The organism is Paraburkholderia rhynchosiae (assembly GCF_002879865.1).
GTDB lineage: Bacteria > Pseudomonadota > Gammaproteobacteria > Burkholderiales > Burkholderiaceae > Paraburkholderia > Paraburkholderia rhynchosiae.
Genome location: NZ_PNXY01000002.1, coordinates 114,614 through 172,284, shown reverse-complemented (window position 1 = coordinate 172,284; position 57,671 = coordinate 114,614). Strand labels below are relative to the sequence as shown.

Annotated in this window: 41 protein-coding genes, 1 tRNA gene and 1 pseudogene; 15 read left to right on the top strand and 28 right to left on the bottom strand. The window is 62.7% G+C overall.

What is annotated here, in order from left to right; translation table 11 throughout:
- Positions 1-93 precede the first annotated feature (93 nt).
- From iscU to C0Z16_RS03060, 5 genes are all read right to left on the bottom strand, one after another.
- The gene (iscU, locus tag C0Z16_RS03080) at positions 94-507 is read right to left on the bottom strand and encodes a Fe-S cluster assembly scaffold IscU (RefSeq protein ID WP_102630759.1); all 414 of its coding nucleotides are present in this window, start codon (positions 505-507) and stop codon (positions 94-96) included.
- Between the two features lie 87 nt (positions 508-594).
- Positions 595-1,818, bottom strand: a complete 1,224-nt coding sequence (locus C0Z16_RS03075; RefSeq protein WP_102630758.1) for an IscS subfamily cysteine desulfurase — start codon at positions 1,816-1,818, stop codon at positions 595-597.
- A gap of 70 nt (positions 1,819-1,888) precedes the next feature.
- Positions 1,889-2,419 (bottom strand): Fe-S cluster assembly transcriptional regulator IscR, encoded by a 531-nt coding sequence (gene iscR / locus C0Z16_RS03070; protein WP_006051269.1) that lies wholly within the window; start codon positions 2,417-2,419, stop codon positions 1,889-1,891.
- 131 nt (positions 2,420-2,550) lie between these two features.
- Entirely contained in the window at positions 2,551-3,048 is a 498-nt protein-coding gene (locus C0Z16_RS03065) for a low molecular weight protein-tyrosine-phosphatase (RefSeq protein WP_102630757.1), read from the bottom strand.
- A 168-nt stretch (positions 3,049-3,216) separates the two neighbouring features.
- Positions 3,217-3,456: a hypothetical protein gene (locus C0Z16_RS03060; protein ID WP_102630756.1), complete on the bottom strand. Its 240-nt coding sequence runs from the start codon at positions 3,454-3,456 to the stop codon at positions 3,217-3,219.
- A gap of 270 nt (positions 3,457-3,726) precedes the next feature.
- Between C0Z16_RS03060 and C0Z16_RS03055 the strand changes: the two genes are divergently transcribed.
- Positions 3,727-4,242: a hypothetical protein gene (locus C0Z16_RS03055; protein ID WP_102630755.1), complete on the top strand. Its 516-nt coding sequence runs from the start codon at positions 3,727-3,729 to the stop codon at positions 4,240-4,242.
- A gap of 193 nt (positions 4,243-4,435) precedes the next feature.
- On the opposite strand, the gene C0Z16_RS03050 is transcribed toward C0Z16_RS03055, so the two are convergent.
- Both C0Z16_RS03050 and C0Z16_RS03045 read right to left on the bottom strand, forming a co-directional pair.
- Positions 4,436-5,851: a lactate utilization protein B gene (locus C0Z16_RS03050; protein WP_102630754.1), complete on the bottom strand. Its 1,416-nt coding sequence runs from the start codon at positions 5,849-5,851 to the stop codon at positions 4,436-4,438.
- A gap of 10 nt (positions 5,852-5,861) precedes the next feature.
- A complete protein-coding gene (locus C0Z16_RS03045) occupies positions 5,862-6,584 on the bottom strand; it encodes a (Fe-S)-binding protein (protein ID WP_102630753.1) in 723 nt (240 codons plus the stop codon).
- A gap of 179 nt (positions 6,585-6,763) precedes the next feature.
- Between C0Z16_RS03045 and C0Z16_RS03040 the strand changes: the two genes are divergently transcribed.
- Positions 6,764-7,576, top strand: a complete 813-nt coding sequence (locus tag C0Z16_RS03040) for an IclR family transcriptional regulator (protein WP_102630752.1) — start codon at positions 6,764-6,766, stop codon at positions 7,574-7,576.
- Positions 7,577-7,686: 110 nt separating this feature from the next.
- On the opposite strand, the gene pbpG is transcribed toward C0Z16_RS03040, so the two are convergent.
- On the bottom strand, positions 7,687-8,871 hold the full coding sequence (pbpG, locus tag C0Z16_RS03035; RefSeq protein WP_102630751.1) for a D-alanyl-D-alanine endopeptidase: 1,185 nt from the start codon (positions 8,869-8,871) through the stop codon (positions 7,687-7,689).
- Positions 8,872-9,641: 770 nt separating this feature from the next.
- Here pbpG and C0Z16_RS03030 point away from each other — a divergent pair.
- Entirely contained in the window at positions 9,642-10,214 is a 573-nt protein-coding gene (locus C0Z16_RS03030) for a phasin family protein (RefSeq protein ID WP_006051259.1), read from the top strand.
- A gap of 344 nt (positions 10,215-10,558) precedes the next feature.
- On the opposite strand, the gene lpdA is transcribed toward C0Z16_RS03030, so the two are convergent.
- The 3 genes from lpdA to aceE all read right to left on the bottom strand — a co-directional run bounded on the left by lpdA (position 10,559) and on the right by aceE (position 17,015).
- Positions 10,559-12,334 carry a dihydrolipoyl dehydrogenase gene (gene lpdA / locus C0Z16_RS03025; RefSeq protein ID WP_102630750.1) on the bottom strand — a complete coding sequence of 592 codons (1,776 nt, stop codon included), beginning with the start codon at positions 12,332-12,334 and terminating at the stop codon, positions 10,559-10,561.
- Between the two features lie 258 nt (positions 12,335-12,592).
- Complete coding sequence (aceF, locus tag C0Z16_RS03020) at positions 12,593-14,233, bottom strand: dihydrolipoyllysine-residue acetyltransferase (RefSeq protein WP_102630749.1); 1,641 nt, start codon at positions 14,231-14,233, stop codon at positions 12,593-12,595.
- Between the two features lie 85 nt (positions 14,234-14,318).
- Positions 14,319-17,015 (bottom strand): pyruvate dehydrogenase (acetyl-transferring), homodimeric type, encoded by a 2,697-nt coding sequence (gene aceE, locus C0Z16_RS03015; protein ID WP_102630748.1) that lies wholly within the window; start codon positions 17,013-17,015, stop codon positions 14,319-14,321.
- A 275-nt stretch (positions 17,016-17,290) separates the two neighbouring features.
- On the opposite strand from aceE, the gene fixL reads away from it, so the two are divergent.
- The 3 genes from fixL to folD all read left to right on the top strand — a co-directional run bounded on the left by fixL (position 17,291) and on the right by folD (position 21,614).
- Positions 17,291-19,807, top strand: coding sequence for an oxygen sensor histidine kinase FixL (fixL, locus tag C0Z16_RS03010; RefSeq protein ID WP_102630989.1), 2,517 nt, complete (start codon positions 17,291-17,293; stop codon positions 19,805-19,807).
- The gene (gene fixJ, locus C0Z16_RS03005; protein ID WP_064268952.1) at positions 19,804-20,451 is read left to right on the top strand and encodes an oxygen response regulator transcription factor FixJ; all 648 of its coding nucleotides are present in this window, start codon (positions 19,804-19,806) and stop codon (positions 20,449-20,451) included. The genes fixL and fixJ overlap by 4 nt, the downstream gene beginning before the upstream one ends.
- A 302-nt stretch (positions 20,452-20,753) precedes the next feature.
- Positions 20,754-21,614: a bifunctional methylenetetrahydrofolate dehydrogenase/methenyltetrahydrofolate cyclohydrolase FolD gene (gene folD / locus C0Z16_RS03000; protein WP_102630747.1), complete on the top strand. Its 861-nt coding sequence runs from the start codon at positions 20,754-20,756 to the stop codon at positions 21,612-21,614.
- Between the two features lie 348 nt (positions 21,615-21,962).
- Here folD and C0Z16_RS02995 read toward each other — a convergent pair whose 3' ends face one another.
- Positions 21,963-23,117, bottom strand: a complete 1,155-nt coding sequence (locus C0Z16_RS02995) for an acyltransferase family protein (RefSeq protein WP_102630988.1) — start codon at positions 23,115-23,117, stop codon at positions 21,963-21,965.
- A gap of 349 nt (positions 23,118-23,466) precedes the next feature.
- Between C0Z16_RS02995 and C0Z16_RS02990 the strand changes: the two genes are divergently transcribed.
- On the top strand, positions 23,467-25,575 hold the full coding sequence (locus tag C0Z16_RS02990) for a M3 family metallopeptidase (protein WP_102630746.1): 2,109 nt from the start codon (positions 23,467-23,469) through the stop codon (positions 25,573-25,575).
- Positions 25,576-25,702: 127 nt separating this feature from the next.
- On the opposite strand, the gene C0Z16_RS02985 is transcribed toward C0Z16_RS02990, so the two are convergent.
- Complete coding sequence (locus C0Z16_RS02985; protein ID WP_102630745.1) at positions 25,703-26,995, bottom strand: amidohydrolase family protein; 1,293 nt, start codon at positions 26,993-26,995, stop codon at positions 25,703-25,705.
- Positions 26,996-27,195: 200 nt separating this feature from the next.
- Here C0Z16_RS02985 and C0Z16_RS02980 point away from each other — a divergent pair, with 200 nt between their 5' ends.
- Positions 27,196-27,894 (top strand): aspartate/glutamate racemase family protein, encoded by a 699-nt coding sequence (locus C0Z16_RS02980; protein ID WP_102630987.1) that lies wholly within the window; start codon positions 27,196-27,198, stop codon positions 27,892-27,894.
- A gap of 93 nt (positions 27,895-27,987) precedes the next feature.
- On the opposite strand, the gene C0Z16_RS02975 is transcribed toward C0Z16_RS02980, so the two are convergent.
- Positions 27,988-28,064: transfer RNA gene (locus C0Z16_RS02975), tRNA-Met, on the bottom strand.
- A 113-nt stretch (positions 28,065-28,177) separates the two neighbouring features.
- The gene (locus C0Z16_RS02970; RefSeq protein ID WP_102630744.1) at positions 28,178-28,465 is read right to left on the bottom strand and encodes a hypothetical protein; all 288 of its coding nucleotides are present in this window, start codon (positions 28,463-28,465) and stop codon (positions 28,178-28,180) included.
- A gap of 191 nt (positions 28,466-28,656) precedes the next feature.
- Between C0Z16_RS02970 and xth the strand changes: the two genes are divergently transcribed.
- The gene (gene xth / locus C0Z16_RS02965) at positions 28,657-29,433 is read left to right on the top strand and encodes an exodeoxyribonuclease III (RefSeq protein WP_102630743.1); all 777 of its coding nucleotides are present in this window, start codon (positions 28,657-28,659) and stop codon (positions 29,431-29,433) included.
- An 81-nt stretch (positions 29,434-29,514) separates the two neighbouring features.
- On the opposite strand, the gene C0Z16_RS02960 is transcribed toward xth, so the two are convergent.
- The 4 genes from C0Z16_RS02960 to glnA form a co-directional block, all read right to left on the bottom strand.
- On the bottom strand, positions 29,515-31,686 hold the full coding sequence (locus tag C0Z16_RS02960) for a prolyl oligopeptidase family serine peptidase (protein WP_102630742.1): 2,172 nt from the start codon (positions 31,684-31,686) through the stop codon (positions 29,515-29,517).
- Between the two features lie 169 nt (positions 31,687-31,855).
- Positions 31,856-33,373, bottom strand: coding sequence for a nitrogen regulation protein NR(I) (gene ntrC / locus C0Z16_RS02955; protein ID WP_102630741.1), 1,518 nt, complete (start codon positions 33,371-33,373; stop codon positions 31,856-31,858).
- 48 nt (positions 33,374-33,421) lie between these two features.
- Complete coding sequence (gene glnL / locus C0Z16_RS02950) at positions 33,422-34,564, bottom strand: nitrogen regulation protein NR(II) (protein WP_102630740.1); 1,143 nt, start codon at positions 34,562-34,564, stop codon at positions 33,422-33,424.
- A gap of 224 nt (positions 34,565-34,788) precedes the next feature.
- Positions 34,789-36,204: a type I glutamate--ammonia ligase gene (gene glnA / locus C0Z16_RS02945; RefSeq protein WP_102630739.1), complete on the bottom strand. Its 1,416-nt coding sequence runs from the start codon at positions 36,202-36,204 to the stop codon at positions 34,789-34,791.
- A gap of 434 nt (positions 36,205-36,638) precedes the next feature.
- Here glnA and C0Z16_RS02940 point away from each other — a divergent pair, with 434 nt between their 5' ends.
- Complete coding sequence (locus C0Z16_RS02940; protein WP_102630738.1) at positions 36,639-37,103, top strand: rhodanese-like domain-containing protein; 465 nt, start codon at positions 36,639-36,641, stop codon at positions 37,101-37,103.
- Positions 37,104-37,134: 31 nt separating this feature from the next.
- On the opposite strand, the gene C0Z16_RS02935 is transcribed toward C0Z16_RS02940, so the two are convergent.
- The 4 genes from C0Z16_RS02935 to C0Z16_RS02920 form a co-directional block, all read right to left on the bottom strand.
- Entirely contained in the window at positions 37,135-37,965 is an 831-nt protein-coding gene (locus C0Z16_RS02935) for a competence/damage-inducible protein A (RefSeq protein ID WP_102630737.1), read from the bottom strand.
- A 29-nt stretch (positions 37,966-37,994) separates the two neighbouring features.
- Positions 37,995-38,828, bottom strand: coding sequence for an EI24 domain-containing protein (locus C0Z16_RS02930; RefSeq protein WP_102630736.1), 834 nt, complete (start codon positions 38,826-38,828; stop codon positions 37,995-37,997).
- 160 nt (positions 38,829-38,988) lie between these two features.
- Positions 38,989-39,984, bottom strand: coding sequence for a sterol desaturase family protein (locus C0Z16_RS02925; RefSeq protein ID WP_102630735.1), 996 nt, complete (start codon positions 39,982-39,984; stop codon positions 38,989-38,991).
- Positions 39,985-40,047: 63 nt separating this feature from the next.
- Positions 40,048-41,067 (bottom strand): YVTN family beta-propeller repeat protein, encoded by a 1,020-nt coding sequence (locus C0Z16_RS02920; RefSeq protein ID WP_102630734.1) that lies wholly within the window; start codon positions 41,065-41,067, stop codon positions 40,048-40,050.
- A 513-nt stretch (positions 41,068-41,580) separates the two neighbouring features.
- Between C0Z16_RS02920 and C0Z16_RS39525 the strand changes: the two are divergent.
- A pseudogene (locus C0Z16_RS39525) lies at positions 41,581-42,294 on the top strand (ESPR-type extended signal peptide-containing protein); the annotation flags it as partial.
- 27 nt (positions 42,295-42,321) lie between these two features.
- Positions 42,322-45,162: a YadA-like family protein gene (locus tag C0Z16_RS02915; protein ID WP_407070650.1), complete on the top strand. Its 2,841-nt coding sequence runs from the start codon at positions 42,322-42,324 to the stop codon at positions 45,160-45,162.
- 315 nt (positions 45,163-45,477) lie between these two features.
- On the opposite strand, the gene hrpA is transcribed toward C0Z16_RS02915, so the two are convergent.
- Entirely contained in the window at positions 45,478-49,878 is a 4,401-nt protein-coding gene (hrpA, locus tag C0Z16_RS02905) for an ATP-dependent RNA helicase HrpA (RefSeq protein WP_102630733.1), read from the bottom strand.
- A gap of 23 nt (positions 49,879-49,901) precedes the next feature.
- On the opposite strand from hrpA, the gene argA reads away from it, so the two are divergent.
- From argA to proP, 3 genes are all read left to right on the top strand, one after another.
- The gene (argA, locus tag C0Z16_RS02900) at positions 49,902-51,290 is read left to right on the top strand and encodes an amino-acid N-acetyltransferase (protein ID WP_020065469.1); all 1,389 of its coding nucleotides are present in this window, start codon (positions 49,902-49,904) and stop codon (positions 51,288-51,290) included.
- 118 nt (positions 51,291-51,408) lie between these two features.
- The gene (locus C0Z16_RS02895) at positions 51,409-51,684 is read left to right on the top strand and encodes an oxidative damage protection protein (protein WP_073427523.1); all 276 of its coding nucleotides are present in this window, start codon (positions 51,409-51,411) and stop codon (positions 51,682-51,684) included.
- A gap of 721 nt (positions 51,685-52,405) precedes the next feature.
- The gene (proP, locus tag C0Z16_RS02890; RefSeq protein WP_102630732.1) at positions 52,406-53,875 is read left to right on the top strand and encodes a glycine betaine/L-proline transporter ProP; all 1,470 of its coding nucleotides are present in this window, start codon (positions 52,406-52,408) and stop codon (positions 53,873-53,875) included.
- 206 nt (positions 53,876-54,081) lie between these two features.
- Here proP and C0Z16_RS02885 read toward each other — a convergent pair whose 3' ends face one another.
- The 4 genes from C0Z16_RS02885 to C0Z16_RS02870 form a co-directional block, all read right to left on the bottom strand.
- Positions 54,082-54,570 (bottom strand): metallophosphoesterase family protein, encoded by a 489-nt coding sequence (locus C0Z16_RS02885; protein WP_102630731.1) that lies wholly within the window; start codon positions 54,568-54,570, stop codon positions 54,082-54,084.
- 92 nt (positions 54,571-54,662) lie between these two features.
- Entirely contained in the window at positions 54,663-55,484 is an 822-nt protein-coding gene (locus C0Z16_RS02880) for a hypothetical protein (RefSeq protein WP_102630730.1), read from the bottom strand.
- 2 nt (positions 55,485-55,486) lie between these two features.
- Positions 55,487-56,062: a TMEM175 family protein gene (locus C0Z16_RS02875; protein WP_102630729.1), complete on the bottom strand. Its 576-nt coding sequence runs from the start codon at positions 56,060-56,062 to the stop codon at positions 55,487-55,489.
- Positions 56,063-56,210: 148 nt separating this feature from the next.
- Positions 56,211-57,611: an FAD-containing oxidoreductase gene (locus tag C0Z16_RS02870; protein ID WP_102630728.1), complete on the bottom strand. Its 1,401-nt coding sequence runs from the start codon at positions 57,609-57,611 to the stop codon at positions 56,211-56,213.
- Positions 57,612-57,671 lie beyond the last annotated feature (60 nt).

Sequence of the window (57,671 nt, the reverse complement as noted above, 5' to 3'; positions counted from 1 at the left end):
CGCTTCGATTCACTCAACCGCTGCTCAGCCGCTTCTCAGCCGTCACTCAGACATCATCGAGCCGCGCTGCAACTGCCGCTGAAATGCGTTGCCTCAGGCGTGTTGCTTCTCGCCTTCGACGACCGCTGCACCGTGGCGCTGCTTGTAGTCGGCGACCGCTGCCTTGATCGCGTCTTCCGCGAGAATCGAGCAGTGGATCTTTACCGGCGGCAGCGCGAGTTCTTCGGCGATCTGCGTGTTCTTGATCGACATGGCCTGATCGAGCGTCTTGCCCTTCACCCATTCGGTGACGAGCGAACTCGACGCGATGGCCGAACCGCAGCCGTACGTCTTGAACTTCGCGTCTTCGATGATGCCGTCTGCGCCCACGCGGATCTGCAGTTTCATCACGTCGCCGCAAGCCGGCGCGCCGACCATGCCGGTGCCGACCGTGTCGTCGTCCTTCGCGAACGAGCCGACGTTGCGCGGGTTTTCGTAGTGGTCCAGAACCTTATCGCTATAAGCCATGATTACACTCCTTGATTCGTTTCAACCTGCAATTCGATAAACGCGCGAACTACGACGCGATGAATTCGACTTCGACCAGCCGGCGCGTCAGTGCGCTGCCCACTGGATGGTCGAAATGTCGATGCCGTCCTGGTGCATTTCCCACAGCGGCGACAGATCGCGCAACTTCGAAATCTTGGTCTTCAGCAGATTGATCACGTAGTCCACATCCTGCTCGGTCGTGAAGCGGCCCACCGTAAATCGGATCGAGCTGTGCGCGAGTTCGTCGTTACGGCCGAGCGCGCGCAGCACATACGACGGTTCCAGCGAAGCCGACGTACAAGCCGAGCCCGACGACACCGCGACGTCCTTGACCGCCATGATCAGCGATTCGCCTTCGACGAAATTGAAGCTGATGTTCAGGTTGTGCGGCACACGCTTTTCCATGTCGCCGTTCACATACACTTCGTCGATCTCCGACAGGCCGCGCAGCAAGCGGTCGCGCAGCATGCGAATGCGCTCGTTTTCGGTCGCCATTTCTTCACGCGCGATACGGAATGCTTCGCCCATGCCGACGATCTGGTGCGTCGCCAGCGTGCCCGAACGCATGCCGCGCTCGTGGCCGCCGCCGTGCATCTGCGCTTCGATACGCACACGCGGCTTGCGGCGTACGTACAGCGCGCCGATGCCCTTCGGACCATAAGTCTTGTGCGCCGAGAACGACATGAGGTCGACCTTCAGCTTTTGCAAATCGATGTCGATCTTGCCGGTGGCCTGTGCCGCGTCCACGTGAAAAATGATGGCTTTTTCACGGGTGATATCGCCGATCGCCTCGATGTCCTGAATCACGCCGATTTCGTTGTTCACCGACATGACCGACACCAGAATCGTGTCCGGGCGAATCGCGGCCTTGAACTTCTCGAGGTCGATCAGACCGTCGTCCTTGACGTCCAGATAGGTGAGCTCGAAGCCTTCGCGCTCGAGTTCGCGGCAGGTGTCGAGCACGGCCTTATGCTCGGTCTTTACCGTGATGATGTGCTTGCCCTTGCTCTTATAGAAGTGCGCGGCGCCCTTGATCGCGAGGTTGTCCGATTCGGTTGCGCCCGAGGTCCAGATGATTTCACGCGGATCGGCGTTCACCAGCGCCGCGACATTCTCGCGCGCTTCTTCGACTGCGCGCTCCGCCGTCCAGCCATAGGAGTGGCTGCGCGATGCGGGGTTGCCGAACTGCTCGCGCAGATACGGAATCATCTTGTCCACCACGCGCGGGTCGACCGGGGTCGTGGCGCTGTAGTCCATGTAAATGGGCAGGTGGGGAATGTCGTTGTTCATCTATCGCTCCGGGGACGTCATGTGCTCTGGCTTCTGGATTCGCTATCGGCTGCGGTGATGTCGCGCCGCCTTACGAACCGGCCATGTTGAAAACGGAATTGGGCCCTTTCGGCGCCACGCGAACCGGCTCGACCGCCGGCGCCTCGCTGCGCCTGTCGCGCAACACGGCCGGCGCGCCTTCGCGCGAACGCTGCTGATCGACCAGATCTTTCAGGGAGACCGAATCCAGGTACTCGACCATTTTCTGGTTCAGCGTGGACCACAGTTCATGTGTCATGCAGTGGCCGTCGTGCTGTTTGGTGCCCTCGCACGAGCCCTTGCCGCCGCATTGGGTGGCGTCGAGCGGCTCGTCGACCGCGATGATGATGTCGGCTACGGTCACGTCTTCGGCCCGGCGGGCAAGGTTATAGCCGCCGCCCGGTCCGCGCACGGACTCGACAATTTCGTGGCGACGCAGTTTGCCAAACAGCTGCTCGAGGTAGGACAGGGAGATATGTTGGCGCTGGCTGATACCCGCAAGCGTCACCGGCCCCTGCTCCTGGCGCAATGCCAGGTCAATCATCGCCGTGACGGCGAAACGGCCTTTCGTGGTGAGTCTCATATGTAGGGGAACCGCTATTCTCGACAAGTTTTGTCAAGTATAAATACATGAGCGATTTAGTCAAGTATCCCTATCGCGATTTGGGTCATTCGCTTAATTGTTGCCGCGCTTTTTTCTGCGGACGTGGCGAGCTATCCGATCAATTGGGGACGCAGCGCCGCGATCAGGCCCCGGCACGCTGCTTCGCATTGATCCAGCACCTCCTCGAAACCTTCGGCGCCACCGAAATACGGATCGACGACTTCGCGCGCGCCGCCCCAACGAGCATCGGCTTCGGGCACGAACTCCATCAGCAGGCGGATCTTGTCCTGCTGCTCGGGCGGGCAAACCTGGCGCAGCGCGGCGACGTTCTTGTCGTCCATTGCGATCAGCAGATCAAAACGCTCGAAGTCGATGCCCGCGATCTGCCGTCCGCGCAAGGCCGCCAGGTCGTAGCCCCGGCCGCGCGCCGCGTGCTGGGCGCGCTCGTCGGGTGGATGCCCGATGTGCCAATCGCCGGTGCCGGCCGAATCGATAAGAATGCGTTCGCTCAGCTTCGCCTCTTCGACGAGACGGCGCATCACGCCTTCCGCGGTCGGCGAACGACAGATGTTCCCGAGGCAGATAAAGCAGATGGACACGGTTTTCATCGGAGGCTTCTTCAGACGCTTCAGGGCGCAGTGCGGGACGCCAGGCAGCGCCTGCCGCGCAGTGCCGCGCAGTGCCGGCGCAGTGCCGGCGCAGTGCCGCGATTATACAAAGCCGTGGGCAATTTCGCCGGATGTGGCGCCGCCTCGGCCGCTCTTTTCTCGGCTAGCTCAGGATGCTTGCGGCAGCCGCATCGCGGTAACGGCGCGCAGCGGTTTGGCCGGCGGCGACGAAGCGTTGTCGATCATGCCGTACGAGACCGCGCGCGCGAGTTCCGCAGTCAGCTGGTCTGCCGCGAGCGGCGCTTGGGACGCGCGGTTGGCGGCGTCGCCGCAAATGTGCAGGTACGCTACCGCCGCGAGCGCGACGACGAGTGCCAAGGGCCAATACACCGCTATTGTCTTTTTCATGATGTGGTTTCTTCCGATTGATGGCTCGCGAGCTCATGACCCGCTATGCCCGATACGAATCTTATAGAGATAGACAATCGGGAAAAACCCGTCGCGATGCGATACAGCGTTGCTGGCAGTGGAACAGTGAATTGATGCCACGGCTATGCGCGCCCGGTGATATAACGCCTGGCATGAAAAATAAGTCCTTACAAAAGCATACAAAGCTACCGCGACAGATGCGGATAATTGCGGTCTCATAGATACGAAACTTCCTGCTTCGGGCTCGAAATGAAACGCTTCGCACCTTTCGCCGCTGTCGCCGTCGCCGCCTTGCTGGGCGGCTGTGCCGTCTACCCGGACGGAACGCCGATGTACAGCAACGGCTACAGCACTTATGACGGCTACGATGCCTACGGCGCGCCGGTCCCGCAGACCAACGTCTATATGGGCTACAGCAATTATTACGGCCCGGGCTATTACGACGGCCCCGGGCGCTACTACGGCCCAGGTCCCGGTTATCGCGGTTACCCAGGCGGGCGACCGTACCACGGCAACGATGGGGACAACGACAACCATGGCGGCAACGGCGGATGGCACGGCCAGCCTAACGGTGGGCCACCTCAGGGCGCAGCCGCCGGCCCCCGTGGACCGAGCGGATCGAATGCGCCGCGCCCGGCGGCCGCGCCGCCGCCCCCACCCGCACCGACGCAGCAGGCAGGCGGCGGAGGCGGCCGCGGGAATGGTGGCGCACCGGTGGTTCGAGGAAATCCGAATCGCCCGTCGGGTGGCCCGACGGATCACTAAGGCTGCGCTCTTTGCAGCGTCGAGGCGGGCGGGCGGTGAGTTTGTGCGCCACCGCGTCGCTTGGACGCTGCGGCGCGCGCGAATAGGTGAATGGCCGATTTGCGGCTGGTGCCGGTCGGCCACGCAGCGAAAACTGCGGGCGTCTCAAGTGCCGGTCATTGGCATGACCGGTTGATGCGAACCGCCTTATCCATCAACCGATATGGCTGCGTTGCGCGGCGTACAGCTCCCTGAACGTACGCCCGACCGGCGCCGGCATGTCACGCGTGTTGGTCCAGCCGGCGCCGCCCAAGGGCAGTTTGGCGATCGAACGATTGCGGCCGCCCATGCGTTCGAGCACACGCACGGCCAGCTTCGTGAAGAGCGCGTAAGCGTCCGGATGCATCGCAAGAAAACCCCACACCGCAAGGCCTGCGCGCTCCCTCCACGGACGCAGGCGCCGCTCGACCTGTTTCTCGCGCAGCTTGCGCAACAAATCGGACAACGGAATGCCGACAGGGCAGACGCTATTGCACTCGCCGCATAGCGTTGCGGCCTGCGGCAGATCCAGCGCCTTATCGAGGCCGACATAGCTCGGCGTCAACACTGAACCCATCGGGCCGGGATAGACCCAACCGTACGCGTGACCGCCCACCTTCTGATACACCGGGCAATGATTCATGCACGCGCCACAGCGAATGCAGCGAAGCATTTCCTGGAAATCGCCGCCGATCAGACCCGTGCGCCCGCCGTCGACCAGCACCACATACATATGCTCCGGCCCGTCCTGATCGCCCTCGCCTCGCGGGCCGGTCAGCACGGAGAAATAGTTCGACGTGGCCTGGCCGGTTGCTGAGCGCGGCAGCAGGCGCATGGCCGTCGCGAGGTCTTCCAGCGTAGGCAACACTTTTTCGATACCCGTGACGGCCACGTGCACGCGCGGCATCACCGTGCACATGCCTTCGTTGCCCTCGTTGGTGACGAGCACGACCGAGCCGGTTTCCGCGATCACGAAGTTGCCGCCGGTCACGCCCATGTCCGCGCTCATGAAGTGCGGACGCAGCATCTCCCGGGCTTCGCGCGTCATGTCCGGGATTTCGGTGAGGCGCGGTCGGCCATGCGTTTTTGCGAACAGATCGGCGATCTCGTCCTTATCCTTATGGACGACCGGCGCGATGATGTGGCTCGGCGGCTCGTTGTCGTTGATCTGCAGAATGTATTCGCCGAGATCGGTTTCGATGGACTGCACGCCCATTTGCCCGAGCACTTCGTTCAGGCGCATTTCCTCGGTGACCATCGACTTCGTCTTGATCACCTTTCTCACGTCGTGCCGGCGCGCGATATCGCCGACGAGCCGCGCGGCCTCCTGCGTCGTCTCCGCAAAGAGCACGGTGACGCCGCGCCGGGCCGCCTCGCGCTCGAAGGTCTCTAGCCACACGTCGAGCTTCTCCAGCGCGCGATCGCGGCGCTCCTTTAGCGCCGCGCGCGTGGCGGCAAAGTCGATTGCCGTGAGGGCCGTGGCGCGCGCGGACACGAACTTGGTCGACAGCTTGGTCAGGTTCTGCTGCAGCCGCTGGTCCGCGAGTTTCTGACCGGCGCGCGCCTTGAATTGCATGGACTGGATTTGCATGCCGATGCCCTCACACGTCGCCGGCCAGTACTTGCGCGATATGTAGCACGCGCGTGGCGGTATCGCCGGTACGCCTCAGACGGCCTTCAATATTAAGCATGCAGCCGAGGTCGCCGAGCACGACCGCGCCGGCGCCGCTCGCACGGATATTCGCGCATTTTTCGTCGACGATCGCCGTGGAAATGTCGCCGTACTTGACCGCGAAAGTGCCGCCAAACCCGCAGCAATGCTCGCAGCCTTTCATCTCGGCCACCGCCACGCCCACTTGCGCGAGCAGTTCGCGCGGCTGCGCCTTGACGCCGAGCTCGCGCAGACCGGAGCAGGAGTCGTGATAAGTGACCTGCCCCGCGAACTCGCCCGGCTGCAATTGAATTTTGGCGACATTGACGAGGAAATCGGTCAGTTCGAACACCTTGGCGCGCAACCGGCCGAAGCGGTTCATCAGTTCGGGATCGTCGGCGAAGAGGTCGCCGTAGTGCGCGCGGATCATCCCGCCGCACGAGCCCGACGGCACCACGACGTAATCGAACTGCTCGAACTCACGCAGCGTTTTTTCCGCCAGATCACGCGCAATGCGCCGCTCGCCGGAGTTATACGCGGGCTGCCCACAGCACGTTTGCGCGGGCGGCACCGCAACTTCGAAGCCGGCCCCTTCGAGCAGCTTGATGACCGAAAAACCGATTTCGGGCCGCATAAGGTCGATCAGGCAGGTGACGAACAATCCGACTCGCATGAGCCCTCCTCCGGGAAAACGTCCCTGATTATCCGCTGTTTGGCGCACAATACCAACGCCCGGAAGGCACAGGACGAACGCTGCGTCGAATTCGAAAAGCTCTTCCAGGTGCGTTCGCTTTTTTCACGATACGAGATACAATCAATTTCCGCTGTTTGACGCGTCAACCGATTCCTCCCATGAGCGACACGAACCCGGATCCCAAGACTTCGATCCAGGTGATCGAACGCATGATGCGCTTGCTCGACGCACTCGCTGCGCATAGCGACCCGGTCAGCCTGAAAGAACTCGCCATCCGCACGGAACTGCATCCGTCTACCGCCCACCGCATCCTGAACGATATGGTGATGTGCCGGCTCGTCGACCGGTCCGATCCCGGCACCTATCGGCTCGGCATGCGCCTGCTCGAACTGGGCAATCTTGTGAAAGCGCGCCTGTCGGTGCGCGACGCGGCGCTGACGCCAATGCGGGACTTGCATCGCCAGACCGGCCAGACGGTGAATCTGTCGGTGCGTCAGGGCGACGAAATCGTGTACATCGAGCGTGCGTATTCGGAGCGTTCGGGCATGCAGGTGGTGCGGGCTATCGGCGGGCGCGCGCCGCTGCATCTCACATCAGTGGGCAAGCTCTTTCTCGCCGCCGACGAATCGACGCGTGTGCGTGCCTACGCCACACGCACCGGCTTGTCCGGCCACACGCAAAACAGCATCACCGATCTCGCCAAGCTCGAACGCGAACTATCCCACGTGCGCCAGCAGGCCTGCGCGCGCGATAACGAAGAGCTGGAACTGGGTGTGCGCTGTATCGCCGCCGGGATTTACGACGACACCGGCAAACTGGTCGCGGGTTTGTCGCTATCGGCGCCGGCGGACCGTTTGCAGGATTCCTGGCTCGGACAGCTCAGCCAGACGGCACTGGTGATTTCAGAAGCACTCGGGTATCGGCCGCAAGCCTCGCAAGATCACGGTCACCATCCGGGTTCGCACGCGTAAGCCGAATGCGGCGAGCCGCGGCTGCATGAAAAAAGCCCCGCAAAACGCGGGGCTTTTCGTTTCGAGCGTTTCAAGCGGCCGGTTCGCAAACCAGCCACCAAAGCAGAAGCTCAGGTGCCCGGCCCGCTGGCGTCCGCGCTCGTGATGCGCGCCTGATCGCCGCCGTTGTCGAGCCACGTGCGCAGCCGCGTGGCGTCCGCGAAACGCGAATACTTACCCGACGAGTCGAGCAGCACCAGCACCATTGGGCGGCCGTGGATATTGGCCTGCATCACGAGGCACTCGCCAGCTTCGTTGATGAAGCCGGTCTTTTGCAGACCGATGTCCCACGTCGGGTTGCGCACCAGCGCATTCGTGCTGTTATAAGCCAGCGTGCGCTTGCCCGTGTAGACCTCGTAGCTGTGGTCGGTGGAGAACTTGCGGATCACCGGATATTGATACGCCGCGTTGACCATCTTCACCAGATCGCGCGCGCTCGACACGTTCTGGCTCGTCAACCCCGTCGGGTTTTCGAAGTGCGTGTCGGTCATGCCGAGTTGCCGCGCCTTCGCGTTCATGGCCGCCAGAAACGCCGGGCGGCCGCCCGGGAAATAGCGCGACAATGCCGCCGCGGCGCGGTTTTCCGAAGCCATCAGCGCGATGTGCAGCATGTCTTCACGCGAGAGCACCGAGCCGACCGACAGGCGCGAGCCGGTGTTCTTTTCGTAATCGCGGTCTTCGTCCGTGACTTCGAGTTGATCGGTCAGAGACTCTTTCGAATCCAGCACGACCATTGCTGTCATCAGCTTGGTGATCGACGCAATGGGCACCACGGCGCGCGAATTCTTGTCGAAGAGGGGCTCGCCGGTGTTCTGATCGACGACGTAGGCGACGCTCGAGCGCAGCATCAGCACGTCCGGCGTTTCGTGCAGGCCGAACGCCTGGCCGACGGTCGGCTGACGCGGCTCATATGCGACGCGGCGCATCACCGAGTGATGACGACCGTTCGACGTATAAGTCACGCGCTTGCGCTTGACGCTCGTGCGCGGCGCGTCGTCCTCAGCAGCCACGGACTTGACGGCGGCGCCCTTGCCGGCTTTCGCGGCCTTGGCCGATACCTTGCCAGTGGCGGCGGCCGGCTTCTTAACGGCTTTGGCGGGCTTCGAAGTGTTTGCGGATCCAGCAGGCGTAGCGGCAAAAGTGCTCACAGGCGTGGCAAATGCCGCCGCGATGGCTATCGAGGCGGCCACCGACAGAGCGGTGCTACGCGCCGCGCCGTGGATCACTTTTAGCGACGAAAACATGTCGGTTTTCATGGGTGTTCTGTAGGGAGCGGCGAGAGTTTTCCGCAAGTGTAGTAAAACAACGAAAAATTAGCAATTTGAAGCACTTATGCGCACTCCTTAAACCGGCTTGTAAGCTCCGATCGCAAAAACACAAAGAAGTGCCGCACCTTGATCGAAAAAAACGATCGACAGGCGCGTCGCCTAGCCGCCACCGTCACGTTAAAAAGGTGTGATCCCTTCAGCATAACGGCAATTTCGAGACAACCTTGATGAGGGGAAACACGGTCGTGCCACGAGCGGAATGCCCCGCGCCGTGGGAGCGCTGCCGGAAATTCGCTGCGTAGCATTCAGTCTTAAATGCCTGCTGGAAATCGCAGACGCGCATTCGACCGGTACCAGCGCTTAACGTTCCGTGACACTTTATGGTTTACATCAATTCGCTTCCTGGGCGACCTTTTGTTAAATAGAGGCCCGCGAAACTTTTTGCGGCGCACTAAGGGGCTACCAAAGCGGGCATAAAGCGGAATTCAATACCGCTTTATACGCGCACCACCTCGGTGCGGCGGTCAATTCGACCTGCGTCACGCATCTGTCATGCGGGCCGCATAAGCTATTGTTTCTAAGCAGTTTCTTAACATTGTGCGATGCACAAAAACCGCTTGACATTCCTTGCCGCTATCTTAAAATAGTACCCATTGCTGCGATGCACAAAACATCGCGGTCCGGGCAGACGAATTTGTGCGTCTCGCCACCACCCAATGCGGTCCGCAAAGATCGGCCGCAATCCAGGAGCGTAAACCATGACTCTGCTGACCCCCGAGCAATTCGCTGCAGCCCAGAAAGCCAACTTTGAAACGCTGTTCGGTCTGACGACCAAGGCATTCGAAGGCGTCGAAAAGCTGGTCGAACTGAACCTGCAAGTCGTGAAATCGACGCTCGCGGAAAGCCAGGAAAATGCCCAACGCGCGCTGTCCGTCAAGGACGCGCAAGAGTTGCTGGCCCTGCAAGCGAGCCTCGCACAACCGGTCGCTGAAAAGGCCCTGTCGTATGGCCGTCACGTGTACGAAATCGTTTCGGCAACGCAAGGCGAGTTCGCCCGCGTAGCGGAAGCGCAATTCGAAGAGCAGAACCGCAAGGTCCAGTCGCTCGTCGAAAACGTCGCGAAGAACGCACCGGCCGGTTCGGAAACCGCTGTCGCCGTGATCAAGTCGGCCATCACCGCCGCCAACACGACGTACGAAACGGTTCACAAGGCGACCAAGCAAGCTGTCGAAATCGCCGAAAGCAACTTCAATGCAGCCGCAACGGCCGCGTCGAAGGCAGCTTCGCAAGCCGCCGCGCAAGCATCGCGCTCGGCCAAGAAGCCGGTCTAAGTTTCAGGCCCGCTTCGGGCGCGACTCGAAGGCGTTATTTGCGCCGGCCCAGCTCACCCGCTGCGCCGGCGTTTCTGTAAGCAACAGCGTCGTGCCGTTGCCGCTCACACGGTTTTAATTGGCCGAACGCTCCGATACGTTGAAAGACGTATCGTTTGCCCGGCGAAGCGCCGGGATTTTTTTGCCGGCGTTTCGCGCGTCGGCAGGCGGCTGCAACCTGACTGCAAGCTGCTAGAACCAGACATTGCACGCTGGCTGTTCAAGTGAAAAACGGCGCGCCCCGCAAAGGGCGCGCCGTTTTTTTTCGCTGGCTCATCCGCACGAATGTGGATGAGTTCAACGCATTACTTCTTTTTCTGCGGCGGCAAATCGGTACACACGCCTTCGTACAACTCGGCGGCCATACCGATCGATTCGCCGAGCGTCGGATGCGGGTGAATCGTCTTGCCGATGTCCGTCGCATCCGCACCCATTTCGATCGCGAGGCACACTTCGCTGATTAGGTCGCCCGCGTTCAGACCGACAATCCCGCCGCCGATCACGCGATGCGTTTCCTCGTCGAACAGCAGCTTCGTGAAGCCCTCGTCGCGACCGTTGGCAATCGCGCGGCCAGAAGCAGCCCACGGGAACACCGCTTTGCCGTACTTGATGCCCTCAGCCTTCAACTGGTCTTCCGTCTTGCCGGCCCATGCCACTTCAGGATCGGTGTAGGCCACCGACGGAATCTGCAGCGCGTCAAAATATGCTTTCTCGCCGTGAGCCACTTCCGCGGCGACGTGAGCTTCGTGCACGGCCTTATGCGCGAGCATCGGCTGACCGACGATATCGCCGATTGCAAAGACGTGCGGCACGTTGGTACGCATCTGCTTGTCGACGTCGATAAAGCCGCGATCCGTCACCGCCACGCCCGCCTTATCCGCACCGATCCTCTTGCCATTCGGCGTACGGCCCACGGCCACCAGCACGAGGTCGTAGCGTTGCGCTTCGGCCGGAGCTTTTTTGCCTTCGAAGGACACGTAGATGCCGTCCTCTTTCGCCTCGGCGCCGGTGGTCTTGGTCTTCAGCATGACGTTCGCGAAACGCTTGCTGTTGTACTTCTCCCAGACCTTGACCAGATCGCGGTCGGCGCCGGCCATCAGGCCGTCGAGCATTTCGACCACGTCGATCTGCGCGCCGAGCGTCGCATACACCGTCGCCATTTCCAGCCCGATGATGCCGCCGCCGATTACCAGCATGCGCTGCGGAATCTGGCGCAGTTCGAGCGCGCCGGTCGAATCGACCACACGCGGGTCTTCCGGAATGAACGGCAGCTTCACCGCTTCCGAGCCCGCGGCGATGATCGCCTGCTTGAACCTGACGACCTTCTTGCCGCCTTCGCCCTGCACTTCCATGTGATTCGGATCGACGAACGCGCCGGTCCCGGTCACCACTTCGACCTTGCGCATCTTGGCCATGCCGGCGAGGCCGCCCGTCAACTTTTTGACGACGCCCGACTTGAAGTCGCGCAGCTTGTCGAGATCGATCTGCGGCTTTGCGAACGTGATGCCGTGGGCGCCGAGCGCTTCGGCTTCGTCGATCACCAGCGCCGTGTGCAACAGCGCCTTCGACGGAATACAGCCGACGTTCAGACAGACGCCGCCCAACGTGGCATAGCGTTCGACGAGCACGGTCTTCATGCCGAGATCGGCCGAGCGGAACGCAGCCGAATAGCCACCGGGGCCTGAACCGAGCACGAGCATGTCGCATTCGATGTCCGCCTTGCCGGAGAAGCTGCCCGCTTGTGGCGCGGGCGCGGGCGCGGCGGCTTGCGGTGCGGCAGCAGGCGCTTTTTCGGGTTCCTTCGCAGGAGCCTTCGGGGCCTCTTTCGCGGGCGCCGCATCCGCCGATGTCTCGACGAGCGCGATGATCGAGCCTTGCGAGACTTTATCGCCGGCCTTGACGCGGACTTCCTTGACGGTGCCGGCGGTATCGCTCGGCACTTCGATGGAGGCTTTGTCGGACTCGAGCGTCATCAGCGCCTGTTCGTTCTCGATGACATCGCCCGGTTTGATATTCACTTCAATGACATCGACGTCCTTGAAGTCACCGATATCCGGCACTTTTACTTCGACGAGACTCATAGTGTCCCCTTCTCTTATTGACCGTGATGAACGAAGAACCTGCAAAGTTCCAGCCCAGCAGCGGGCAGCACGGCAGACAGAATCAACCTTTGCCGTCCGCCCAGGGACGCGCCTCTCCTTTGCCTGCTTTTCTTTGGAAGACAAAGAAAAGTAGGTGCAGCCCCGCCCAAGGGCGACGCTAATAGACCGACACGAAAGCAGGTTCTACAGAAACGCGCGGATAACCGGCAACAGCCAGCGCCCCGCGCAACACCACAATCAAAGAATCACACGCCGGAAATCGGCAAGAAGCGCCCCAAGATACGCATTGAAGCGCGCAGCTTCAGCCCCATCGATCACGCGGTGGTCATAAGACAACGACAGCGGCAGCATAAGCTTCGGCACAAACTGCTTGCCGTCCCACACCGGCTTCATCGCACCACGCGACAGCCCAAGAATCGCGACTTCAGGCGCATTGATGATCGGCGTGAAGTTCGTGCCGCCAATACCGCCCAGCGACGAAATCGAGAAGCAGCCGCCTTGCATCTGATCCGGCTTCAGCTTGCCATCACGCGCGGCCTTCGACAGATCGGTCATTTCCTTCGCGATCTCGACGAGGCCCTTCTTGTCCGCGTCCCGAATCACCGGAACTACCAGACCGTTCGGCGTATCGGCGGCAAAGCCCACGTGGTAGTACTGCTTGAACACGAGGTTGTCGCCGTCGAGGCTCGCGTTGAATGTCGGGAATTTCTTCAGCGCCGACACCACGGCCTTGATCACAAACGCCAGCATCGTGATCTTCACGCCGGCCTTTTCGTTTTCCTTGTTCAACTGCACGCGCAGCGCTTCGAGTTCTGTGATGTCCGCTTCGTCGTTATTCGTGACGTGCGGAATCATGACCCAGTTGCGATGCAGGTTCGCGCCGGAAATCTTCTTGATGCGCGACAACGGCTTCGGATCGATCGGACCGAACTTCGTGAAGTCGATCTTCGGCCACGGCAGCAGGTTCAACTCGCCTCCGCCAGCCGCGGCGGGCGCAGCCGCACCGGCCGGCGCCGCGCGCTGGCCCGTCATGACGCCCTTGATAAAGGCAGTCACGTCGGCTTGCGTGATGCGGCCCTTCGGTCCCGTGCCTTGCACTTGCGTCACGTCGACGCCGAGTTCGCGCGCGAACTTGCGAACCGAAGGCGACGCATGGCTCGTGCGACGCGTGCCGCCTTCGCCAGCCGGAATCAGCGGCGCTTGCGCGAGTGCCGACGGCGAAGCCGGAGCGGGCGACGGCGTAACCGGCGCGTCCGACGGCTTTTCGGCTTGCTGTTTCGGCGCGGCAGCAGGAGCCGCAGCCGCAGCGCCGCCTTCGGCTTCCACCACGACGATCACCGATCCTTCGGACACCGTATCGCCAACCTTGACCTTCACTTCCTTGACGACGCCGGCGGTCGAGCTCGGCACATCCATGGTCGCCTTGTCGGACTCGAGCGTCACGAGCGACTGCTCTTTCTCGACGCGATCGCCGACCTTGACCGCGACTTCGATCACGGGAATGTCTTTGTAGTCGCCGATATCCGGCACCTTGACTTCCTGCAGACCGCCGCCGCTTGCCGCGGGCGCCGGCGCCGCGGCCGGTGCGGGCGACGGTGCAGGCGCAGCGGCAGGCGCTGGCGCGGCAGCGCCGCCTCCAGCACCATCCAGCACGACGATCAGCGAACCTTCCGACACGTTGTCGCCAACCTTGACCTTCACTTCCTTGACTACGCCGGCCGCCGAACTCGGCACGTCCATGGTCGCCTTGTCGGACTCCAGCGTAACGAGCGATTGCTCTTTCTCGACGGTATCACCCGCCTTGACCAGCACCTCGATCACAGGAATGTCCTTGTAATCGCCGATGTCCGGCACCTTGACTTCGATCGCTTGACTCATTGTTAGTGTCTCCTGGGCCGCGCACGCGCCTGCCCCTGTCGATCAGGAACAGGCGCGCACGCCGTGGCACACGGGGAATGATGCCTTAGACGGTCATCGGGTTGGGTTTGGCGGGATCAAGGTTGTACTTCTTGAGCGCCTCGGCGACGACCTTGCGTTCGATCGTGCCTTCATCTGCCAGTGCGTTCAACGCGGCAACCGTGACCCAGTAGCGGTCGACTTCAAAGAAGTGGCGCAGCTTTTCGCGTGTGTCCGAGCGGCCGTAGCCGTCCGTGCCCAGCACGACAAAACGTTGCGGCACGAATGCGCGGATCTGCTCAGTCAGCGCCCGCACATAGTCGGTGGAGGCGATGACCGGACCAGGCGCGTCCTTCAGCAGCTTCTCGACGTGCGAGAGCTTCTTCTGTTCGCTCGGATGCAGCAGGTTCCAGCGCTGGACTTCGTGGCCTTCGCGCGCGAGCTCGGTGAAGCTCGGCACGCTCCACAGGTCGGCGGCGACGCCCCAGTCGTTCTTCAACAGGTCGGCGGCGGCGATCACTTCATTGAAGATCGTGCCCGCACCCATCAGCTGAACGCGCGGCGCCTTCTTGTCGGCTTCGGCCCTGCGGAACGCGTACATGCCCTTGATGATGTCCGCAGCCACGCTCTCGCCCTGCGGAATCGCCGGGTGCTCGTAGTTCTCGTTCATCACCGTGACGTAGTAGTACACGTCTTCCTGCTCCGCGACCATGCGGCGCAAGCCGTCCTGCATGATGACCGCCAGTTCGTAACCGAACGTCGGGTCGTAGCTGATGCAGTTCGGCACCGAAGCGGCCCACAGCAGCGAGTGGCCGTCTTCGTGTTGCAGACCTTCGCCGTTCAACGTCGTGCGGCCGGCCGTGCCGCCCAGCAGGAAGCCGCGCGAACGCATGTCGCCCGCGGCCCATGCGAGGTCGCCGATGCGCTGGAAGCCGAACATCGAATAGAAGATGTAGAACGGGATCATGATCTCGCCGTGCGTCGAATACGACGTCGCGGCCGCGATCCAGTCCGACATGCCGCCGGCTTCGTTGATGCCTTCCTGCAGAATCTGACCGGTTTCCGACTCACGGTAGAACATCAGCTGGTCGGAATCTTCCGGCACGTACTTCTGGCCGTCCTGGTTCCAGATGCCGATCTGACGGAAGAGACCTTCCATACCGAACGTACGCGACTCGTCCGGCACGATCGGCACGATGCGTTTGCCGAGCGCCTTGTCCTTCAGCAGGATGTTGAGAATGCGCACGAACGCCATCGTCGTGGAAATCTCGCGGCCTTCGCCCGTGCCCTTCAGAAGCGGCTCGAATGCGGACAGGTCCGGCACCGGCAGCGACTCGGCCTTCTGCCGGCGCGCCGGCAGATAACCGCCGAGTTCCATGCGCTTCTGGCGCATGTATTCGAGTTCTTTCGAACCTTCTTCGAACTTGAGATACGGCACATTGACGAGGTCTTCGTCGGCGATCGGCAAACGGAACTGGTCGCGGAATTTCTTCAGCTGCTCCACCTGCATCTTCTTCTGCTGGTGGGTGATGTTCATCGCCTGGCCGGCTTCGCCCATGCCGTAGCCCTTGATCGTCTTCGCGAGGATGACGGTCGGCTGGCCCTTCGAATTCGACGCTTCCTGGAATGCCGCGTAGATCTTGTGCGGATCGTGGCCGCCGCGATTCAGATTCCAGATTTCCTCGTCGGACCATTCGGCGACCAGCGCCTTCAGTTCCGGCGTGTTGAAGAAGTGTTCGCGAACGAAGGCGCCCGACTCCGACTTGTACGTCTGATATTCACCGTCGACGACTTCCATCATCCGGCGCATCAGCGCGCCCGACTTGTCGCGCTGGAACAGCGCATCCCAGCGGCTGCCCCAGATCACCTTGATGACGTTCCAGCCTGCGCCGCGGAATTCGCTTTCCAGTTCCTGGATGATCTTGCCGTTGCCGCGCACCGGTCCATCGAGGCGCTGCAGGTTGCAGTTGATCACGAACACGAGGTTGTCCAGCCGTTCGCGGCCGGCCATGCCGATCGCGCCGAGCGATTCCGGCTCGTCCGTTTCGCCGTCGCCGAGGAAAGCCCAGACCTTGCGGCCTTCGGTCTTGGTGATGCCGCGCGCCTGCATGTACTTCATGAAGCGCGCCTGGTAGATCGCCATGATCGGGCCGAGGCCCATCGACACGGTCGGAAACTGCCAGAAGTCCGGCATCAGCCACGGGTGCGGATACGAGGAGATGCCCTCGCCGCCCACTTCCTGACGGAAGTTGTCGAGCTGGTTTTCGGTCAGACGGCCGAGCAGGAACGCGCGCGAGTAGACGCCCGGCGACGAGTGGCCCTGCACGAACACGAGGTCGCCGCCATGTTCAGCCGACGGTGCGTGCCAGAAGTGGTTATAGCCGACGTCATACAGCGTGGCCGCCGACGCGAACGACGCGATGTGGCCGCCGACGTTGGTGTCCTTGCCGGCGCGCAGCACCATCGCGATGGCATTCCAGCGAGTGTACGAACGGATGCGGTGCTCGATGTCCTGGTCGCCGGGGATTTTCGCCTGGCGGGCGACCGGAATCGTGTTGATGTACGGGGTGTTGGCGGAGAACGGCAGATGTTCGCCATGCACGCGGGCAAACTCGATCTGCTTCTCGATCAGGTAGTGGGCACGGTCGGGGCCAACAGCAGAAATCACGCCATCCAGCGCTTCAAGCCATTCGCCGGTTTCCTGGGGATCGTCGTCTTTTTCAGCGGCGACATATTTCATGACTTCGTCGGGTACAGCGGACATGCTCGTCTCCTGGATATAGAGGAACGCTCTTTGAACAGACGACGCGGACGAAGCACGGCCGCGGCAGCTTCGGCCGATTGTAATAAGGGTCCCGACGTCCGCGCAACAAAATTTTCGAATTACGAGATCCATTCTCATAATGCGGAAAATTGTTGCGGCGCAACCTGGTTTGACTGCCTTTCGACGGATACGCGGGGTAGTGTGCGCCGATTAACGGCACCTTCCGTGATTTTTTGCGCCATTTGGGAAGTACGCGCTGCGCTACAATGCCACGCATGTTGACCGAACGGCTTTTCGCTCGCTCGGCGCGCACCGCCGGTTCGCCGGGCGATTCGACGCCGTCCTCCCGCTGGCACCATGGACCATGGTGGTCGAATTCCTATTTGCTGACGCCGCTCCTGTCGATCCTGGTTTTCCTGGTCGTCATGAGCCTGATTTTGTGGAGTCTGAACCGGCGCGAGCAGCAACAGCAGGAAGATACGCTTTACCGTAACGTCGCCTGGGCGCAGCAGCAGATCCGCCTGTCCATGACCGGGGCGCAAGAACAGATTCAGGCTCTCTCGCGCGACCTCGTCGCCGGCCGCTCCGATCCGCATTCGTTCCAGGTGTCCACCACGGACATCATGCAGGGGCATCCCGAGATCCTCTACATGAACTGGTACACGAGCCAGCAGCAGCCGCGCTGGCCCAATACCGCGCTGCCCGTGTTCGGCCAGCGTCTCGCCAAGCCGAACGACGCGCAAATGGACGAAGCGGTGAAAGCCGCCTTCACCGAGGCGCGCAGCACGCGCCGCCAGGTGTATTCGCCGCTGATTTACGACGACCTCGGCAACGGCTACATCACGCTGCAAACGCCGGTCTATCGCGACCGCGATTTTCTCGGCTCCATCGCCGCCGTGTTCTCGGTCGAAGGCATCCTGAAGCACGACATCCCGCCTGAACTGTCGGCCAAGTACAAGATTTCGATCATCGACGCGAACAATCGCGAGTTGACCACCACGTCGACCCGCCCGCGCCTGCCGCGCGACATGTTCTACGATCTGCCGCTCGATCCGCCGGGCCAGGGCGTATCGGTGCGCGTCTACGCGTTCCCGCAGATGACCAACTTCACCAACAACACGCTCGTGTGGCTGGTGGCGGGTCTGTCCTGCTTCGTGTTGTGGAGTCTGTGGAGCTTGTGGAAACACACGCGGCAGCGCTTTGAGGCGCAGCAGGCGCTCTACGCCGAAGCGTTTTTCCGCCGCGCGATGGAAAACTCCGTGCTGATCGGCATGCGTGTGCTCGACATGCATGGTCGCATTACTCACGTCAATCCGGCGTTTTGCCGCATGACCGGCTGGGACGAAAGCGACCTCGTCGGCAAGACCGCGCCGTTCGCCTACTGGCCGCGCGACGCTTATCCGGAGATGCAGCGCCAGCTCGACATGACGCTGCGCGGCAAGGCGCCCTCGTCGGGCTTCGAATTGCGGGTGCGCCGCAAAGATGGCTCCACATTCCACGCGCGTCTCTACGTCTCGCCGCTGATCGACAGCTCGGGCCGCCAGACCGGCTGGATGTCGTCGATGACCGACATCACCGAGCCGAAGCGCGCGCGCGAGGAACTCGCCGCCGCACATGAGCGCTTTACGACCGTGCTTGAAAGTCTCGACGCCGCGGTGTCGGTGCTCGCCGCCGACGAAGCCGAGCTGCTGTTCGCCAACCGCTATTACCGGCACCTGTTCGGGATTCGACCGGACGGCCACCTGGAACTGGCGGGCGGCGGGTTCGATAGCGCACAGGCGTCGTCGGATTCGATCGATATGGTGGATACCTACGCCGGCCTGCCTGCCGCCGCGTTGACCGGGAGCACGGCCGACGCGCAGGAAATCTATGTGCAAAGCATCCAGAAATGGTTCGAAGTGCGCCGTCAGTACATCCAGTGGGTGGACGGCCATCTCGCGCAGATGCAGATCGCGACCGACATCACCACGCGCAAGCAGGCGCAGGAGCTGTCGCGCCAGCAGGACGAAAAACTGCAGTTCACGAGCCGTCTGATGACGATGGGCGAAATGGCCTCTTCGCTCGCGCACGAGCTGAATCAGCCGCTCGCCGCGATCAATAACTATTGCTCAGGAACCGTTGCACTGGTTAAATCCGGTCGGACAACGCCTGACAATCTGCTGCCCGTGCTCGAAAAAACCGCTCAACAGGCCGTGCGCGCCGGCATGATCATCAAGCGCATTCGCGAGTTCGTGAAACGCAGCGAGCCGAAGCGCCAGGCCACACGCGTCGCGGACATCGTCGCGGACGCCGTGGGTCTCGCCGAAATCGAGGTGCGCAAGCGGCGCATCCGCATTGTCACGGATGTGCGTTCGCGGCTGCCGGTGATCTATGTCGATCCGGTGCTGATCGAGCAGGTGCTGGTCAACCTGCTGAAGAACGGCGCGGAGGCCATGGCCGAAGCGCGCCCCAATGCCGTCGATCCGGTGATCCGCGTGGTCGTGCGGCTGGAGAGCGGCTTTGTCTGCATCAGCGTCGTCGATCAGGGTCCGGGGGTTGACGAAGCGACAGCGGAGCGGCTGTTCGAACCGTTTTACAGCACCAAGTCCGATGGTATGGGCATGGGGCTGAACATTTGCCGTTCGATTATCGAATCGCACCGCGGCCGTCTGTGGGTGGTCAACAACGTCGAATCCGACGGCCACATCACGGGCGCCACGTTCCATTGCAGTCTGCCTATTGGAGAGCCTGACGGCCCGAGCAACGGCGGGTCAGAGGCGCCGACACCACAAACCGTTACGGGAGAGCTATGAACAGCCCAGTCACCACACAGGAAACTGTCTTTGTCGTCGACGACGACGAGGCCGTGCGAGATTCGCTGCGCTGGCTGCTGGAGGCGAACGGCTACCGCGTGCAGTGCTTCTCCAGCGCCGAGCAGTTTATCGACGCGTGGCAGCCGCACCAGCATCCGGGCCAGATTGCCTGCCTGATTCTCGATGTGCGGATGTCCGGCATGAGCGGACTGGAATTGCAGGAACGCCTGATCGCCGACAACGCGTCGCTGCCGATCATCTTCGTGACGGGTCACGGCGACGTGCCGATGGCCGTGTCCACGATGAAAAAAGGCGCGATGGACTTCATCGAGAAGCCGTTCGACGAAGCCGAGTTGCGCAAGCTGGTCGAGCGCATGCTCGACAAGGCGCGCAGCGAAAGCACGAGTGTGCAGCAACAGCGCGCCGCCGCCGAGCGTCTGGGCAAGCTCACCGCGCGTGAGCATCAGGTGCTGGAGCGCATCATCGCGGGCCGCCTGAACAAGCAGATCGCCGACGACCTCGGCATCAGCATCAAGACGGTCGAAGCGCACCGCGCGAACATCATGGAAAAGCTCAACGTCAACACGGTCGCCGATCTGCTGCGACTCGCGCTGTCCAACAAGCCGCAGCAACCCGCACAGTAAGCGCCAGCGGCGCGCTTCGCACAACTCCCGAGGCCGCCGTCCACCATCGGCCGAAAGGCCGGACTATCCAGTGCGGCCTTTCGGCCGCTCCTCCCTCGCTATCTCTTCATTGGGGCAAGCGCATCCGTCGATCGGACGTCATCGGCATGGCGGCGCACGCCGGTATAATGACGGACTTTGCAGCGGCGCCTAGCTCCGATTTGCGTCGCGCGCTTTTCACGTGCCGACTCGTTCCGGGTGAAAAACGCCATTGTGCCCGGCACGCCCTGCTCTGCTTTCCATACTGTCCCTCTCGACCGACCATGACTGCCAAACTGATCGACGGCCTCGCCCTTTCCAAGACCTTGCGCGCCGACGTCGCCGCCCGCGCTGCCGCCCTGACCGCCCGCGGCCATCAGCCGGGGCTCGCCGTCGTGCTGGTCGGCGACAATCCGGCCAGCGAAGTGTACGTGCGCAACAAGGTCAAGGCGTGCCACGACAACGGTCTCGGCTCATCGCTCGACCGCTATCCGGCCGACCTGCCGGAAGCCGAACTGCTCGAGCGTATCGACGAACTGAACCGCGATCCGCTCATCCACGGCATTCTCGTGCAACTGCCGCTGCCCCCACATATCGACAGCCATAAGGTGATCGAGGCTATCGCGCCTGAGAAGGACGTGGACGGCTTTCACGTCGCCAATGCCGGCGCGTTGCTGACCGGGCAGCCGCTGTTCCGGCCGTGTACGCCCTACGGCGTGATGAAGATGCTCGCAGCTTACGAGATTGCGCTGCAAGGCGCGAATGCGGTGGTGATCGGTCGCTCGAACATCGTCGGCAAGCCGATGGCGCTGTTGCTGCTCGCGGCCGGCGCCACTGTCACGATCTGCCACAGCAAGACGCGCGACCTGGCCGCGCACACACGCAACGCCGATCTGGTGGTCGCCGCCACCGGCCTGCGCAACATTCTCACCGCCGATATGGTGAAGCCGGGCGCGGCCGTGATCGACGTCGGCATGAATCGCGACGAAGCCGGCAAGCTGTGCGGCGACGTGGATTTTGCGGGCGTCAAGGAAGTGGCCGGCTACATCACGCCGGTACCGGGCGGCGTCGGCCCGATGACCATCACCATGCTGCTCGTCAACACGATCGAAGCGGCGGAACGCAAGGCCGCGCAGAAGGCCTGAGCTAAAAAAGAAAGCGTGGGGCATTCCCCCGCCCCGCGCTTTCAACTCGCTTCGCACTACGCTCTTAACCCAGCTCCTGCATCAGTCTCAGCCGGTCAATCGCCTCACGCTTGTCGTGCCCGCTATCGAGCGGACTTCTCGCCTTCCCGGCCCGCTCTCTCTCGTCTCACTCCCAGCCTCACCGGCAGAACGCTCGTCGCCTCGCTTTCAACCGACACCTCTCGCTTCGCGCTCCGGCTTGGCCCTGGCCAGCCCTGCTCAGCCCTGCCTCAATATCGTTGCCTGTCGGTCCGACGCGCCCCGCGCGCGCGATGCGGTTAGCCGCGATGGCATAGACACCCCACCCGCTCAGCGCGCGGTTTCGCGCGCGGCCTGCTCGCCTGCCAACATGCTGTCGGCACACGCTGTCCGCCGTCGCGCAAGACGCCCGCGGCACCACGTCAGCACCGGCCGCTCGACGCAGTGCCACGACAAAGCCGCGCACAGCAGGATGAACGGTGCGGCAATCAGCACGGCCGTCACATGGCTCAATTGCGGCGCGATATTCGCGACGCATTGCTGCACGACGAAGCCATACAGATAGATGCCATACGAGTAGTCATGGCGCGGCACGAACCGCCGCAACAGCGGCGTCGTCCCGACCCACAGCACGCCGCACACGAAAGCCAGATAGAACAGCGGCTGGGCGCCGGCCGTGTCGCGAAATACCAGGAACACCATCGTGAACGCGAGCGTCGTCAGACCGCCGATACCGATCCGCGCACGCAAGCCATACAGCAGGATGCCGAGCATGAAGAACGGCTCCGGCCACAACGAATAGCCGGCCGGCGTCTCGCTGAAGTCGCGCAGACTGATCTGCACGAGCGGCAGCGAATGCGGCGTCAGATTCGGCGGCAAGTGCACGCGCAGAACGAACAGGGCAGTACCGAGCGCCGCAGCCAGCACGGCGCCGCGCGGGCTCGACAACAGGCCCAGCATGCCGGTCACGAGCACGATCAGATAGCAGCGCACCTGGAGCGGCAGCGTCCACAACGGGCCGCAGACGTCGACGGGAAAACGGTTGTGCTCGAACACGCCCGGCAGCGCCCAGCCGGTTTTCATCACGATGGTCGAAAAGTTGTCGAGGTTCGCCCACGTCATGCCCGAACTGAAATACTCGCGCAGCGGCAGCGTCGTAAAAAGCGGCCCGACGATGAACACCGTAACGAGCGATCCAAGCGCGACCGCCGGCCACAGGCGCGCAATCCGCAGCACAGCGAAGCGCGGTACCGAGCGTTGACGGTCAAAACTGGCGGTCACCAGCATGCCGCTCAGCAGGAAAAACGCGTAGACGCCGAGCGCGGCGAAACCGTCGAAACCGAGCGCGTTGTGGACCCAGTCGGTTATCCCGTCCGGCGCCTGCAGCAGATACGAATGGCCATACACGACGGCCACGGCGGCCACGAGCCGCACCAGGTCGAAGTTGTTGCCGTTGCGCGAAAGAGCGTGCGAAAGCGGATTCATCGGTACCTCTGACAGGAAAAGCGTCGCCGGGCGACAGCGACGCCACGGACCCGTCAGAATGCGGCGCGGCACCATTTCGCACAGTTCGCTTTCGTACAGAAGCGCCGCGGGCCGCGACATCTGGTAATTTGTCTGCCGGCGGATTGGAATCGGCGGGCCCTGCCCCAATAATGCTGATATTGGGTGTGTGACAGGGCGCGGGCGCCATCGCGCTCGCCCATCGAAGGACCGATCAAGGACCGATCAAGGACCGATTAAGCCCCATCTAAGCCGCACCGTCGAAGCACGCATTAAGCAGCACCCATCAAGCACCGATTACCCGTTCACCCGCGTCAGACAGGAAGCCTCAATGTCCACTACCGTCTCGAATCACGACAATCCGCTCCTCGATTTCTCCGACCTGCCGCGCTTTGGCGAAATCCGCCCCGAACATGTCACGCCCGCACTCGACGTTCTGCTCGCCGATGCAACCGCTGCAGTCGAGCGCGCCGCTCTGCCGATCACGCCGGCCTCGTGGGCCGATGTCGTCGAGCCGGTCGAGCGCGCCACGGAACCGCTGTCGCGTGCCTGGAGCGTGGTCGGCCATCTGAATGCCGTGGCCGATACGCCAGAGCTGCGCGCCGTGTATGGCGAAAACCTGCCGCGCGTCACCGAGTTCTGGTCGAGCGTCGGGCAAAATCTCGCGCTCTACGAAAAGTACAAGGCGCTGAACGCAAGCGCCGAGTTCGCCTCGCTGACCGGCGAGCGCAAGAAGATTCTCGGCAACGCGCTGCGCGACTTCCGCTTGTCCGGCGCGGAATTGCCGGAAGACCAGAAGCCGCGTTTCGCCGAATTGCAGGAACGTCAGGCGGCGTTGTCGAAAGCGTTTTCGGATCATGTGCTCGACGCGACCAATGCCTACGCGTATGTCGTCGAAGCCGGCAATGAGGCGGAACTGGCCGGCTTGCCCGAGGACGTGATTGAAGCCGCGAAGGAAGCGGCCGAGCGCGAGGGCAAGACCGGGTACAAGTTCACGCTGCACTTTCCGTCGTATTTCCCGGTCATGCAGTACTCGGAGAACCGTCCGATGCGGGAAGCGATGTACCGCGCGTACGTCACGCGTGCGTCGGAACTCGGTCCGCAATACGGCAACGGCAAGCCCGAGTGGGACAACACGTCGGTGCTCGCCGACCAGTTGAAATTGCGCGCGGAAGAAGCGCGGATGCTCGGCTACAACAACTTCGCCGAAGTGTCGCTCGCGCCGAAGATGGCCGAGTCGCCGGAACAGGTCATGGCCTTCCTCGAAGACCTCGCCACGCGCGCGCGTCCGCATGCGGAGCAGGACTGGAAGGAACTGCGCGAGTTCGCCGCGAACGAGCTCGGCTTGATCGACCTGCAACCATGGGACATGACGTTCGCCGCCGAACGTCTGCGTCAGAAACGCTATTCGTTTTCTGAAAACGAAGTGAAACAGTACTTTCCTGAAGACGCTGTATTCAAGGGCCTTTTCAAGGTCACGGAGACGCTGTTCGGCGTGCGCATCCGTCGCGATCAGGCGGCCGTCTGGCATCCGGACGTGCGTTTTTTCCGCGTCGAGAACCAGGACGGCGGCCTCGTCGCGCAGTTCTATCTCGACCTCTACGCGCGCGAAGGCAAACGCGGCGGCGCGTGGATGGACGACGCACGCGGCCGTCACAAGCACACGCACGGCAGCGTGCAGACGCCGGTCGCGTATCTGACCTGCAACTTCTCCGCGCCGGTCGGTGGCAAGCCAGCCTGCTTCACGCACGACGAAGTCATCACGCTATTCCACGAGTTCGGTCATGGTCTGCATCACATGCTGACGCGCGTGGATGAACTCGGCGTGTCCGGCATCAACGGCGTGGAGTGGGACGCGGTCGAACTGCCGTCGCAATTCATGGAGAACTTCTGCTGGGAGTGGGACGTGCTCTCCGACATGACCTCGCATGTCGAAACTGCGCAGCCGCTGCCCCGTGAACTGTTCGACAAGATGCTCGCCGCGAAGAATTTCCAGAGCGGTCTCGGCACGCTGCGTCAGATCGTATTCTCGATGTTCGACATGCAGTTGCATACGGGCTTCGACGCGGCCGGCGCAAAGAACGCCACCGAACTTGCGAGCGAGATCAACGAGCGCTTCCACGTGGTTCCGCAAGCGCCGTTCTCGCGTTGGCCGAATACGTTCAGCCATATTTTCGCGGGCGGTTATGCCGCGGGTTACTACAGCTACAAGTGGGCCGAAGTGCTGTCCGCCGACGCTTACGCCGCGTTCGAAGAAGCGGCGCAGGCCGCGAGCGGCAGCGTGCTCGATCAGGCAACGGGCATGCGTTATCGCAAGGAGATTCTGGAAGTGGGCGGCAGCCGCCCGGCGATGGAATCGTTCAAGGCGTTCCGCGGACGCGAGCCGAACATCGACGCCTTGCTGCGGCACAACGGGATGACGCCTGCCGCGGCACATTGAAACGCTGCATTGATGCGCTGAGTGAGCGCTCGGCGCGTCAATCTGCGCTTCAACCAGCGCCGACGTAAAGAAGCCGGTGTTCCGCGTAAGTGGACACCGGCTTTTGTTTGCGCCACACGCGCAGCGGTCAATCGCGATGCAGCTTGAAATCCACTGTTGAAGGACGCCCTTCCAGAGACAACGCCGCGCGCGCAGCGGGCGCGCGGCTCACCACTTTGCCGCGGCTTATCACCGCCAGGCGCGCCGCGCGCAAGCGGATCGCTTCGACGGTATCGCGCGCGTCGAGCAGCACCAGATTGGCCGCGCAGCCGGGTGCAACACCGTAGCCTTCCAGACCGAGAATGCGCGCGCCATTCGCCGTGACAGCGTCGAAGCACGCATGCATGCCTTCGACGCCCGTCATCTGCGCGACGTGCAAGCCCATGTGCGCGACTTCGAGCATGTCGCCGGAGCCGAGGCTGTACCACGGGTCCATCACGCAATCGTGGCCGAAGGCGACGTTGATGCCCGCGGCCATCATCTCCGGCACGCGCGTCATGCCGCGCCGCTTCGGATAGGTGTCGCTGCGTCCCTGCAACGTGATGTTGATCAGCGGATTGGCGATGGCCGCGACGCCGGATTCGCGCATCAGCGGCAGCAGCTTGCTCACGTAGTAGTTGTCCATCGAATGCATCGAGGTCAGATGCGAACCGGTCACGCGCCCATGCAAGCCGAGGCGCTGCGTTTCCGCCGCGAGCGTTTCGATGTGACGCGACATCGGATCGTCCGATTCATCGCAATGCATATCGACGCGCAAGCCCTGCTCCGCCGCGAACTCGCACAACATGCGCACGGACTGCGCGCCGTCGGCCATGGTGCGCTCGAAATGCGGAATGCCGCCGACCACGTCGACGCCCATCGCAATTGACCGCTTGAGGTTGTCGAAAGCACCGGGGCTGCGCAGCACGCCATCTTGCGGAAAAGCCACCAGCTGCAAGTCGAGATACGGCGCAACGCGGCGCTTGACTTCGACGAGCGCCTCGACGGCAAGCAGGCGCGGATCGCAAACATCGACGTGACTGCGGATGGCAAGCAGCCCGCGCGCGACCGCCCAGTCGCAGTACTGCATTGCGCGTTCGATCAGCGCCTCCTGCGTGAGCTGCGGCTTGAGTTCGCCCCATAGCGCAATGCCTTCTAGCAGCGTGCCTGACGCATTCACGCGCGGCAATCCGTACGACAGCGTCGCGTCCATATGGAAATGCGGATCGACGAACGGCGGAGTGACGAGTGAACCCCTCGCGTCGATCTCCTCGCGTGCGACGGCGGCCAGATTCGCTTCCACGGCAACGATGCGCCCCGCTTCGATGCCTATATCGACCGCATGTTTGTGCTGCGGCGCGGCGCCTCGCGGCAGCATCGCGCGGCGGATGATCAGATCCATATGTCGCTCCTTGGTCCGCTTGCTGATTGATGACGATTCTATCGGCGTTAGAAAGCGCGTGCGGATTTATCCCGCGCTTCATCAAGATGCCGTACCGGCGCGCACCGCGCAATCCGTACCGGCTGCGCGCACTGCCTCCCGCCTATACTCCATTTCGTTTCGGCCTTGTTTTTCCGGCTCATTCATTCGGGAGCGTGCGGATGAAAACGATAGGTGTGATCGGCGGAATGAGTTGGGAATCGTCCGCCGAGTATTACAGGTTGCTCAACCGTCACGCGAAGGCGCGCCTTGGCGGGCATCACAACGCGCGCAGCCTGATGCTGACCGTCGACTTCGCGCAGATCGAAGCGAGTCAACGCGCGGGCGACTGGCGCGCGCTCGGCGAACAGATGGCCGATGCCGCGCGTCAACTCGAACGTGGCGGCGCGGACCTCGTGATGCTCGCGACCAACACGATGCATCGCGTCTATGAGTCGATCGAGCAGGCGATCGGCGTGCCGTTCCTGCATATCGCCGATCCCACCGGTAGCGCGCTGCGCGCCGCGGGCGTCGAGCGGGTCGGCTTGCTAGGCACACGCTATACGATGGAGCAGACGTTTTACACGGGCCGCCTGCACGAGCGCTACGATCTGGAAACACTGGTCCCCGATGAAGCCGAACGCGCGGACGTGCATCGCATCATTTACGACGAGCTGTGTCACGGCAATGTGAACAGTGAATCGCGCGCAGTGTATCAACGCGTGATCGGAACGCTTGCCGCGCGCGGGGCGCAAGCGGTGATTCTCGGCTGCACCGAAATCACATTGCTGATCAAGCCGGAAGATTCTGTGCTACCCGTGTTTGACACGACAGCGTTGCACGCGCAAGCGGCTGTTGAGTGGTCGATTGAAGCTAAGTGAACGTGGATGCACGCGGCTGATCGCACTGCATGAATCCGGCGCCGCAAGTTAAAAAGCCCGCGTGGCTTGCGCCAGCGGGCTTTCAACAATGCTTGGTTGCGGGGGTAGGATTTGAACCTACGACCTTCGGGTTATGAGCCCGACGAGCTGCCAGACTGCTCCACCCCGCGTCAGAGAAAACGGATTGTATAGAGATGTTCGCAAGACGTCAAACGATCTCCCAACAATCACATGAATATTTCCAGCAAAGCCCGAGCGCACTCTCAAACCCAAGCGTCGCGGCTCAAAGATCCTGAACCGTTGCGCCCTCGATCTTGCCGTCGATAATGTCCGCGCCGTACTGGCTCGCGCTGCGCTTGGCCACGCCGAAATCGGAGAACGTGGCGGGCAGCACGAGACGAAACACGCGGCTCGCCTTCGAACCGCTGATCGCACCAGGACGACAGACGCGCACCGCGACGTCGTAGCCTTCAGCGTGACGCTTGTGACCGTCGAACTTGTCGAATGCCCGCGAGAAAACCAGCGGATGCACTTCGAAGTCCTTATAAAGATCTGGATAAGCTCGAGCCATGATGCCCTCCGCTGCACGCCGGTGCCTGAGTGAGTCCAACTGTGAATGTGACCTCACTATACGCCGCGCGCGGCGCCCATCCGCTTTTTATTTTCGACCCGCTCGCCGTGGTTCGAGCCGCGCGAAAATCGTCTCGCCGGCCGTGCGCTGGTAAGCTACGGCTCCTGCGCCATTCAGCCTGAAAATTTCCCGTGAAAATCGCCACCTGGAACGTCAACTCCCTCAAAGTCCGCCAGCAGCACGTGATCGACTGGCTCGAAACGAGCCGTACCGACGTACTGTGCCTTCAGGAACTGAAGCTGCCCGACGAGAAATTCCCGCGCGCCGAACTCGAAGAGAAAGGGTATCGGAGCTGGTTCGCGGGGCAGAAAACCTACAACGGCGTCGGCATCCTCGTGCGTGAAGGGCTGAATGTAGACGAAAGCAGCGTCGTGCGAAACATTCCGGGCTTTGAAGACTTGCAGCAGCGCGTGGTCGCGGCGACCATCGACGGCGTGCGCATTATCTCTGCGTACTTCCCGAATGGCCAGGCGCCGGGCACCGACAAATTCGCGTACAAACTGCGCTGGCTTGCCGCGCTGCACGACTGGATCAAAAGCGAAATGGCGCTGTATCCGAAGCTCGCGCTTCTGGGCGACTACAACATCGCACCGGACGAGCGCGACGTGCACGATCCGAAGGCGTGGGAAGGCCAGAATCTGGTGTCGCCGGAAGAACGCGCCGAGTTCGTGCGGCTGATCGAACTTGGTCTCGTCGACGCGTTCCGTCAATTCGAGCAGCCTGAAAAAATCTATTCGTGGTGGGATTACCGGATGATGGCGTTCCGCCGCAATGCGGGCCTGCGCATCGATCATATTCTTCTATCGAAGGCGTTGGCTGAAGCATGCTCGTCGTGCGAAGTGGACAAGGCGCCGCGCAAATGGGACCAGCCGTCGGATCACGCGCCGGTCGTCGCACAGATCGCCTGACGGGACTCGAGCAGACCTGGAAGGTGCGGGCAAGACCCGGCAAGACCAAATAAGCGGTCTGGCCGGCGCTCTTGCGAAGCCTCAATCCGAAGGGCTCAACGTACCCCACAGAAACTCGAACACCATCGCATCGTGCTCGGCCTGCTCCAGTTCGTCGGAGCCGCCGTGGCCGCCTTCCGTATTCTCGCGATACCACACGCTGTCCGCGCCGAGCGCCTGCATGCGCGCGGCCATCTTGCGAGCGTGGCCGGGATGCACGCGATCGTCCGCAGTCGACGTCGTGAAAAGTACCGGCGGATACTTTACGCCCGCCGACACGCGGTGATACGGCGAATAAACGGCGAGCACGCGAGCGTCGTCGGGATCGTCGGGATCGCCGTATTCGTCGATCCATGACGCGCCTGCATGCAGCAAGTGGAAGCGGCTCATATCGAGCAGCGGCACTTCGCACACCACTGCACCGAACAACTCCGGGCGCTGCACCATGCACGCCGCCACCAGCAGCCCGCCGTTGCTGCCGCCTTGAATGCCGAGTTGCGCCTCGCTCGTCACGCCGCTTTGGATGAGCGCTTCGGCCACCGCGATGAAATCGTCGAACGCACGCTGCCGCTCCTCGCCTTGCGCTGCCGTATGCCAGCGCGTGCCGAACTCGCCACCGCCGCGAATATGCGCGACCACGTACACGCCGCCGCGCTCGAGCCAACCGATGCCCTGCCCGGTCAGATAGCTCGGCAGCAATGGAATCGCGAAGCCGCCGTAGCCGGTCAACAGGCATGGCCGCGCGAGTTTTCCGGTTGCTGGCTGTTCCGCATGATCGGCGTGGCCCGCGCGCTCCGCGTCTTGCGAGGTGCGCGCACCTATCACCGTGTACGGCACACGCGTGCCGTCCGCGGAAGCCGCATGCCCGCGCGTCACCGCAAAGCGCGTCGCGTCGAACTGCGTCGGCCAGCGATCGAGCAATTCCCACTCGCGCAGATCGTCGCGAGCAAGATCCGCTAACCAGTAAGCCGGCGGTTGCAGATAGTCATCGGTATCGACGAACACTTCGTCGTTCAGCGTCGGCTCGACCGGCGAGACCTCGGCTTGCGCGTCGCCGTGCGAAGGAAAGAGGCGCTGTTGCCAATGCCACGTCTGATCGGCGGCTTGCGACGGCGTGAACAGCACAGTCTTGTTCTGCACGTCTTCGAGATACGAGACGATGAGCTGGTTGCGCGTATGCGTCCATTCGCATGCCGAGGTTCGTGAAGTCGGCGTGAACAACGGCGTCACGTCGCGCTCGCCGCGCAGGAATGCCGTTTCGCGAATCGCCAGCAACGCGCCGCCCGGATACACGACGCCGTTGCAGTGCCAGTCGAGGCGCGGTTCGAGCAACAGCCAGCCCTGCCATCCGCCCACCGCGACATGCGCCGGTACGTCGTAACGATGCCAGGCATCCGCAGCGGCATGGGAGCCATCTGCACCATCTGCGCCGTCGAGGTAATACGTGTGCGAATCGAAGAAATCGACGCTGCTCACCACCGCGTGCCGCTTCTCCACGGGATCGTAATGCCCTTCCACGCCGATGTCGCTGAACGCGCCCTTGAACACCACGGGCGCATCGGCGAGCGCAGTGCCGCGCGTCCAGCGCCGCACCTCGCGCGGATAGCCGGAGCGCGTCAGGCTCTTGCGCCCATTGTCCCAACCGACGTAAAGCGTATTGCGGTCTATCCACGACGCCGTATGCTTGCCGGCCTTCGGAATCGCAAAGCCATCGTCGACAAAACGTAGCGCGTCGATGTCGAACTCGCGCACCACCACCGCATCCGATCCGCCCGGCGACATCGTAATCAAAGCGCGATCGCCATCTGGATAAAGAATGTCGAGGTCGCCGCACACCCACGGCGTTCCTTCGGCTGCGCCGAGCGCGTCGAAGTCGAGCAGGTTCTGCCACTCGGGTTTGCCGCCGCGCCACGCCGCCCAGGTCGTGCGCCGCCAGATGCCTTTGGGATTGCGCTCGTCCTGCCATAGGTCATACGCCCAATCTTTCCAACGATCGGGAATGACCGGACGTTCGCGCGGCAAATAGGCATCAGCGAGCCGTTGCCTGAGCGTTTCGAACTGCGCGCTGCTGCCCCACGCGGCGCACGTGCGGGCGTTCTGCTTTTCGACCCACGCGAGCGCGTCAGGGTCGTCGAGCGCTTCGAGCGACAGGAAAGGATCTGGGGAAAGCGGCCAGGAAAAAGAAGCGGGAGTAGTAGGAGAAGCAGAAGGCATCGTCGGCTGTCGAATGAGAACAGCGTTGATTATGCCTTGCGGCGGCGCACGCCTCGTGCGACGAACAATAACGAGCGATTAACCAGGGCGGCGGCTAGCGCGCCGCCCCGACCTGCCGCGCGCGCCGAGTCAGAGACAAGGAGCGGCTAACCGGGACCAACAGCGGGCGTCACGGCTCGAGATTGAGTTCCTGAATCTTGCGAGTAATCGTATTGCGCCCGATGCCGAGACGCTCCGCCGCTTCGACCTTGCGTCCGCGTGTGAAGTCGAGCGCCTCGCGAATCACCGCGGCTTCGAAACGGCGCGCGAGTTCGTCCATGACATCGGCAGAGTTCTCGCGCAACAGGCGCGCGACTTCCGTGCGCAAGCCGCCTTCCCATGCACTGACGGGCGCGGCAACCGGCACGCCGCCCGCCGCGGCCGGATGCGCCGCCAGATTCGCGCCGTTGAGCGGCGCGGTGCCCGCAAGGCTTGCGTCCGTCGTGCCGACAGCAATGCCGCCACCGCCGGCGAGATCCGTCGCGCCGGCTTGCGCGGGACCGAGGTCCGGTGGCAAGTCCTTGATCTCGATGGTCTGCGCGGGCGCCATCACCGTGAGCCAGTTGGCGAGATTCTCCAACTGCCGCACGTTGCCCGGAAACGGCAGCGACGCGAGATAAGCGAGCGCTTCTTCCGACACGCGCTTGGATTCGACGCCGAGATCGCGCGCGCTCTTTTGCAGAAAGTGCCGCGTGAGCAGCGGAATATCCTCGCTACGTTCGCGCAATGCCGGCAAGCGCAGGCGGATCACGTTGAGCCGGTGATACAAGTCCTCGCGGAACAAACCTTGACGTACGCGCGATTCGAGATTCTGGTGCGTCGCCGCGATCACGCGCACATTGGCGCGCAACGGATTGTGCCCGCCGACACGATAGAACTGCCCGTCCGACAGCACACGCAACAGACGCGTCTGCAAATCGAACGGCATATCGCCGATTTCGTCGAGAAAGAGCGTGCCGTTCTCGGCCTGTTCGAAGCGGCCCTGGCGCATGGCCTGCGCGCCGGTGAACGCGCCGCGCTCGTGGCCGAATAGTTCGGATTCCAATAGATCCTTCGGGATCGCGGCGGTGTTCAGCGCAATGAAGGGACCGTTCGCGCGTGGGCTATGTCGGTGCAACGCGCGCGCGACGAGTTCCTTTCCGGTGCCCGATTCGCCGGTAATGAGCACGGTTGCCGCGGAATGGGACAAACGCCCGATCGCGCGAAACATGTCCTGCATGGCCGGCGCCTGGCCGAGCATTTCCGGTGCATCGGCAATGCGGTCGTCCCAGGTCTGCTCGCCGCGCATGCTTTCGTCCACCGCGCGACGGATCAGTTCGACGGCCTTGTCTACGTCGAACGGCTTCGCGAGATATTCGAACGCGCCGCCCTGGAATGCGGCAACCGCGCTGTCCAGATCGGAAAACGCCGTCATGATGATGACGGGCAAGCCCGGTACCTTGTCGCGCACGGTTTGCAGCAATTCGAGGCCGGAACCTCCTGGCATCCTGATGTCGGACACCAGCACCTGCGGGCTGTCGTGATCGAGCGCCGCCGACGCCTCGCGCACATTGGCGAAGCTGCGGGTCGCGAAGTTTTCGCGAGCCAGTGCTTTCTCGAGCACCCAGCGAATCGATTGATCGTCGTCTACTATCCAGATCGGCTTCATATAGGTCTGTCAGAAGTCTTGAGATGCCTGCAGTGTGCAGATGCGGTGTTAGCAGTCGAGCGGCAGCAGAATCTGAAACTCGGTGTGGCCGGGCCGGCTTTCCACTTCGATCAGACCATCGTGTTGTTGCACGAAGGTCTGGGCGAGCGTCAGACCGAGACCGCTGCCATCCTCGCGCCCGGATACGAGCGGATAGAAGATGCGGTCACGGATTTCCTCGGGAATGCCGGGGCCGTTGTCGATGATATGCAAGTCCAGTGCCAGCTTACATAAACGTTTCGACACTGTGATCTTGCGTGCAATGCGCGTGCGCAATTCGATGCGCGCGTCGCCTTGCGAAATGCGTTCGCGCAATGCTTCAGCCGCGTTACGCACAATGTTCAGGAGCGCCTGGATCAACTGCTCCTTGTCGCCGCGCAGATCCGGCACGCTCACGTCGTAATCGCGCTCGATCGTGAGGCCGCGCGGAAACTCCGCGAGAATCACCTGGCGCACGCGCTCGCACACTTCGTGAATATTCACGTCGCCGACAATATGCGGATGGCGATGCGGCTCGAGCAACCGGTCCACCAGCGTTTGGAGGCGGTCCGATTCCTTGATGATGACCTGCGTGTACTCGCGCAATTCGTCGCGCTGACGCTCGCCCAGTTCGAACTCGAGCAACTGCGCCGCGCCGCGAATGCCGCCGAGCGGATTCTTGATTTCGTGCGCGAGATTGCGGATCAGTTGTTTGTTGACCGCCGTGAGGTCGTTGATGCGCTCCTCGCGGTCGGTGCGCAAATGCCGCTCGTTCTCGAACAGTTCGAGCAGCACGTAGTCTTGCGCGCTTTCCAGAAAACCGACGATCGCATGCACATGCAGCGGCTCGTGAGCGGGCCGCTCGAGCACGGCGTCGAGATGTGTCGCGTGAAAACGGTGCGCGGCGATCGCGGTAATGGTCGCGACCAGTTCGTCCGCATTCGAGAAGATCTCCGGCCACGCCATCTGCGTCAGTTGCTTGCGCGAGAGTTCGAGCATCGACTCCGCCGACGGATTCGCAAACGCGACGCGCAGCGTGCGCTTTTCGAGTATCAGCACGACCGTCGGCAATGCCTCGAAGCCTGGCAACAGACCGGAAGCGACGAGTTGCGCGTCATCCGACAGCGTCTGCTCGTGCCCTTTCCTCGCCTTGATCAGATTTTTTAGAACCATCTTGCAGTCTGGCCGATAGGAGATGGTGATGAATCGGGGGTACTGCTATGTGTATTGCTCTACTGCTGCGGTACTGCCTGATGCATGACGCCTGGTTTCTGTGCGCGTGCCGCGAACCTTTGCGCGGGCTAACGAAAAAGGGACGGCGCCGCCGTCCCTTCGTGACCGATCGCGAGCGTCGGGCAAAACGCTTCGCCGTTTGAAGGGCGAAGCGCCATTGCCGCTTACAGCGAGTAGTACATTTCGAATTCGATCGGGTGCACCGACTGACGATAGCGTTGCAGTTCGCCCGTCTTCAGTTCGATGTACGCGTCGAGCATCGAATCCGTGAACACGCCGCCGCGCGTCAGGAACTCGCGGTCCGCGTCCAGCGCGTCGAGAGCCTGGTCCAGGCCGGCGCACACGGTCGGGATCTTTGCATCCTCTTCCGGCGGCAGGTCGTACAGGTTCTTGTCAGCGGCTTCGCCCGGGTGAATCTTGTTCTGCACGCCGTCCAGACCCGCCATCATCAGCGCGGAGAAGCACAGGTACGGATTCGCCATCGGATCCGGGAAGCGCGTTTCGATACGGCGGCCCTTAGGATTCGATACGTGCGGAATACGGATCGACGCCGAACGGTTGCGAGCCGAGTAAGCCAGCTTGACCGGTGCTTCGAAGTGCGGCACGAGGCGTTTGTACGAGTTCGTCGACGGGTTCGTGATCGCGTTCAGCGCGCGAGCATGCTTGATGATGCCGCCGATGTAGAACAGCGCGAATTCCGACAGACCTGCATAGCCGTTGCCCGCGAACAGGTTCGTGCCGTCTTTCCAGATGGACTGGTGAACGTGCATGCCCGAACCGTTATCGCCGACCACCGGCTTCGGCATGAACGTTGCCGTCTTGCCGTATGTGTGCGCGACGTTGTGGATGATGTACTTCATTTGCTGCAGCCAGTCGGCGCGTTGCACCAGCGTCGAGAACTTGGTGCCGATTTCGTTCTGGCCCTGGCCCGCGACTTCGTGGTGATGCACTTCGACCGGAATGCCGATCTGTTCGAGCAGCAGACACATTTCCGAGCGGATGTCCTGGAACGTGTCGACCGGAGCGACCGGGAAATAGCCGCCCTTCGTGCCCGGACGGTGGCCGGTGTTGCCGCCTTCGAATTCCTTCGACGACGACCACGGTGCTTCTTCGGAACCGATCTTGATGAAGCAGCCCGACTGATCCGTGTTCCACTGGACCGAGTCGAAAATGAAGAATTCCGGTTCCGGACCGAAGAATGCGGTGTCACCGAGGCCCGTGCTCTTCAGATAGGCTTCAGCGCGCTTTGCCAGCGAACGCGGGTCGCGCTCATAGCCCTTGCCGTCCGCCGGTTCGACGACGTCGCAGGTCAGCACCAGAGTGGATTCTTCGTAGAACGGGTCGATGAAGGCCGTGTTCGCGTCCGGGACCAGCAACATGTCCGATGCTTCGATGCCCTTCCAACCGGCAATCGACGAACCGTCAAACGCATGGCCGCTTTCGAACTTGTCTTCATCGAATGCCGACACCGGCACCGAAACGTGTTGCTCTTTGCCGCGCGTGTCGGTGAAACGAAAGTCGACAAACTTGACGTCTTCGTCTTTGACGAGTTGAACGACGTCGGCCACGGATTTACTCATAACCTATCTCCTGATTAACGAATTCGGCGGATTCAGCCGCCGCCCAATCTAGCTGACCCGCCCCGGCACGTCCACCCCTCAATGATGAAAGAGTGCATATGAAAAACAGCCGTGGCAGATTGATCGGCCCCAGTAAAGCAGCTTCTGTGCCATATATGCGCCAACGAGGCGCAAATGCCCGGGCGCGCGCGTTAGCAGGGAATCCACGCACCGACCTGCATGCAGCCCCCAAATCCTCAAGGCCGCTCAAGCACCAATTATGGGCATATAGACAAATCGGACTTCCATCGTCGTCCAATTTGGTGCAAGTCGCCAGATATGCACCAAGTTTATGCACGCCGCAGCGGGAGCGTCCCCTTCGTTTTGCGCCTCCGAGGAGCGTCCGAGCATGAGGCGGCGAGCTAAAATGGTTATTTCGTCAAGGAGACCAGCTCATGAGCACGCTAGAACAGTTGTACTCGCAGGCGGAAAAACGCCGCACTGAAAATCAGTTGCCGTACGCGGGCGCGGTCTCGCCGGCCGAAGCGTTCGAATTGCTCCAGCTGGACCCACGCGCGCGTCTCGTCGACGTGCGCACGCGCGCGGAACTTGACTGGGTGGGCCGGCCGGTGATCGGCGACGGACAATACGCGCACGTCGAATGGACGCGTTATCCGGGCGCGGTGCCGAATCAGGAATTCCTTCATCAGTTGAGCGACGTTGCGTCGCCCGATACGCCGGTGCTGTTTCTATGCCGCAGCGCCGCACGCTCCAAACTTGCCGCGATTGCCGCCGCGCAGGCCGGCTTCTCGAAGGCCTACGACCTGCTGGAAGGCTTTGAAGGCGACAAGGACGGCCAGGGGCACCGCAAGACGGTATCGGGCTGGTGTTTTCGCGGCTTGCCGTGGATCGGCGCGTGATTCGGTAGCAAACCCGCCGTCATTGAGCGGATCAGGCGCGAGGTTTCACCGTAGCGGCGTCGTGTTCGACGATATCGCCGCCCAACAGGTGCACACCCTCGCGCAGCTTGACGAACGCCGCCGCCACCGCCTCAGGCTCACCCTTCACGCCAAGGTCGATGTGGTGCCGCGCATAGACACCGCCGCGCTCGGCGTCGCCGACACTCGGCAGGCTGAACACGCGCACGCCTGGGAAATCATGTTCGATTTTTTCCATCAGCGGTGTGAGGCGCGATTCCGGCAACTCAAACACTAGCAACGACTTTTCCGCATGGGGCATTGCGTGGTGCAAATGCGCGTAATGCGTGTCGAGCACCCACTCGATCATCGGCCAGGCCATGACCGGAAAGCCCGGCACAAAGTAATGCTCGCGGATCGAAAAGCCCGGAATCTTGTTGTAGCCGTTGGGAATGATCGACGCGCCCTGCGGGTACGTGCCCATATTGAGACGATGCAGGTTCTCAGGCGAATTCAGATCGAGCGGCGTCGCCGCATTCGCGGGATACATGTCGCGAATGCGCTCCTGAATCAGCTTCTGTGCCTCCGGATGCAGTTGCAGCGGCACGCCGAGCGCGGCCGCCGCGCATTGACGCGTGTGGTCATCTGGCGTCGCGCCGATGCCGCCCGTCGAAAACACAATATCGCCCGACTCGAACGTGCGCCGCAGCGTCGCCGTGATGCGTTGCGGATCGTCGCCGATGTACTCCGCCCAGCCGAGCGACAGTCCGCGCGCGCCGAGCAGTTCGATGACTTTTGGCAGATGCTTGTCGACGCGCCTGCCCGACAGAATTTCATCGCCAATGATGATGACGCCAAATGCCATTGCCGCCTCTTTGTTATCTCGTTCGTTGATCAATAAGGGACTGGGGCCGCGTGCCGCACGCCGCCGGCCTCGTCCGCGCGCATGCGTTGCAGCGCCCGCAAGCAGTAGTAGCCGAACCAGAGCGCCGAAAACACGAGAATGAACGCGTAGATCCAGATCGTCACCGCGGTGATGACCGGAAACAGCACGACCAGCCACACCGACGACGCCCACAGCAGCGTCGGCAGCGAACCCAGCAAACCACTCGCGACGCCGATCAGCAGCAGTGGCAGCCGGAAACGCCGCACCAACGCGCGCCGCTCATCACGCGTGGCATGGAGTGCGAGCGCGTCGTAAGTCATCACGCGATACGTCAGCCAGCCCCACAGCAGCGGCGGAATCAGTGCGAAGAACGGCGGCACGAGCCACAGCGGAAGCGTGACGACCAGCAGCACGAGACATACCAGCGTCGTCCATAGCGCCTGGCCAAGGCTACCGTACCATGTTCCGCCGCGGCGCATTTCGAGCCCCGGGAACTGACGCGTTGAGAGAAAGCGGATGACGGCCGGCATCGACAGCGTGGCGATCAACAGCAACACGGTGACGACGATCAACGGGATCGTCATCGCGATCACGAGAAACGGCGCGATAGCCGCATGCAGTCCGGAAAAGCCGAGCGAATCGAACAGATGGTAAAGCGTGGCGGTAAACGACCAGCTTTGAAGCCAGGCGCGGGTCGCGCCGATCAGCGTCTGCCAGAAAAACCACAGGATCACGCCCCATCCGACCGTTGCCGCGAAGAACGGCATGAAGGTCAGCCAGAGCATGCGCGGGTGGAGCGCGCTTGCGAGCGCACGCCCGAACGAGCGCAAAAGATCATTCATGCGAGCCAGTGCCGGTGAATGCAACGATGGAAAAAGGGAAACGGCGCCACGCAAGGAGCCATTGAGTCCGAAGCGTGCGCGCGAACGTGGACAGCATAAACCACGTGGCGCGCCGCCGGGAAAACCGGCGGCGCGCGGAGAAGGGAGTCAGCCAGCGGGCTCAGGCAGCGGTCGCGTCGCCCTGATCGCGGCGTCTCGCGGACAGGCGCCCAGCTATGCGCACGAAGGCGAGCCAGTGCTGCGCCCAGAAGCCCTCGCCGTAACGGCGGCCCTGCAGTTGATCGCTGATGCCGGTCGGTTCCATGTCGCGGCTCCAGGAGACGCTGCGAAACAGCATGTCCCACCACGGAAACAGCACGCCGAAATTGCAGCCGTATTTCAGACCTTCGTGGCCATAGCCGATCGCGTGGTGACGGCGGTGAAATGTCGGGCTGACCAGCAGACGCTCGCCCAGCCAGCCGAAATACAGGCGAATATTGGCGTGTTGCACGCTCTGCGCCAGATTCGTGATCGCGACCAGCACCACGAACTGCGAGGGCGGCACGCCGATCGCGAGCGCGATCACCGCGAAGAACGACGCTTGCAGAAGATCGTCGAGCAGATGATTGCGGTCGTCGGCCCACAGCGACATTTGCTGCTGGCTGTGATGCACCGCGTGCAGCTCCCACCACACACCGACGCGGTGTTGCCAGCGGTGATACCAGTAACCGGCGAAATCGAGCGCGACCAGATACATGACGAACGTGACCAGCGGCTGCGTCGTCACGCCGGGCCACAGATTGTCGAACTCGATACTGGCGATGTTATGCAGCCGCAGCCATGCCTGAACATTGTCGAAAAACGGCTGCAGCGCAAAGAAGAAAAACAGGTTGAGAATGCCGAGTTTGGCGATCCACGTGTAGATCACGTCGACGCGCACCGCCTTGCGGTTGTCCCACTGCTCGACCGGACGCAGCGCCTCCAGCGGACGGAGAATCGCGTACATTGCCAGCACCTCGAGGACACCTACGATCACCCAGTAGAGGCTGTCGTACGTGTCTTCGTCGTAGTCCATCAGATCGAAATGAAACAGCAGCGGCTGCACCACGTCGACGTACAGCAACGTCTGCAGCGCGGAGACGAAGTTGTCGAGGGAAGACAGGATCAGGTGGAACATGGCGCTCGTCGGGTTACGTCGATCGTTTCGGCTCGCTCAGTCGCGGCGTGAATACATGCATTATCACGCGCCGTTCGGCGCTGTGACCGGCGCCCGATTAAAGAAATAGATGCCGTGCGGCGAACGGCCCACGGCGATGGTCTGGATCAGCTTGCGCGTGCTTAAATCGATAATGCCTACGTGCTTCGCGAAGCGGAACGTTACCCACAGATAGCGTTTGTCGGCGGAAAGTTCCATGTCGTCGGGTCCGGGCATCAGACCGGTAATGTCGCCGACATTCGTGAGCGAGTCTTCGTCGATGATGCTGATGGTGCTCGCCACACGATTTGACACCGCCACGTGCTTGCCGTCGGCCAGCGAGCGGAAGTTGTGCGCGCCGTTGCCCGTGTGGATGGTCTTCACGACCTTTTGCGTATGCCAGTCGACCACAGCCACGTAGTCCGCGCCGGTCATGCCGACGAGCAGATACTTCTCGCCCGGCGTCATCCACAGTCCGGCAGGCACTTTGCCGACTTTCATTTTCCACTTGACGGTTTGCGTGGCCAGATCGATCGCGGCCAGTTCACCGGAAACCTGCAGCGTGACGAAGACGGTTTTGCTGTCGTTCGTGAACGCCATGTGGCTCGGCATGACGGCGAGCGGCAGACGCGACGCGAGCGTCATCTGGTTTTTCAAGCCGTCGTAGTGGTAGATGTCCAGACGGTCGAGACGCAGACCGGTTGTAACCAGCCATTTGCGGTCAGGCGAAAAACCGATCTGGTACGGATCCTCGATGTTCTCAACCCAGCGCTGGACCTGTCCTGTCTTGGGGTCGACGAACATGAGATTGTTCGACACCGAGTTCGCGACGATCAGCGACGAGTTGTCCGGCGTCGCCATCAAGTGATGCGGTTCCTTGCCCGTCGGCACCGTGCCGATGACCTGGCGGGTCGTCTCGTCAATAAGACTCAGCGTGGCTTCGGCGGAGTTCAGCACGATCACGTTGTTGGCATGAGCCGCCGGAGAAAAAAAGCCTGCGGCGGCGACGAGCGCGACGCCTGCGGCGAACGTGGCTGTCACGCCGGAAAGAAAAAATTTACGCATGAAAACTCACTTCGGAGAACGACTGTCATTGTAGAACGTTTGCCGCGGCCTGCGGTTGACCCAGGTCGACCTGCCGCGTGGGGAAAATGAAGGGCCGGATGAACCGGTCCGTCGCGCGGTTCCAGTGCGTTGGGATCATCGGGTGAAATCTAAAAGATTGCGTCCCATTAGAAAGAGATTCAGTTAAGAAAATACTCCGGCAAACGCGATGATTATTAGGAGTTATTTCGAGTGCTCCTGGTTATATTTAATTGTTGGGGCGCAAACTCACTGATAAATAAGACAACCAGAATTGGTTTTGCATCTTTCGGATTTGGCTTATTTCTGCCCTTCGTCTCCGCTCTGACAATCCCTGCCAGCTCATCGTCCGGCCTCTCTCATCTTGTGGACGTTCGGGCGTGACGCAGATAAATCCAGATGTGGATAACCTGCAAAAAATGGCGACCATAGTAATGTCAACCAATAGGATCGGGCATTAACCGCCGTCATTTTGACGCAACCTGATAACGGGCGATGACGCCTTGTCCGATTATCCGCGCTCACGCCGGCCACGAAACACAGCGCGGAGTTTTAAGACAAGTGAATAAAACCTATCAATCAGTATGGTGTGAAGCAACGGCAACGTGGGTAGCAACGCCGGAAACAGCCAGGTCGAAGACGAAGCGCGGCTCGGCGCGCAGGAAGCTTGTGGTCCGGGCGGTTGTCGCTGCAGCAGTGGCGTTGGCTGGGGCAAATTCAATGGCCGCGGGTGCAAACGCCATCCAGTTGGGAAATCTTGCGAATGCAGCGGGAGCCAACTCGACTGCGATCGGGCTCAGCTCGAACGCGATTGGCAATAGCTCGATTGCTGCGGGGCCTTATGCGAACGCCTTGGCCGATAACTCGATCGCAGCCGGATTCACCGCAAACGCTAGCGGCAGTAACTCGATCGGCTTAGGAGCCGGTGCGACGGCAACAGCAACGAATTCGATCGCAACGGGGCTCACCGCCAAGGCCACGGGCGACAACTCGATCGCCACCGGAGCTGCGGCCAACGCAGCGGGAGCGAACTCGATTGCTACCGGGCTTTTTACAAGTGCCACCGGCACCAATGCAATTGCCGTGGGCATAATTGCAAACGCAGCAGGTACGAACTCCATTGCAGTGGGGGTCGGCGCGAACGCCTCCGGCGGCAACTCAATGGCAACCGGCATGAACGCCAATGCGGCGGGTGACAACTCCACGGCACTTGGCTATGCGGCAAGCAGCAGCGCCTTGAACTCTGTCGCGCTTGGTCATGCCGCCAGGGCGTCGAGCAACAATGCGTTTGCGGGCGGTCCATCGGCCAACGCGGCGGGCGACAATTCGATCGCGCTCGGCTACGCGGCAAACACCACGGGGCTGAATTCGGTTGCGCTCGGCTACGCGGCAAACAGCAGCGCCCTGAACTCGGTTGCGCTCGGGTACGCCGCCACGGCGTCAAGCAACAACGCGTTTGCCAGTGGTGCATCCGCTAACGCGGCGGGCGACAACTCGACGGCACTCGGCTATGCGGCAAGCACCACCGCCCTGAACTCCGTTGCGCTCGGCTACGCCGCCACGGCGTCGAACAACAACGCGTTTGCCGGCGGTCCATCCGCCAGCGCCGCGGGCGACAACTCGACGGCACTCGGCTACGCGGCAAGCACCACCGCCCTGAACTCCGTCGCGCTCGGCTACGCCGCCACGGCGTCGAACAACAACGCGTTTGCCGGCGGTCCATCGGCCAACGCGGCGGGCGACAATTCGACGGCACTCGGCTATGCGGCAAGCACCACCGCCCTGAACTCCGTTGCGCTCGGCTACGCCGCCACGGCGTCGAATAACAACGCGTTTGCCGGCGGTCCATCCGCGAGCGCGGCGGGCGACAACTCGACGGCACTCGGCTACGCGGCAAGCACCACCGCCCTGAACTCCGTTGCGCTCGGCTACGCCGCCACGGCGTCCGCGGACAACAGCGTCGCACTCGGCTCCCGGTCCACAACGAATGCGGATCTCAATAAGCCGGCCTACGTGCCCGCCCGTGCCAATGCCGCGACAATAGCCGGCGCCGCCGCAAGGGGCGAAGTATCGGTCGGCTCCGTCGACAAGGAGCGCCGTCTGACGAATGTCGCAGCGGGTGCCGACCAGACCGACGCCGTCAACGTCAGCCAGTTGAAGGCGGTCGACAGCAAGGTCGACGCCATTTCGCAAAGCGGCACCCAGCACTACTTCAAGGCCGAAGGCATCGCAGACGGGACGGACGACGCCGTAGCGAGCGGCACGCACGCCGTCGCAAGCGGGGTGCTTGCCACAGCATGGGGCAACAACGCCACAGCGCTCGGCGCCAACTCCACTGCCGCGGGAACGGGTGCCGTCGCGCTCGGCGCATACGCCTCCGCAACGTCGGCTGGCAGCGTCTCCCTTGGTTATGCCGCCGTTGCCAACAACGCGGACTCGATTGCCATCGGCCATGACGCTTACGCGTCGGCTGACGGTTCGGTAGCCTTGGGCCAAGGTTCGCTGGCGGACCGTCCCAACACAGTTTCGGTCGGATCGAAGAACAAGGAACGCCAGATAACGAACGTTGCGGCCGGCACGGCAGGCACCGACGCTGTCAACGTAAGTCAGCTCAATACGGTCGTCGGCAACGCATCGCGCTATTTCAAGGCGAATGGCGCCAATGACGACACGGACGAGGCGAGTTCGATTGGAGACCGTGCCGTCGCGGTCGGCAGCAGCGCCCTTGCAAGCGGGCCTCAGGCCGTAGCCGTCGGCGCAAGCGCCAAGGCGACGGGTGACTACTCGATTGCAGTGGGGAACGGGGCTACTGCCACTGACTGGAATTCGGTCGCGGTAGGAGCGGGTGCAATGGCAACGGCCCCGGGATCGACTGCGTTGGGCAGTGCATCCGCCACCGGCATTTACTCGGTGGCGCTCGGCCACAGTGCATCGGCCAATGGTCCCGGCGCCGTCGCTGTGGGCACCGGCGCCAGCGCCCCGAACGAATATGGCGTCGCGATCGGTCATTTCGCGAACGCCGGGGACGCGGGTTCCGTGGCACTGGGCCGTATGGCGGAGGCGCAGGCGGAGAACTCCGTAGCACTCGGCCAGCAATCGATCGCGGATCGGATCAATACCGTTTCCGTCGGCTCCGCTGGCAACGAACGCCAGATCACCAACGTCGCGGCCGGTACCGACGATACCGACGCCGTCAACGTCAGCCAGTTGAAAGCCGTGAGCAGTCAGGGCGCCGCCACCGCCGCCAGGCTCGACGGTGCGGTGATGTACGACCAGAACGCCGATGGCAGCGTCAACAAGAACAGCGTGACGCTCGGCGGCGACACAGCGAGTGGCGGCACCACTATCCATAACGTCGCGGCAGGTGTCGACGCTTCCGATGCCGTCAACGTCGGTCAACTGACCGCAGCCATTACCGGCGTCGTCAATAACGCCGTCGTCAACGCGGCGAATCCGCTCTTTAGCGGCGAAGGCAACCGCGATACCGAAGGCGCGGTGTCATCCGGCGCGCACTCAGTGGCTGCCGGCGCGAACGCGCAGGCCACCGGCGTCAACGCGGCCGCAATCGGCGCGAACGCCATCGCGAGCGGTAACAACGCGACCGCTCTCGGCGCGGCGGCCACCGCCAGCGCCGGGAACTCCGTGGCATTGGGCCAGGGCTCGGTCGCGGATCGGGCGAACACGGTATCGGTTGGTGCGGCGGGTCAGGAGCGCCAGATTGCCAATGTCGCCGCCGGCGTGCAGGGCACCGATGCGGTCAACGTCAATCAGTTGCAGCAGGGCGTGAGCGGCGCGGTCGGCCAGGCGAAGAGCTACACGGACGACCAGATCCGCTCCGCCCGACGCGACTCCTACGGCGGCACGGCGTCGGCGTTAGCCATGGCCGGCCTGCCTCAAGCTGTGCTGGCCGGTCACGGCATGGTCGCGATGGCGGGCGGCACTTATGGCGGCCAGTCGGCGCTAGCCATCGGCGTGTCGCAGTTGTCGGAAACCGGCAAGTGGGTCTACAAGCTGCAAGGCACCACGGACTCGCGCGGCCAGTTCGGCGCGTCGGTCGGTGCGGGCATGCACTGGTAAGGCGAGCCACAGGCCTGGCGCATTGCTGTCCTGGGCCGCAATGCGCTGTCATCTGGACGTAGTCAGCAAAGAGGCGCAGGCCCGGCTCCGCGCTGCGCATCTTTGCGCGTGATGCACTCCTTAAAGGGAGCGTGTCACGCGCTTTTTTCAGCGCGGCATAAACAAGGAAAATGGGCAAGGCGAGCAAAACGCGAAAACCGTGTCTTGGCGCCGCAGGCATAGCGGAGCTGCAGCGCCCAAGACACAGCCGACCTGCAACGACTCCGGCACAGCGCGAACCGCATCACTTGCCCCGCGCCGCGCTCTGTTCCTCACTCACCGCTGCATCGAATCCCACACCTTATAAAGCCGCTTGACGGACACCGGCATCGGCGTGCGCAACTCCTGCGCGAACAGCGAAACGCGCAACTCCTCCAGCAGCCAGCGGAACTCGGACAGGCGCGCGTCCGGCACGCCACCGCGCTGCGCAACGGCGCGCTGATAGTTCTGCAACAACGGGTGGAATTCCGCGAACTGCCGGGCATCGCGCGCGGGGTCCGCCTTCAACTTGTCGACGCGCAATCCAATGCCCTTCAGATAGCGCGGAAAATGCGTGAGCTGCGAGTACGGCGTATCGACCAAGAATCGCTTGCCGATCAGTGCGTCGAGCTGATTCTGCATGTCCGCATGTGCGGCCGTGAACGACTTCGCCTGTACCAGCTTCTTCAGCACCGTCGCGTATTCGCCGAGAATCTGTCCGATCAGCCGCGCGATTTCCTGAGCCAGCAACGTCAGCCGGCTACGCCCTTCATCACGGCGCGTATGGAAACTGACGTCATCGTCCGGTAACGGGTCTTGCAGGCAGGCGCGGTCGAGCGCGGTGTCGATCAACTGATCGCGCAATTCCTCTTGCGTGCCGCGCGTCATGAACTGCATTGCCATTTCGCGCAAGCCCGGCAGATTTTTCTCCAGATACTTGATCGGCTCCTTCAACTGCAACGCGAATAATCGGCGCAACCCAGCCCGATGAATCCGTGCGGCCTCGTCCGGCGAATCGAACACCTCGACGTCGCAATGCGTGCCGCGATCCACGAGAGCCGGGTAGCCGAACAGCGTCTGCCCGCCACGGCGAATTTCAAGCAGATCAGGCAGCTTGCCGAAGTTCCACGTGGTCAGCTTCTCGTACAGCGCCGTGCCCGCCACGCCGCCTTGCGACGCCGTCTGCGGCCCCATCGCCGCAGCACCCTTTCCCCGCGGTGCCGCACTGCTCGACGCGGGCGCCGCCGCCGCATCCGTCTGCGAACCCGCGGCGTCGGCCAACGCCGCACCGGCCGCGCTCGACGCGATCTTCTGAAAATGCTGCTGCGCCTGGCCGCCGAGTTCCGCGCGCAATTGCGACAGATTGCGGCCCATCGCGAGCTGCCGCCCGTGTTCGTCGATGACCTTGAAGTTCATGAACAGATGCGGCGGCAGCGTTTCGAGCTTGAAGTCCGACTGCTTCAGCGCGATCTGCTTCTGCTCGCGAATATCGGCGATCAGCGCTTCGAGCAAACCGCCCGCCGCAAAACGCGGCGCGCCATGCCGGTCGACAAAACCGGCTGCATATTCCGGCAGCGGTACGCAATGACGCCTCAGCTTCTGCGGCAAGGACTTGAGCAGCAGTTGCGTCTTCTCCTTCAGCATGCCGGGCACCAGCCATTCGCAGCGTCGCGCGTCGACCTGGTTGAGCGCGTAGAGCGGCACGGCGAGCGTGACGCCGTCGCGCGGCGAACCGGGCTCGAAGTGATAAGTGAGCGCCATTTCGACGCCCGACATCGTCATCCGTTTCGGGAACAGGTCGGTCGTCACGCCGGCGGCTTCGTGCCGCATCAGATCGTCGCGCGACAGATACAGCAGGCGCAGCTTGTCTTCCGGCTGACCGCTCTTCTTTACTTCATCGCGGTACCAGCGCTCGAACGACGCGCCGGTGTAAATGCCCTTCGGCAGCGCCTGATCGTAGAACGCGAAAATCAGTTCATCGTCGACGAGCACGTCCTGGCGGCGCGACTTGTGTTCCAGTTGCTCGATGTCGGCGAGCAGCTTACGGTTGTGCGCGAAAAAAACCAGCTTCGTGTCGAATTCGCCTTCGACAAGCGCGCCGCGAATGAAGAGTTCCCGCGCTCGCACCGGATCCTGTTTGCCGAAGCTCACGCGCCGCCGCTGATAGATCGGCAGCCCGTACAGCACCGCGCGCTCGAATGCGGACACCTGCGCCGCACGCTTTTCCCAATGTGGCTCGGAGAGCGATTTCTTCAGCAGATGCGCGCCGATTTTCTCAATCCACTCCGGCTCGATCTTCGCGATACACCGCGCGTACAGACGGCTCGTCTCCACCAGTTCCGCAGCCATCGCCCACTTGCCCGCCTTCTTCACGAGCGCGGAGCCGGGCCACAAATAGAACTTGATGCCGCGTGCGCCGAGGTAATACGGCTCGTCGTCGGCTTTCAGTCCGATGTTGCCGAGCAGGCCCGTCAGCAGCGCAAGATGGATCTGCTCGAACGTCGCTTCCGCTTCGTTCAGACGCCAGCCGTGTTCGCGCACTACCGTCAGCAGTTGCGAATGCACGTCGCGCCATTCGCGCAGACGCAATTGCGACAGGAAGTTCTTGCGGCATTCCTCGTGCAATTGCTTGTTCGACTTCTTGTGCGCGATCGCCTCTTCGAACCAGTTCCAGATTTTCAGCCACTGCAGAAATTCCGAGCGCTCGTCGGCAAAACGGCGATGCGCCTGGTCGGCCTGCTCCTGCGCCTCGATCGGCCGGTCGCGCGGGTCCTGCACTGACAACGCGCTCGCGATGATTAGCACTTCCTTCAGCGATTGCTGATCGCGCGCGGCGAGAATCATCCGGCCGACGCGCGGGTCCAGCGGCAGACGCGCGAGTTCGCGGCCAAGCGGCGTGAGCTGGTTGTCGTCGTCGACGGCGCCGAGTTCATTGAGCAGTTGATAACCGTCGGCGATCGCGCGGCCGGGCGGCGGCTCGATAAACGGAAACGTCTCGATGGCCGTCAGATGCAGCGACTTCATGCGCAGAATCACCGACGCCAACGACGAGCGCAAAATCTCCGGATCAGTAAAGCGAACGCGGCCCTGATAATCGCTCTCGTCGTAGAGGCGAATGCAGATACCGTCGGCCACGCGCCCGCAGCGCCCTGCCCGCTGATTCGCGGCGGCCTGCGAGATCGATTCGACCTGCAACTGCTCGACCTTGTTGCGATACGAGTAGCGCTTCACGCGCGCGAGACCGCTGTCGACCACATAGCGAATACCCGGCACGGTCAGCGACGTCTCGGCCACGTTGGTCGCGAGCACGATGCGCCGCGCGTTGGACGTGCGGAACACGCGCTCCTGATCGGCGGCCGAGAGGCGCGCGAACAGCGGCAGGATTTCCGTATGCGGCGGATGGTGTTTGCGCAGCGCCTCGGCGGCGTCGCGAATTTCGCGCTCGCCCGGGAGGAACACGAGCACGTCGCCGGGCCCTTCGCGACACAGTTCGTCGACGGCATCGACAATCGCTTCCATCAGATCGCGATCGCGCTCTTTACCGGATTCGCGCTGGGTTTTCGGGCGTTCACGCGAGGACGATGCGCCTGATGTGCCTTGCGCCGCTTTCACAGCAGGGCTGTCTTCAACGACCGGACGATAGCGCACTTCCACCGGATACAGCCGCCCGCTCACTTCGATCACCGGCGCGGGCTTTTCCCCGCTGCCGAAGTGACGCGCGAAACGATCTGCGTCGATCGTCGCCGAGGTCACGATCAGCTTCAGATCGGGGCGCTTGACGAGAATTTCCTTCAGGTAGCCGAGCAGAAAGTCGATGTTCAGACTACGCTCGTGCGCCTCGTCGATGATCAGCGTGTCATACGCTTTCAGCAGCGGATCGGTCTGCGTTTCGGCGAGCAGAATGCCGTCGGTCATCAGCTTGACCGATGCGCCCGGCGACAGATTGTCGGTGAAGCGCACTTTGTAGCCGACCACTTCGCCGAACGGCGTGCCGAGCTCCTCGGCGATGCGCCGACCCGTCGCCGACGCGGCGATACGGCGCGGCTGCGTGTGCCCAATGAGACCCGAGCCGCCCGCGCCGAGGCCGCGCCCCAAAGCGAGGCAGATTTTCGGCAACTGCGTGGTCTTGCCGGAGCCGGTTTCGCCCGACACGATTACCACCTGATTTTCTGCGATCGCTTTCGCGATCTCGTCGCGACGGCCGGAGACGGGCAGCGCTTCGGGGAAGGTGATCGGCGGAATGGGATTCGGCTGGACGACGCGCGGCTCGCGTCTGGTGCGGGGCTCGCGTGGTTCGCGTTCGGCGCGCGATTCGCCGGGCTCCCGTGGCCCGTTCGGCGCGTTCGACCCACGCCGCTGTCCCGGCTCGCGCGGCGAATGTTGGTGCGATTGCTTGCCGGATTGCGGCCGCTCAGGTTGCGCGCCCGGCAAGTTTTTTTCAAGCGGCGAACGTTGTTGGCGCGGCCCGGCCTCATCGCGCCCCACATCCTTCACCGTGCGCGACGGATTTTTCTCTTTCGAAGACGCCTGCGCGCCTCCACCGGCGCGATGCGGCTCGCGCCCCTTGCGAGGCGCGTCCGGGTTGCCGGGGTTCGCGTCCATTTCAGGACGGCGCTTCGCGTCGCCGGCGTTCGTCTGATCGACGGCCGGCGCCGCATTCTCGTTCGCCGCGGCGGGACTTTTGGGTACATTCGACATGGGGGCGCATTATAATCCCCGGCATGAATTCCCAAACCGACCTCGTCCCCGCGCCCGCGAGCGTTCCGGCCCCCGCTGGAGCAACGGAAAACCTCGCACAGCACGCCCAATTCGTCGACTGGATGCGCTCGGTCGCCCCTTATATCCACGCGTTCCGGAACAAGACGTTTGTCGTCGGTTTCGGCGGCGAAGTGGTGCATCAGGGGCTCCTGAATGCGCTCGTGTCGGATATCGCGCTGTTGCAGGCCATGGGCATCCAGATCGTGCTGGTGCACGGCTCGCGTCCGCAGGTCGAAGAGCAGATGAGTCTGCACGGCGTCGAGTCGGAGTTTTCGCACGGCATGCGCATTACCGACGCACGCGCGCTGGAATCCGCGAAAGAAGCGGCCGGCGAAGTGCGTCTGGATATCGAGGCGGCCATCAGCCAGGGCTTGCCGAACACGCCGATGGCGCACGCGCACATTAGCGTTGTGTCGGGCAACTTCGTGACGGCGAGGCCGGTCGGCATTCTGGACGGCGTGGACTTCGCGCACACGGGTGTGGTCCGCAAGATCGACGCCGATTCGATCCGCCATTCGCTCGCAAGCCGCAAGCTCGTGCTGCTGTCGCCGCTCGGCTTCTCGCCCACCGGCGAGGCCTTCAATCTGGCAATGGAAGACGTCGCCTCCGCCGCCGCGATCGCGCTGCGCGCCGACAAGATCGTGTTCCTGACCGAAACGCCCGGCCTCATGCAAGCCGGCGAAGACGGCACCGAACTGATCCGCGAACTCTCGCTCGACGACGCCTACAAGCTGCACGAAAGCGGCGAAGTCACCGGCGACGCGGGCTTCTATCTGAAGCACTCGATCCGCGCGTGCCGCGGCGGCGTGGCGCGGGCGCACATCATCCCTTACGCGCTCGACGGCAGCTTGCTGCTCGAACTGTTCCTGCACGACGGCGTGGGCACGATGATCTCGTACGAGAATCTCGAAAGCCTGCGCGAAGCCACACCGGACGACGTCGGCGGCATTCTCGCGCTGATCGAGCCGCTGGAATCCGACGGCACGCTCGTGCGGCGCGGCCGACATCAGATCGAACGCGACATCGACCATTTCTCGGTGATCGAGCACGATGGCGTGCTGTTCGGTTGCGCGGCGCTGTATCCGTACACGCAGGAGCGCATCGGCGAAATGGCGTGCCTGACGGTCGCGCCCGAAGCGCAAGGCACCGGCGACGGCGAGCGCCTGCTCAAGCGCATCGAGCAACGCGCGCGGGCACGCGGCCTCACGCGCATTTTCGTGCTGACCACGCGCACCGAACACTGGTTCCTGAAGCGCGGCTTCGTCAAGGTCACGGTCGACGATCTGCCGGAAGACCGCCGCCGACTCTACAACTGGCAGCGCAAATCGCTCGTGCTGATGAAACAGCTATGAAACAGCTCTGAGCGGCCCCATATAAAGCGACTGCCCCACAATTGATTCAATAACCATTTTTATGGGACCGGAGTAAGTGTTGAAGCACTAACTCCGGTCGACACAGGAGAAGCACAGCATGACTCGTATGGTTCAATGCGCGAAGCTCGGCAAGGAAGCCGAAGGCCTCGATTTCCCGCCGCTGCCGGGCGAACTCGGCAAGCGGATCTACGAAAGCATTTCCAAAGAAGCGTGGCAGGCCTGGTTGAAGCAGCAAACCATGCTGATCAACGAAAACCGTCTGAACATGGCCGATCCGCGCGCGCGCCAGTATCTGATGAAGCAGACCGAAAAGTTCTTCTTCGGCGAAGGCGCGGACACGGCGCAGGGGTATGTGCCGCCGTCGGCCGAGTGAGCGTTTTGCGCTTGCCGCCGCATGAATGAAATCCGCGCCTCGTGCGCGGATTTTTTTGGCGTGCAGGTTCGGCAAAACCGTTCGGCAAACCGTTCGAGAAAACTCTCCAAACGGTACATTTTGAAGCCGTTTTAAACTTTTTCCAGACCCCGGCGATCCGCCGGATGCCCCGTCGGGCAAGGGATTGAGCACGTCGCCCCCGTCAGGCTGGCGCAACCGGGTTTGCACGATCCTCTGTCATCGTGCTAACATGTGCGTCGTTTCAACAGCAATTCACCTTCATTCGCGTTCGGTTGTCGTTGCGACTCGCATGTGCCAACACTGCGTGAGTCCGCTGAATCGAACAGTTTTATACAAGAAGGCTTGTCGGTCGTTTCTCCGTTTGAGGTTGTCCTGAGGGCCATCCCACGCGGCGAATAAAGCACCGGCCTTTTTCGTTTCGAGCCTTCCAGTGGCGCAGGTCCGGTTCCAGCCGCGCGCGTCCTCATGCATCTGCCCCCCTTCCACGGCCACGCAGGTGCAACAGTCAGCACAATCTAGACGAGTGTTTTTTCGCGACCTGGCTCGCGAGGCATGGGCATTTGCTGCGTTTCACTTTTAACGCGCGCCCACTCTTTCGCCCTCGCGGTGCAAGACGCCATCGCCCCGTTTGCGAAACTGCACTTCCAGCAACCGTGGCGGAACGCATCATGAGTTTCGTCGCAGTCATCGGAGTTTTACCTTGACCGCTTCCAGCAACGGCTTCTGGCGACATCACAAAGAAGAACAACGCCTTTCTCTCGACGACATCACCGTCGTCGACAACTCTCTCCTCAAGCGGGCCGTCGGCGCCATGGCGCTCGGCAACGCAATGGAATGGTTCGATTTCGGCGTGTACAGCTACATCGCTGTCACGCTCGGCAAAGTGTTCTTTCCGTCGTCGAGCCCGTCCGCCCAGTTGATCGCCACCTTCGGCACCTTCGCTGCGGCGTTTCTCGTACGGCCGGTTGGCGGCATGGTGTTCGGACCGCTCGGCGATCGCATCGGCCGTCAGCGCGTGCTCGCCATGACCATGATCATGATGGCGCTCGGCACGTTCGCGATCGGCCTGATCCCGAGCTACGGGGCGATCGGCATTCTCGCGCCGGTGCTGCTGCTGGTGGCGCGTCTCGTGCAAGGCTTTTCGACCGGAGGAGAATACGGGGGCGCCGCGACCTTCATCGCCGAATTCGCTACGGACAAGCGGCGGGGCTTCATGGGCAGCTTCCTCGAGTTCGGCACGCTGATCGGCTACGTGCTCGGCGCGGGCACGGTCGCCGTGCTGACCGCGACGCTGTCGAACGACGCGCTGCTGTCGTGGGGCTGGCGTGTGCCGTTCCTGATCGCCGGTCCGCTCGGTCTGATGGGTCTGTACATCCGGATGAAGCTCGAAGAAACGCCCGCGTTCAAGAAGCAGGCCGAGCAACGCGAAGCCGAAGACAAGGCGCTGCCGAAGCAATCGTTTCGCGACCTGCTCGTGCAGCAATGGAAGCCGCTGCTGCTGTGCGTGGGTCTCGTGCTGATCTTCAACGTAACCGACTACATGGCGCTCTCGTATCTGCCGAGCTACCTGTCGGCCACGCTGCACTTCAACGAATCGCACGGCCTCTTCATCGTGCTGATCGTGATGGTGCTGATGATGCCGATGACGCTCGCAGCCGGCCGTCTGTCGGACGCGATCGGCCGCAAGCCGGTGATGCTGTTCGGCTGCGTGGGTCTGTTCGCGCTCTCGATCCCCGCCCTGCTTCTGATCCGCGTGGGCACTGTGCTGCCGGTGTTCGCCGGCCTGATGATTCTCGGCGTGCTGCTGTCGTGCTTTACGGGCGTGATGCCGTCGGCGCTGCCCGCGCTGTTCCCGACGAAGATCCGTTATGGCGCGCTGGCCATCGGCTTCAACATTTCGGTGTCGCTGTTCGGCGGTACGACGCCGCTGATGACCGCATGGCTCGTCGAGCGTACCGGCAATCTGATGATGCCCGCGTATTACCTGATGGGCGCGTCGCTGATCGGCATCGTCTCGGTGATTGCGCTGCGCGAAACCGCCCGCAAGCCGCTGCTCGGCTCGGGCCCGTGCGTGGCGACGCGCGCGGAAGCGCACGCGGTGCTGCGCGGCGAACGTGAAGCCGAAGAGATGGACGAAGGTTATGCAGCGACCGCTACGGCGCGTGCGTGATTGGATGATTACGCGGGGCGCGTTTGCCCGGTTGCCGGGCTGCGGGAGGCACGGTGATCGCGATGGCGCGAACAGGGCAATAGCGCGGTAATCGCATTCGCCGCCGCAACCGCAGCGATGGCAGTGCTCACAATAATTAGCCGCGCGGCTCATCAGGTTTTAAAAAAGTAGCTCGCAACGGGCCGGCAAATTTGCCGGCCCGTTTTCTATTGCACAAGCAAATCGAATCTCGCATGCACCCGCGCACCTTCGACCGTCAGGATGCCAGCGGAAACCGGCAGCTTGAAACGGCGCGGCCCTGCGCTGCCCGGATTGACGAACAGCACGCCGTCGCGCTCGCTGATCGACGGCTTGTGCGAGTGGCCCGTCACCACGACACGGATGTCATCTTTACGCGGATCGCCACGCACATCGGCGATGTCGTGGACGACCAGAATCGCGACCTGCTGCACGGTCAGCGTCGCATGTGTCGGCAGCGATGCGGCCCACTCGCCCGTGTCGTTGTTGCCGCGTACGACGGTTAGCGGCGCAATCTGCGCGAGCGCGTCGAGCACAGCCTGATTGCAGATGTCGCCCGCATGGATGATGGCGTCGCAGCCCGCGAGATAGTCGAGCGCTTCCGGGCGCACAAGGTTGTGCGTGTCGGAGATCAAGCCGATGCGGCTCGGCGGCAAAGCTTGGGCACGTGAAGTCATGACGACAGTATCCGCGAAGCTCGGGCTTGCTCGCAAACCGGAGGCGAGTCGGGCGCAGACGGTCGCACACAAGCGCCGGCAAATTGATCCACTTAATCCACCGGCTGCCGCAACGAAGTCTCAGGCGATGAAGCGTCACGCGACCTGGCTCGCACCGGCCGCCTTGCGTCCAGCATCCGCCGCGTCGCCCCATGCACCACAATCGAAACCACCGACGCGCACGCAAAACTCAGCCACACGCCATAGCCCGGCAGCAGCGCGGCGGTCACGGCAAAGAACGCTGCAAACGAGCCGCGCCCGATCACCATGCCGCGCATCAGCAAAGCGACGAAATCCGCGCCATGCGCGCGCTGCGCCGACACCGCGAGCACGATGCCAAGCAACGGAAACACCGAGAGCAGACCGCTCCACGTCGGGCCCATCGAAGCGGACAACGTCGTGACCGCCAGCGTCAGCAGCGCACCGGCGAGCATGCGCACGGCCAGCTCGGCGAGGGCGAGGCGCGCGGCCGGCACGTGCCCCGTCACGCGCGGCAAGCCGTTCTGCGAGACCGCCACGGCAACGCCGGCGGCGGCCACCGCCAACGCCGGCGAGCGAGGCAAATGTGTGAGCAACATTGCGACGGCCATCCACCCGCTCATGCCCACTGCCAACGCAAGGGGCCACGACAAGCGGCGGCAGGTCCACGCGTAAGCCAGGTTAAATGCTTCCGACGCGGCGATCGCCGCAATGGACGCGGCCGACGCCTGCGCCGCGAACGACGGCCCGCGCTCCAGTGCCAGCAGCAGCACGATCGGTTCGGCGACGACCGGCAAGCCCGCAAGCCACCCCGCTACCGACGGTCCCCACATGCGTCCCGCCACTGTCAACGCGGCGAGAAAAGCCGGCACGAGCGCGAGCTTCAACGCCAGCACGCTCAGGCTTCCAGCACGTGTTCGATACGCCGGTCCGGCACCAGCCACCATACGGCAGCGAGCGCATAAAGCGCCGCCGATATCCACGGCGCGACAAAGGCGAGCACGATGCCCGCCAGATACACCGCCACCGACACCTTGCCCTTGAAGTCATTGCCCACCGCTTTTGCGAGAGTCGAGTCGCGGCCGTGCTCGCGGATCAACGTACGCGTCAGAATGAAATATGCAATCGCCGCCATGAACAGCACGGCGCCATACATTGCCGTCGGCCACGAGGCCAGATGATTCTCTCCGACCCAATGCGTGACCGCGGGCAGCAGCGACAACCAGAAGAGCAGATGCAGATTGGCCCACAGCACGGCGCCGTTGACCCTCTGCACCGTATGGAACATGTGATGGTGATTGTTCCAGTAGATGCCCACGTAAACGAAGCTCAGCACATAGGCGCCGAACACCGGCAAGAGCGGACGCAGCGCGGCTAGATCGAAGCCTTCCGGCACCTTGATTTCGAGCACCATGATCGTGATGATGATAGCGATCACGCCATCGCTGAAGGCTTCGACGCGTCCCTTGCCCATCGGCTGTTCCTCGAGTGAATGCGGCGCAATACGATTAAATGCGCTTGAAATGCGCTTGAATGCGGCCCGTCTGCATCCCGCGAACGACCCGCGCCGCCGGCGATTATCGGCGATGCCGCGACGCTTTGTCGATGCAAGCCACGCCGTTTTACTTCAGCGGCTTCAGGCCATCGAGCAAGGTCGGCACCAGTTCGCTGATGGTCGGGTGAATGTGCATCGCGTATTGCAATGTCGGATACGGCACGCCCGCCGTCATGATGTCGATGAACGTGTGAATCGCCTCGTCGCCTTCAACGCCGTGAATCGCCGCGCCGAGAATCTGTTTGCTTTGGGCGTCGGCCAGCACCTTCATAAAGCCCTCCGTTTCGCCCCGTTCGCGGGCACGGCCCACGCGCGACATCGGCATTGTCGCGATCAGCGCATCGCGGCCGCTCTTGCGCACGTCATCTTCCGAGAGCCCGACGCGGGCGAGCGGAGGATCGACGAACACCGCGTACGCCATGATCCGCGTGTCGACGGTGCGCGCGCCGCCGTCGAGCAGGTTGGCCGCGACGATGTGGTAATCGTCGTAGGACGTATGCGTGAAGGCGCCCCGTCCGTTGATGTCACCGATCGCCCACACGCCCGGCACGCTGGTTCGCAACTGGCCGTCCACCGCAATGGTGCCGTGCCGGTCTGTCTCGATGCCGGCGGCGGCGAGGCCGAGGTCATCGGTATTCGGTTCACGTCCGGTCGCAAAGAGCAGATGTGACGCTTCGAGCGCCGGCACGTTCTGCTCGAAGCCGATACACACTTCGTCCTCGCGATGCGGATGCGGCTCGACACGCGAAGGCTGCAAGCCGAAACGGAATTCGACGCCTTCGCGGGCCAGCACGTTCTGCACGGACTCGGCCAAGTCGGCGTCCTCCCGCGTGAGCACGCGATCGCCGCGGACCAGAACCGTCACTTCGCTGCCGAAGCGGCGAAACACCTGCGCGAATTCGAGCGCGATATAACTGCCGCCCACGATCACCAGCCGGCTCGGCAACTCGGCGATATCGAGCAGACTCGAATTGGTGTAGTAGCGGATTCGCTCGATGCCTTCGAGTGGCGGCACGACAGCGCGGGTGCCGGTATTGAGGAAGATTTCGTCCGCACTCAGTTCCTGCAGCACACTCCCGTCGGGCGCGCTGACGGCAAGCGTCTTTGGACCGGTGAAGCGCGCATGGCCGTTGAACACGGTGACGTTGTACGTACCGCGCAGCCATGTCTCCACGCCGTCGCGCGACTGCCCGATGATTTTGTCCTTGCGCGCCTTGACCGCGGCGAGATCCACGCTGACGGTGCCGCCCACATGCACGCCGAGCCGCGCGGCATGGCGCGCCACGTGCGCCGCGCGGGCGCTGGCCACATACGCCTTGGTCGGCGTGCAGCCGACGTTCACGCAAGTCCCGCCGAAGGCCGCGCGTTCAATGACCGCCGTGCGGCGGCCGCTTTCGCCAAGACGCACGGCGAGCGGCGCGCCGCCCTGTCCCGTGCCGATAACAACCGCGTCGAAGTGCTGTGCCATGGCAACTCTCCTGAGGGCTCGCGTGCAGGTCGTTGCATCTTACGCTCAGTCTCCTGCACC

What these genes read in the sequence shown, in the direction of transcription:
- iscU (WP_102630759.1), bottom strand. Translation starts at nt 507, where the DNA reads ATGGCTTATAGCGATAAGGTTCTGGACCACTACGAAAACCCGCGCAAC.
- C0Z16_RS03075 (WP_102630758.1), bottom strand. Translation starts at nt 1,818, where the DNA reads ATGAACAACGACATTCCCCACCTGCCCATTTACATGGACTACAGCGCC.
- iscR (WP_006051269.1), bottom strand. Translation starts at nt 2,419, where the DNA reads ATGAGACTCACCACGAAAGGCCGTTTCGCCGTCACGGCGATGATTGAC.
- C0Z16_RS03065 (WP_102630757.1), bottom strand. Translation starts at nt 3,048, where the DNA reads ATGAAAACCGTGTCCATCTGCTTTATCTGCCTCGGGAACATCTGTCGT.
- C0Z16_RS03060 (WP_102630756.1), bottom strand. Translation starts at nt 3,456, where the DNA reads ATGAAAAAGACAATAGCGGTGTATTGGCCCTTGGCACTCGTCGTCGCG.
- C0Z16_RS03055 (WP_102630755.1), top strand. Translation starts at nt 3,727, where the DNA reads ATGAAACGCTTCGCACCTTTCGCCGCTGTCGCCGTCGCCGCCTTGCTG.
- C0Z16_RS03050 (WP_102630754.1), bottom strand. Translation starts at nt 5,851, where the DNA reads ATGCAAATCCAGTCCATGCAATTCAAGGCGCGCGCCGGTCAGAAACTC.
- C0Z16_RS03045 (WP_102630753.1), bottom strand. Translation starts at nt 6,584, where the DNA reads ATGCGAGTCGGATTGTTCGTCACCTGCCTGATCGACCTTATGCGGCCC.
- C0Z16_RS03040 (WP_102630752.1), top strand. Translation starts at nt 6,764, where the DNA reads ATGAGCGACACGAACCCGGATCCCAAGACTTCGATCCAGGTGATCGAA.
- pbpG (WP_102630751.1), bottom strand. Translation starts at nt 8,871, where the DNA reads ATGAAAACCGACATGTTTTCGTCGCTAAAAGTGATCCACGGCGCGGCG.
- C0Z16_RS03030 (WP_006051259.1), top strand. Translation starts at nt 9,642, where the DNA reads ATGACTCTGCTGACCCCCGAGCAATTCGCTGCAGCCCAGAAAGCCAAC.
- lpdA (WP_102630750.1), bottom strand. Translation starts at nt 12,334, where the DNA reads ATGAGTCTCGTCGAAGTAAAAGTGCCGGATATCGGTGACTTCAAGGAC.
- aceF (WP_102630749.1), bottom strand. Translation starts at nt 14,233, where the DNA reads ATGAGTCAAGCGATCGAAGTCAAGGTGCCGGACATCGGCGATTACAAG.
- aceE (WP_102630748.1), bottom strand. Translation starts at nt 17,015, where the DNA reads ATGTCCGCTGTACCCGACGAAGTCATGAAATATGTCGCCGCTGAAAAA.
- fixL (WP_102630989.1), top strand. Translation starts at nt 17,291, where the DNA reads ATGTTGACCGAACGGCTTTTCGCTCGCTCGGCGCGCACCGCCGGTTCG.
- fixJ (WP_064268952.1), top strand. Translation starts at nt 19,804, where the DNA reads ATGAACAGCCCAGTCACCACACAGGAAACTGTCTTTGTCGTCGACGAC.
- folD (WP_102630747.1), top strand. Translation starts at nt 20,754, where the DNA reads ATGACTGCCAAACTGATCGACGGCCTCGCCCTTTCCAAGACCTTGCGC.
- C0Z16_RS02995 (WP_102630988.1), bottom strand. Translation starts at nt 23,117, where the DNA reads ATGAATCCGCTTTCGCACGCTCTTTCGCGCAACGGCAACAACTTCGAC.
- C0Z16_RS02990 (WP_102630746.1), top strand. Translation starts at nt 23,467, where the DNA reads ATGTCCACTACCGTCTCGAATCACGACAATCCGCTCCTCGATTTCTCC.
- C0Z16_RS02985 (WP_102630745.1), bottom strand. Translation starts at nt 26,995, where the DNA reads ATGGATCTGATCATCCGCCGCGCGATGCTGCCGCGAGGCGCCGCGCCG.
- C0Z16_RS02980 (WP_102630987.1), top strand. Translation starts at nt 27,196, where the DNA reads ATGAAAACGATAGGTGTGATCGGCGGAATGAGTTGGGAATCGTCCGCC.
- C0Z16_RS02970 (WP_102630744.1), bottom strand. Translation starts at nt 28,465, where the DNA reads ATGGCTCGAGCTTATCCAGATCTTTATAAGGACTTCGAAGTGCATCCG.
- C0Z16_RS02960 (WP_102630742.1), bottom strand. Translation starts at nt 31,686, where the DNA reads ATGCCTTCTGCTTCTCCTACTACTCCCGCTTCTTTTTCCTGGCCGCTT.
- ntrC (WP_102630741.1), bottom strand. Translation starts at nt 33,373, where the DNA reads ATGAAGCCGATCTGGATAGTAGACGACGATCAATCGATTCGCTGGGTG.
- glnL (WP_102630740.1), bottom strand. Translation starts at nt 34,564, where the DNA reads ATGGTTCTAAAAAATCTGATCAAGGCGAGGAAAGGGCACGAGCAGACG.
- glnA (WP_102630739.1), bottom strand. Translation starts at nt 36,204, where the DNA reads ATGAGTAAATCCGTGGCCGACGTCGTTCAACTCGTCAAAGACGAAGAC.
- C0Z16_RS02940 (WP_102630738.1), top strand. Translation starts at nt 36,639, where the DNA reads ATGAGCACGCTAGAACAGTTGTACTCGCAGGCGGAAAAACGCCGCACT.
- C0Z16_RS02935 (WP_102630737.1), bottom strand. Translation starts at nt 37,965, where the DNA reads ATGGCATTTGGCGTCATCATCATTGGCGATGAAATTCTGTCGGGCAGG.
- C0Z16_RS02930 (WP_102630736.1), bottom strand. Translation starts at nt 38,828, where the DNA reads ATGAATGATCTTTTGCGCTCGTTCGGGCGTGCGCTCGCAAGCGCGCTC.
- C0Z16_RS02925 (WP_102630735.1), bottom strand. Translation starts at nt 39,984, where the DNA reads ATGTTCCACCTGATCCTGTCTTCCCTCGACAACTTCGTCTCCGCGCTG.
- C0Z16_RS02920 (WP_102630734.1), bottom strand. Translation starts at nt 41,067, where the DNA reads ATGCGTAAATTTTTTCTTTCCGGCGTGACAGCCACGTTCGCCGCAGGC.
- hrpA (WP_102630733.1), bottom strand. Translation starts at nt 49,878, where the DNA reads ATGTCGAATGTACCCAAAAGTCCCGCCGCGGCGAACGAGAATGCGGCG.
- argA (WP_020065469.1), top strand. Translation starts at nt 49,902, where the DNA reads ATGAATTCCCAAACCGACCTCGTCCCCGCGCCCGCGAGCGTTCCGGCC.
- C0Z16_RS02895 (WP_073427523.1), top strand. Translation starts at nt 51,409, where the DNA reads ATGACTCGTATGGTTCAATGCGCGAAGCTCGGCAAGGAAGCCGAAGGC.
- C0Z16_RS02885 (WP_102630731.1), bottom strand. Translation starts at nt 54,570, where the DNA reads ATGACTTCACGTGCCCAAGCTTTGCCGCCGAGCCGCATCGGCTTGATC.
- C0Z16_RS02875 (WP_102630729.1), bottom strand. Translation starts at nt 56,062, where the DNA reads ATGGGCAAGGGACGCGTCGAAGCCTTCAGCGATGGCGTGATCGCTATC.
- C0Z16_RS02870 (WP_102630728.1), bottom strand. Translation starts at nt 57,611, where the DNA reads ATGGCACAGCACTTCGACGCGGTTGTTATCGGCACGGGACAGGGCGGC.